This is a genomic window from Roseateles sp. P5_E4, assembly GCF_054049255.1.
This window is the reverse complement of record NZ_JBFUMS010000005.1, coordinates 167,735-222,857: the sequence shown is the minus strand read 5'-3', so window position 1 is coordinate 222,857 and position 55,123 is coordinate 167,735. Positions and strand designations below refer to the sequence as shown.

The window sequence follows — 55,123 nt, the reverse complement described above, 5'->3', positions numbered from 1 at the left end:
GTTCAAACGTCTCGCCACCTTGTTGCTGGTCACCGGCTCGGCCACCCTGTTCAGCGCCTGCGGCGGCGGTGTCGAGATCGAAGTGGGCGGCGGAGGCGGAGGCGGTGGGGGCGGCACCCAATACCCGCGCCCCAATCCCAACCCGAATCCGCCCACGCAGTCATGCAGCCCCGCAGGCCTGGCCGCGTCCGCCGCGAGCCAATGGGGCACGGTCTGCATGCTGACCAGCAGCGGCGAGATTGTCGTTGAGCTCTACGACACCTACGCGCCGCTGACGGTGGCCAACTTCTACAAATACGTCTCGGCGGGCTTCTACACGAGCACGCTGATCCACCGCGTCGACCGCGACTTCGTCGTCCAAGGCGGTGGCTACACAAGCGGCATGGTCACCAAGACGCCGCTGTATGCGCCGATCAAGCTGGAAAGCAACAACGACCTGTCCAACCTGCGCGGCACCATCGCCATGGCCCGCCGCAGCGACGCGGACTCGGCGACCAGCCAGTTCTTCTTCAACGTGAAGGACAACACCAGCCTGGATTACCAGAGCGCTGCCAACCCGGGCTATGCCGTCTTCGGCCGCATCATTTCCGGCCTCAATACGCTGGACGCGATCAACGTCGTGCCGACCTACACCTACAGCTCGACCGACATCGAGCCGCGCACCGAGGTGCTGGTCTACTGGGCCCAAAGGTTGAAGTAAGGTCTGAAGTAGGCCCGTCCGTCCTGGCGGCTCGCCATTCGTCAGCGCGGCTTGCCGTTCGTCATCGGGCCCGGGCAGCCCGGCCTGGACATGGCCAACATGCCTCCATCACAACCTTGATGGAGAAGACGCCATGACCCGCAAGACCTCGTGGATCGGCCTGTTCGGCGCCGCCGTGGGCATCGCCACCGCCCTTTGGGTGAGCAACACCCAGGCCGCGACGACCGAATTCCGTGACTTGCGCGTGGACCTGGTCGGTCAGGGCCGGCCGGTCGTCATGATCCCTGGCCTGAACAGCGCGGCCAGCACCTGGACGGAGACCTGCGCTGCCCTGCAGCCCGGCGTGCAATGCCACATCGTGCAGCTGCCCGGCTTTGCCGGCGCGCCTGCGGTGGTGACGGACAACTTCCTGGCCGGCATGCGCGACCGCCTGTTGGCCTACCTGGACGACCGCAAGCTCGACCGACCTGTCGTGATGGGCCACAGCCTGGGCGGCGTGCTGGCCCTGCAGATGGCGGCGGAGAAGCCCGGCCGCATCGAGCGCCTCGTCATCGTCGACTCCCTGCCCTTCCTGGCCGGCCTGCGGGGCATGACGCCCGAAGCTGCGCGCGGCATGGCGGCTGGCATGCGCCAGCAGATGCTGGCCGGCTCCAAGGAGCAATGGGAGGCCGGCACCCGCCAGGGCGCGGGCGGCATGAGCCGCAACCCGGCCAACGCCGAGCGCATCGTCGGTTGGGGCCTGGCCAGCGACCGTGCGACAACGGCTCAGGCCATGTCCGAACTGTGGGGCGAGGACTTGCGTCCGCTGCTGCCCCGCATCACTGCACCGACGCTGGTGCTCGGCGCCTGGGCGGCCTACGAGCCCATGGGCTCGACGCTGGAGAGCACGAAGAAGATCTTCGAGGCGCAGTACGCCGGCCTGAACGGCGCCAAGGTGTCCATGAGCCAGCGCGGCTATCACTTCCTCATGTGGGACGATGCCGACTGGCTGGTTGGCGAGGTCAAGGGCTTCCTGGCCGCCGGCAAGTAAATCGAGAGGGCTGAGGGGCATGGACACGCGCAAGCGGATGGGGGTGCAGGCGCTGCTGTGGGGCGGCTATGTGGCCATCTCGCTCGCGATGGTGTCGAGCTTCCAGCCGCTCAACGCCTCCTTCGTCTTTGTGATGGGCTGCGTCGGTGGCGGCTTGTGGGCGGCCAGCGAGGGCTTGCGCGCCCTGGCCCTGCGCCGCGCCTGGCTGGACCGTTCGCCACCCGCCCTGCTGCTGCGCCTGGCCCTGTTGCCGCCGCTGTTCGCCCTGGCAGTGCAGGTCGTGCTCTTCGCCATCAACTGGGCCGGGATCTCGCTCGGCCTGCTGCACTTCCCACCCAATGTGCCGCAAGGCTGGCTGGTGCTGCTGAGCTACACGGTCAACACCACCATCATGCTGTGGCTGTGGATGGCCGTCTGGATGGGCCTGCAGATGCTGCACCGCTGGCGTGTCGGCGAGGTCGCCAAATGGCAGGCCGAGGCCGCCGCGCGCGAGTTGGAGCTGCAGGTGCTGCGCGCCCAGATCAATCCCCACTTTCTGTTCAACGCGCTGAACAACCTGCGTGCCCTCATCAACGAGGACCCGACTCGTGCCCGCGAGATGCTGAGCCGCCTGTCCAACACGCTGCGCCACACGCTGCAGCACAGCGCCAAGGAACGCGTGCCGCTGGCCGACGAGCTGGCCGTCGTGCGCGACTACATCGCGCTGGAGCAGCTGCATCATGAGGAGAGGCTGCGCGTGGACTGGCAGGTCGACCCGGCCACGGCGGGCGCCAGCGTGCCGCCCATGCTGCTGCAGTTGCTGGTGGAGAACGCGATCAAGCATGGCATCGCGCGCACGGCCGGTGGTGGTGTCGTGGACATCCATATCGGGCGCGACGGCGGCAAGCTGAACATTGCCGTCGACAACCCAGGCCAATGGAAGCCAGGGTCGACGGACAGTACCGGCCTGGGCCTGGCCAACCTGCGCGAGCGCCTCGCGCGCGCTGGCGGCGACGGCGCGGGCTGCCGCATCGCGGCGGCCGACGGCCGCGTCAACGTCACCGTGGAACTGAACGCATGAGGATCTACATCGTCGAGGACTCGCGCCTGGCCCGCCAGGAGCTGCGCACGCTGCTGGCGGCCATCCCCGATGCCGACATCGTCGGCGAGGCCGCCGAGCTGGCGCCGGCGCGCGAGGCCATCGACACGCTGCAACCGGAGCTGCTGCTGCTCGACGTGGAACTGCCCGGCGCCACCGGCTTCGACCTGCTCGACCAACTCGAACACATGCCGCTCGTCGTCTTCACGACGGCCTATGACCAGCATGCGCTGGCCGCCTTCGAGCGCAATGCACTGGACTATTTGCTCAAGCCCATAGCCGCTGACCGTCTGGAAGCGGCGCTTGCCAAGGCCCGCGATCGCCTGCGTCCCGCGCCCGTCGCGGCACCGGCGACAACGCTCAAGGGCGTCGACGACATGGTCTTCCTGCGCGATGGCGAGCGCTGCTGGTTCGTGCGCCTGGGCGAAGTGGCCGGCTTCGAGGCCTGCGGCAACTACGCCCAGGCCTGGTTCGACGGTCAGCGCCCTCTGATCAACCGCACTCTCACCAGCCTGGAGGAAAAACTCGACCCTCAGCTCTTCTTCCGCGCCAGCCGCAGTCATCTGATCAACCTGCGCTGGATCCAGGGCATCCAGCCCTGGAGCAACGACGGCTATCGCGTCACGCTGCGCGATGGGCATCAGGTCGAGGTGTCGAGGCGGCAGGCCAAGTTGCTGCGCGAGAAGCTGGAACTCTGACCCCGGGGTGGCAGACTTCCGGCCATGCCTGTCGACACCGCCCCGCCCATCCGCCGCATCGCCATCACCACCGGTGGCGGCGACGCGCCGGGCCTGAACGCGGTCATCTGCGCCGTCACGCGGGCCGCGCTGCAGCGCGGCTGGACCTGCGTCGGCATCCGCGACGGCTACGACGGCCTGTTGCGGCCCGAGCGCTACCCCCAAGGCGGCTGCACGCCGCTGACGGCCGCGTGCGTCGAAGGCATCGCCGCACTGGGTGGCACCTTGCTGGGCTCCACCAACAAGGGCGACCCCTTCGCCTTCCCGACCGTTCAGGCCGACGGCAGCGTCGCCCTGGTCGACCGTTCTCAGGACCTGCTCGAAGCGCTGGCCCGCGACGGCATCGATGCGCTGGTGGCCGTGGGCGGCGACGGCTCGCTGGCCATTGCGCACAGGCTGGCCCTGCGTGGCCTGCACGTGGTCGGCGTGCCCAAGACCATCGACAACGACCTTGATCGCACCGTCACCACCTTCGGCTTCGACAGCGCCGTGGCCTTCGCGGCCGAATGCATCGACCGGCTGCACACCACGGCGGCCAGCCACCACCGCGTCATCGTCGTCGAGGTGATGGGCCGTTATGCCGGCTGGATCGCGCTGCATGCCGGCCTGGCCGGCGGGGCCCACGCCATCCTGCTGCCCGAGCTGCCTTTCGAGCTGGCGCCTGTCGCGGCGATGGTGGCGCAGCGCGAGGCCCGCGGATTGGCCTATTCCCTCGTCGTCGTGGCCGAAGGGGCCTGCCCCGCGGGCGGCATGCGCGCGCTGTGTGCGCCGGCCGAGGCCGGCCATGCAGAGCGCCTGGGCGGCATGGGCGAGCAGGTCAGCCAGGCGCTGGCGCGGCTGACGGGCAAGGACGCGCGCTGCGTCGTGCTCGGCCACCTGCTGCGCGGCGGCAGCCCGACGGCCTTCGACCGGGTCGCGGCTTTGCGCTTCGGCGCGGCGGCGGTGCGCGCGCTGGCCGCAGGCGAGAGCGGCGTCATGGTCGCGCTGGACGGCAACGATGTCCGACCGGTGCCGCTGGCCGAGGTGGCCGGCCGCATGAAGACCGTGCCGCTGGACGGCGATACGTTGGCCACGGCGCGCGACCTGGGCATCTGCCTGGGCGCCTGACGAGTGCGCAGGCCGTCCGGCGCGGATGCAGCCTGTCTGCGCGAAACGACGCTCTGTCCGCCGTCCTTCGACCGCCGTGCTTGCCGCCGCTACGCTGCGGCGCTTTCAACCTCCACCGGACATCGCATGACCCGTCTCGCTTCCTTCGCCTTCGCCCTGACTGCCGCCAGCTTGCTCAGCGCCTGCGTGTTCGCGCCGCCCATCACGTCAACGACCGACTCCGCCGCCATCGCCAAGATGAGCGAGCAGGCCGTGGCCACCTGCGGCATCGGCAACGTCAAGGAAGTGAACGCCAAGAGCTTCACCTGCAAGTGAGCTGATCCCCCGGCCTCGCGGGCCCGCTCAAGCCTTGAGGAACTCCGCCTTGGTGCCCAACCAGCGCCTCACCTGCGCCGCCGCGGCGACCGGGTGGCGGTCCAGCAGCTCGGGGGCGAGCTTGCGGGCCGCGACCAGCAGCGGCGCGTCCTCCTGCAGGTCGGCGAAGCGCAACAGCTCGGCGCCGCTCTGGCGTGAGCCCATGAACTCGCCCGGGCCGCGGATGTCCAGGTCGCGCCGCGCGATCTCGAAGCCGTCGGTCGTCTCCGCCATGGCCTTGAGCCGCGACTTGCCCGTGTCGGACAGCGGCGGGCTGTAGATCAGCACGCACACGCTCGCCTTGGCGCCGCGCCCGACGCGGCCGCGCAGCTGGTGCAGCTGCGCCAGGCCGAAGCGCTCGGCATGCTCGATGACCATCAGGCTGGCATTGGGCACATCCACGCCCACCTCGATGACGGTGGTGGCCACCAGCACGCTCATCGCTCCGCTGGAGAACTGCGCCATGACCGCGGCCTTGTCGCCGGACGACATGCGGCCATGCAGCAGGCCGACGGCCCTGCCTTGCAATGCCGCGGTCAACTCCTCGTGGGTCTCGGTGGCATTGCGCAGGTCAATGGCCTCCGATTCCTCCACCAGCGGGCAGACCCAGTAGACCTGGGTCCCATCCGCCACGGCGCCGCGGATCTTGTCGAGCACGTCGTGCCGCTTGGACTCGGTGAACAACTTGGTCACGATGGGGCTGCGGCCGGGCGGCAGCTCGTCGATGGTGGACACATCGAGGTCGGCGAAATAGGTCATCGCCAGAGTGCGGGGGATCGGTGTCGCGCTCATCATGAGCAGGTGGGGCTCCAGGTCCATCGCCTTGAGCTTGTTGCGCAAGGCCAGCCGCTGCGCCACGCCAAAGCGATGCTGCTCGTCAATGATGGCCAGGCCTAGCCGGGCGAACTTCACCTTGTCCTCGATGACGGCATGCGTGCCGATGACGAGCTGGGCCTCGCCCGAGGCGGCGGCATCGAGCATCCTCTGCCGCGCCTTGCCCTTCACGCTGCCGGTGATCCACGCGATCTTCAGGCCCAGCGGCTCCAGCCACTGCACCAGCTTGCGGAAATGCTGCTCGGCCAGGATCTCGGTGGGTGCCATCAGCGCGCACTGCCAGCCCGCGTCAATGGCCACGGCCGCGGCCAGGGCGGCGACGACGGTCTTGCCCGAGCCGACGTCGCCCTGCAGCAGCCGGTGCGTCGGCTGCGGCCGGGCCAGGTCCTGCGCAATCTCCTCGGACACGCGCTGCTGGGCGCCGGTCAGTTGGAAGGGCAGGGCCGCAAGCAGCTTTTCGTGCAGGCCACCGGGGTGGGCGCGCAGGGCCGGCGCCGCCAGCAGTGCACGTTCGCGCTGGGCCTGCAACTGTGACAGCTGCTGGGCCAATAACTCCTCGAACTTGAGCCGGTGCCAGGCCGGATGATGGTGCTCATGCAGCGCGTCCTGCGAGGCGCTGGGCGGCGGGTGGTGTAGGTAATGCAGCGCATCCTTCAAGCTGGGCAGCCCTGGCGGCACGATGTCGTCCGGCAGGATCTCGCGCAGATCCGCCCGCGCCAGGCCTGAGGCCACGGCTTTGCGCAAATAGGCCTGCGGCAGCTGCGCCGAGGCCGGGTAGACGGGGGTCAGTGACTGCGCCAGCGGCGTGTCCTCGTCGACGACCTTGACGACGGGGTGCACCATTTCGCGGCCAAAGAAGCCGACGCGCGCCTCGCCACGCACGCGCAGCCGGGTGGCCGCCGACATCTGCTTTTGCTGCGAGGGATAGAAGTGCAGGAAGCGCAGCAGCAGCGTGCCGGAATCGTCCTTCACGCGCACCAGCAGCTGGCGGCGGCTGCGCAGCTCCACTTGGCAGTCAACGACGACGCCCTCCACCTGCGCCGGCTCGTTCTCGCGCAGCGCGGCAATGGGCACGATGTGGGTCTCGTCCTCATAGCGCATCGGCAGGTGAAGAGCCAGGTCGATGTCGCGCAGCAGGCCGAGCTTTTCCATCGCTTTCTGCGGTGCGGACTTGGCTGGCTCGGGCATGCCGGCATTTTGCGTTCGTAAAGCAGCGCGCCGACCGCCCGGCGTCGGGAGCCTCGAACCCCTCATTCGAGCGGACGAAGCCAACGCCATGCCATCCTTTTGCATCACAATCCGGCCCGACAAAAACAGCCCGGATCGGGGCCAGGGAGGGTCTGCAATGCAGAAGTTGACGCTGCGCGTGCGCGCTTTGGGAATGGGAATGCTGGCTGCCGCCGTGCTCACGGCTTGTGGCGGTGGTGGTGGTGACAGCACGCCGCCCCCGGCGCCGGCGCCGACGGTCATTCCGGAAAACCTTGCCATCACCGCCCCGGCCACGTCCGATTCGGCCACCGCCGTGGCGTTCGGCAATTCGGCCGGTACGCTCACCGGGCTCAAGTACCAGTGGGACTTCGGCGACGGCAGCACCAGCACCGACGCCGCTCCCAGCCACAGCTTTGCCAGCGGTGGCGAGTTCGACGTGGTGCTCAAGGTCACCAACGAAGCGGGAAGCAGCCGCGAAACGCGCACCAAGGTCTCGATCACCAACATCGCCAACGTGCGCGGGCTCGAGTGCACCGGCGCATCGAACACCGGCTGGTGCTGGCAAAACCCCCGACCGACGGGCAATCACGTCAACACCGTCTATTTCCTGAACGCCACTACCGGTTGGCGCGGTGGCGAGAGCGGTGAAATCTTCAAGACGACCGATGGCGGCAGCACCTGGGTTCGCCAGAATTCGGGCGTCAACGCGGCCATCTACGGCATCAAGTTCTTCGATGCCCAGACGGGTTGGGCCACGGGTGCCTTCGGCGCCCTGCTGCGCACGACCGACGGCGGCAACACCTGGACGGTGTCCAAGTTTGGAGACCCTTCGTACTACCTGAGCAGCGCTGACCTGGGTGTCATCACCGCCGTCGACGCCAAGACGGTCTATATCGGTCGGCCTGGTATCAGCAACGGCGGCACGGGGCTGTTCTTCACCAGCAAGGACGGAGGTCTCACCTGGAAGACCGTCACTTCGACGCCTTACCAGATCACGTCAAGCGGCAAGTTCTGGCTCATCCAGAACAACAGCGTCCGCGTGTCCACGGACGGTGGCCAGGCCTACACCAGCTCACTCGATCTCAAGCTCCCGCCGACGTCTTACTACTTCGAGGCTGCCACCATGCTGGCGCAGGATGACCAACATCTCGCGGCCTACACGCGGACGTCCAGCTACGACTACACAACGTACCGGTACGTCTATGCCGAGACCGTGTACACGACGGTGGATGGTGGCGCCAACTGGTCCAAGGTGGACCTGCCCGGCGGGACGGCGGTTGGCATCCAGCGCCTGTATCAGGTCTCGGCTGACGCCAAGACGCTGATGGCGAGTGGCAACAGCGGCATGATCCGCAGCACCGACGGCGGCATGACCTGGACGCCGCTGGCCGGACCTCCGGCCGATCCCTATTACTACTCCTTCTCCTATATTTCGATCGGCGGCAGCGACATCATCGCCAACAACTACTCGACCCTGTGGTTGAGCCGTGATGCGGGCCAGACCTGGGCCAAGATCAGCATGCCGGGTGGCGTGAACTCCTTTTCCTATTCGAGTGACAGCTTCCGGCGCGTCGACGCCAGCAGCCTGCTCGCCTCGGACGGCCAGGGCGCGATGTACCTTAGCAAGGACAACGGCCAGAACTGGACCAAGGCCTTCACGGCCGCCGACAACGGCAGCTACTCCAGCCAGATCGCCGTGGTGGGGTTCGGCGATGCCAAGAACGGCTTCATGACCGACGGCAACAACAAGTCCTATGCCACCAAGGACGGCGGCATCACCTGGGAGGTCAAGAGCGTCGGCTTCAACGGCGCACGCTCGGTCCAGTTCGTCAACAAGCAGACGGGCTGGCTGGTCGGCAACGATGGCCGCCTCTACAAGTCGACCGACCTCGGCCAGAGCTGGACGAATGTGGCGACGGCGGCGGGCGTGAGCTTGGCGGCCGTCTATTTCCAGACCGAAACGCTGGGCTGGTCGCAGCGCTATTCGGGCGCCCAGTTCGCCTACACGCGTGATGGCGGCAAGACCTGGACGGAGATGACCCTGCCCAATGGCGTGATCTCGATGCGCCTGGGTGAACAGTCCTGGGTGGCCGTGGGCAACACGGGCAGCATCCATGTCTCCACGGACTCGGGCGCAACCTGGAATGCGGCCTACACCGGCACCACCTCCGCCCTTTTTGCGGTGACCTTCACCGACGCCAAGACGGTGTGGGCCGTGGGCGGCGAAGGCACGCTGCTCAAGTCAGAGGATGCCGGTGCCAAGTGGACCCTGGTCAAGCTGCCCAGCAGCAATGGCGTGCTACGCGACATCAAGTTCGCCAATGCCAAGGTGGGCTGGATCGTCGGCGACGGCGGCCTGATCCTGGCCACGCAGGACGGCGGCAAGACCTGGCGCCAGCAGTCCAGCGGCACCAACCTGAATCTGAGTTCCATCCAGATGGTGGATGCCAACACGGCCTGGATCACCGGCGCCAACGGCCTGGTGCTGGCGACGGGCAACGGCGGCAACTGACGCCGCCGGCGGCGTTGCTTCAGCGGAAGTAGCGCTGCTTCAGCCGCTCGTAGCGACCGTTGCGCTTCATCGCGTCCAGCGCTGCTTGCAGGCGTTTCACCAAGGCCGGGTCGGCCTCCGGTCGCAGGCCGTACCAGTAGGCGCGGGCGACATCCAGCTCCATGACCGGCTGCAGCGTGGCGTAGTCCAGCTTGTGCTGGCGCATGGCCCAGGCGGCGGCCCAGTCCAGCAGCACGACGAACTCCATGCGGCTGGCCAGCAGCTTGCGCACGTTGGCGGCGTCGTCCAGCCCGAGCTCGAGCTCGATGCCCGGCCTGAGGCCGGCCGCCTGCAGCAGGCGGTCGGCCGCCGAGTCGCGCACGACACCGATGCGGCGCTCGCCCAGTTCACTGAGCTGGGGCAGGCTGAGGTCGCCGCGCTTGGCCAGGCGGTAGATCAGCACGCGCCGCGGCGCGATCGGCCCGACCCACTGGAACTGTGACTCGCGCTCGGGCGTGCGCGTCAGCGAGAACAGCACGCTGGCGGGCTGGGTCTCGGCCATCTGCACGGCGCGCTGCCAAGGCAGCACCTGCAGTTCCAGTGGCAGGCCGACGGCGGCCGCCATCTTGCGCAGCAACTCGACGCTGAAGCCTCGAACGTCGGCGCCGTCCTGGTAATTCAGCGGCGCCAGGTTTTCGGTGAAGCCCACCAGCGCGCGCTCGGCCGGCGCCGCGACCGCCACGGCGGGCAGGCCGAAGACAGCGGGCAGGGCGAGACAGGTACGGCGCTTCACGGGGCCGCGAGTCTAGGGTGACAACGCTGACGTCCGTATGACCAAGCGGCCGGCGGTGTGGAATAAGACGCGGTCGGCCCGATGGGACAATGCGTCCTCCCTTTGGCACGGGTCTGTCCGGCCCTCCAACGCGCCTCATGAGCTCCTCCCCAGCCACCGCCTACACGGTCGCCGACTTCGATTTCGACCTCCCCCCCGAGCTGATCGCTCAGCACCCGGCCTCCGAGCGCAGTGGCTCGCGTTTGCTGGACGCGAGTGGCGCCGACCTCGTGGATCGCGTCTTCCGTGAGCTGCCCGACCTGCTGAATCCTGGCGACCTGCTGGTCTTCAACAACACCCAGGTCATCAAGGCGCGTCTCTTCGGCGTGAAGGCGACGGGCGGTTCGGTGGAGGCCCTGATCGAACGAGTCTTGCCAGGTACCCAGGAAGTCTGGATGCATCTGCGCGCCAGCAAGAGCCCCAAGCCGGGCAGCCGCGTGCGGTTTGCCGATGCCTTCGATGCCGAAGTGCTGGGCCGCTGCGGGCCGGACAACGGCCTCTTCCATCTGCGCTTCGCCGGCGACCCCTTCGCGTTGCTGGAGGCGCACGGCCATGTGCCGCTGCCGCCCTACATCGCCCATGCCGACGGCGAAGACGATGTGCGCCGTTACCAGACGGTGTTTGCCAAGGAGCCCGGTGCCGTCGCCGCGCCGACGGCGGCCCTGCATTTCGACGAAGCCCTGCTCGCCCGCCTGGCCGAGCGTGGCGTTGCGAGCGCCCATGTGACCCTGCATGTGGGCGCCGGCACCTTCCAGCCGGTGCGCGTCGAGCAGCTGGCCGACCACAAGATGCACAGCGAATGGTTCGAGGTGCCGCAGGCGACGGTGGACGCCGTCGCCGCCTGCCATGCGCGCGGCGGCCGCGTCGTGGCCGTCGGCACGACGACGCTGCGCGCGCTGGAATCGGCCGCGCGCGGCGGTCAGCTGGAAGCGGGTGCCCGCGAGACCGACATCTTCATCACGCCGGGCTTCCAGTTCCGCGTCGTCGACCGCCTCGTCACCAATTTCCACCTGCCCAGGAGCACGCTGATGATGCTGGTCAGCGCCTTTGCGGGCTACGAGCGCATCCGTTCGCTGTACAGCCACGCCATCGCGCAGCGCTACCGCTTCTTCAGCTATGGCGATGCGATGCTGCTCTCTCGCATCCAGGCCACACGGCCCTGAGCCGCTTCGTCGACGGCGGCTGTGAAGGCGGCCCGCGCCGTCACGGGCAAGCTGAAGCGCATGCTGACGCGCGTCTCGTGCTTCACGTCGACGAGCTGGGCACCATGCTGCTCGGCCAGCCGCCGCAGCCGGCCTTCCAGCTCATAGGGCAGCTCGCAGCCCAGCTCCACCTGGGCCACGCGCTCGATCTTGTCGGCCGTCAGCAGGGCCTTGGCGATGCAGTCCGTGTAGGCGCGCACCAGGCCGCCGGCGCCCAGCTTGACGCCGCCCCAGTAGCGCACGGCGGTCGCCAGCACGCCGTCCAGGCCCTGGTGGCGCAGCACGTCCAGCATGGGCCGGCCCGCGGTGCCGCCGGGTTCGCCGTCGTCGTTGGCGGCCGAATGCCCGCCGGCGAGCAGGGCCCAGCAGACATGGGCCGCGCCGGGGTGGGCGGCGCGCAGCTCGGCGACCCGGACCAGGGCGGCCGCGCGATCGGCGCACGGCTCGACGCGGCCGAGGAAGCGGCTCTTCTTGATGACGAGTTCGTGTTCGGCAGGTGCCGCGAGGGTCAGGGACATGTGGCGGGGATTGTCCCGTGCTCAGTCACCCGTATAGGCCGCAGCTCGGGCGCCCTTGTCGCCGAGATGGCGACGCAGGATCTCGTGGACCTTGCCCTCGGCCAGCATGGCCTGCAGCGCGCGGCGCAGCCGCTGGCGGTCGTCCTCCGGCATGCTGCGCACCATGGCCAGCGCGACGGCATTGCGCTCGGTGGGTGTGACGTCCACGGGGACGAGTTCGTCCGGGTCGTCGAAGGCGGCCATGGCGATGCCCCAGCCGCTGGGCAGGGCCAGCAGGGCGTCGGCGCGGCCGGCCTTGAGCATGCGAGTGGCGGTCTTGAAGTCGCCGGCCTCAACGAGGCGACCTTGGCTGCGCATGCGCTGCACCCAGGCGTCGATGGTCGGGCCATGGGCATAGCCGCGCACGTCCAGCAGCCGCAGCTCGGTGTTGGCCTCGAAGGCGGCGATGGTCGGGGTGCGCGCCGCCAGCTCGCGGCGCATCAGCACCTGGTAGCGGCCCTGGGCATAGGGCACCAGTTCGGCGATCTCGCGGCGCTCCGGGCTCACCAGCGCCGACAGCGTCAGCTGCACGCCACCGCGCCGCATCTGGTCCCAGATGCGCACGCGCGACTCGACCACCAGCCGCAACTGGCAGCCCGAACGGCGCGCCAGCTCGTCGAACATGTCCTTGTCGATGCCGGCGGGCCCGGTATGCGGGTCTTCGTAATAGAAGCGGGCATAGGGGTAGAGCGCCGCTGTGTACGGGCCGCAGGCCTGGGCGGCCGCCTGCTCCCCTATCAGGGCGAGCAGCAGGCCTGCAATCAGCGGCTGGAGCGATGCGCGCATCATGGGCCGATGGTGGCGGTTCGGCAGCTTCGCGTCCAGCCCCGGCCGGCTGCGACAATCGCGCCCCCATGCTGAAGTTCGACCTCCTCAAGACCGAAGGCCGCGCCCGCCGCGGCACGCTCACGCTCAACCATGGCGTCGTGCAGACGCCCATCTTCATGCCCGTGGGCACCTACGGCACGGTCAAGGGCGTCACGCCGCGCTCGCTGCAGGAGATGGGTGCGCAGATCATCCTGGGCAACACCTTCCACCTTTGGATGCGGCCGGGCCTGGACGTCGTCACCCAGTTCGGCGGCCTGCACCGCTTCGAGAGCTGGAACAAGCCCATCCTGACCGACTCGGGCGGCTTCCAGGTCTGGAGCCTGGGCGCCATGCGCAAGATCAGCGAGGAAGGCGTCAAGTTCGCGTCGCCCGTCAATGGCGACAAGCTCTTCCTGACCCCCGAGGTCAGCATGCAGATCCAGACCATCCTCAATTCCGACATCGTCATGCAGTTCGACGAGTGCACGCCGTATGAGAGTAAGGGCGTGCTGACGACCGAGCGCGAGGCCAAGCAGTCCATGGAGCTGAGCCTGCGCTGGGCCAAGCGCTGCATCACCGAGTTCGACCGGCTGGAGAACGCGAACGCCTTGTTCGGCATCGTGCAGGGCGGCATGTTCACCAACCTGCGCGACGCGTCGCTGGCGGGCCTTGCCGAACTGGACCTGCCGGGCTACGCCATCGGCGGCCTGTCAGTCGGCGAGCCCAAGGCCGAGATGCAGCGCATCCTGGAACACACCGGCCACCAGCTGCCGGCGAACAAGCCGCGCTATCTGATGGGCGTGGGCACGCCGGAGGACCTGGTCGAAGGCGTGTCCCAGGGCATCGACATGTTCGACTGCGTGATGCCCACCCGCAATGCGCGCAACGGCCATCTGTTCACGCGCTTTGGCGACCTGCGTCTGCGCAATGCCCGCTACAAGGCCGACGAGAAGCCGGTCGACGAGACCTGCAGCTGCGAATGCTGCAAGGGCTTCAGCCGCGCCTATCTGCACCACCTGGACCGCTGTGGCGAGATGCTAGGCCCGATGCTGACCAGCGTGCACAACTTGCACTACTACCTGAACCTGATGCAGGAGATGCGCGACGCGCTGGATGCAGGCCGCTTTGAGGCCTGGCGGGTGCAGTTCCACGCCGATCGGGCGCGCGGCATTTGAACATGAGCGCCGCAGTGGAACGTCCTTGCGGCGCGGTGGTCTGGCTGACAGGGTTGTCGGGCGCCGGCAAGTCCACGCTGGCCGGTCGGCTTGATCAACGCCTGCGTGCCCATGGCCTGCTCACCTGCTTGCTCGACGGTGACGTTCTGCGCACCGGCCTGAACCGCGACCTCGGTTTCAGCGCCGAAGACCGGGCCGAGAACGTGCGCCGCGTGGGCGAGGTCGCAAGGCTGATGGCCGATGCGGGCCTGATCGTCATCGTGGCCTTGATCTCGCCCTTCCGGCGCGACCGCCAGGCGGTGCGCGAACGCTTCGCACCGGGTGAGTTCTTCGAGGTCTACGTGGACGTGTCGCTGGCCGTTGCCGAGTCGCGCGATCCCAAGGGGCTGTACCGAAAGGCCCGCGCCGGCCTGCTGAAGGATTTCACCGGCATCGATTCGCCCTATGAGCCGCCGGTGTCGCCCGAGCTGCACCTGCAGACCGCCACGCTGTCGCCGGACGAGGCCGCCGCCGTGGCGTTCGAGCACCTGCGCGCGGCCGGCGTCATCAGCGGCTAGCGATCGCCTGCGTCACCCTTGCCCGGCGGACAGATCCCCGGTGGGGGTGTCACGCAGCTGGAAAAACCGGGTCGTCCATGGCCTGGAATCGGGCCGGCGCAACGGGCCGCCGGGATTCTGGCACTGCGTCGTCGCCCTGGCATGATCCCCGACCATGTTGAAGTCGATGCTCGCTCCGCTGCGCTGGCTCATCCGCGTCGTCCTGGCCCTGCTCATCCTGTTCGAGGAATGGGGTTGGGAGCCGTTGCGGCGCGTCTTCGCGCTGCTGGCCAAGCTGCCGCTCATCCGCCAGGTCGAGGCCCTGCTCCAGCGCCTGCCGCCGCGCTGGGCTTTCGTCGTGCTGGTGCTGCCCAGCCTGCTGATCCTGCCGATCAAGCTGGCTGCCGTCTGGCTGGTGGCCGAGGGCCACGTCATGCTGGGCGTGGGCATCGTCGTTGCGGCCAAACTGCTGGGCACGGCGCTGCTGGCATGGTTGTTCCAGCTCATCCAGCCGGCGCTGATGCAGCTGCCCTGGTTCGCCCGCTTCTATGCTCGCTGGACGGCCTGGAAGACCGAGCTGCTGGCCTGGGTGCGGGCCAGCTCGGCCTGGCGTACCGCGCGGGCGATCAAGCTGAGGGTGAAGCGGTTGTTCAGGCGCGCACGAGTGGAACCGCCTTCGGCTTGAAGTGCAGGCGCTGCTCGCGCTGCGCATCGATCTCGGCGCGGATGTGAGCCAGCTCGGTCTGGCGCTCGTCGCGATAGAACAGGTTGTAGGCCTCGAAGGGCACCATGCGGCCATCTGGCCGGGCAATGTGAATGCAGCTCTTCTTCAGCGCGCGGATGTCCAGCGATTGGGCGTCCATGAACTGCACGATCAGCACGCGGAAGACGTCGCGATAGCTGAGCTGGGGCGCGTCGATCTTGGGCAAGCAGCACAGCAGCTCGGACAGGCAGTTGGACTGGCTCTCGGGCGAGTGGTTGGTCGAGAACAGCTTGAAGACCGAGGCCTTCAGCGCCGGGTCGCCCTCGAAGACGATGGTGCTGCGGTCGCCGGACAGCAGCGTGGCGGCGTCGAGGAAGCGGGTCAGGGGCACCAGGCCCTTCTCTTTGTCCTGGCTGCGCAGCGCGTAGGCCATCGCCAGCGTGTCGGGGTTGCAGGGCACCGGCAGCACGTCGGCCAGCGTGAACACACCGCTCTGCTCGGCGATGCGGCGGCGCAGCTCGCTGACGGTGAGGCGGTGCTTCGCCGCGTCGTAGGCCTCGACACGGCCGGCGTTCTGGATGGGCTGCAGCGTCACGCCGCGCACGCAGGCATAGCTCTGGCCGTGGCGGATCACGTCGCCGATCTCGTCGTCGTTCACACCGCGCTTGACGGTCATGACCAGCGTGGTCGAGATGCCCAGCGCGTCCAGCCTGGCCAGCGCAGCGTCATGCGGCCCGCGCAGGTCGGCGCCACGCAGGTCCATCAGCGCCTCGCGCCGCAGCGAGTCGAACTGCAGATAGACCTCCAGCCCCGGTGCATAGCCGGCCAGCCGCTCGGCAAAGGCTTCGTCCTGGGCGATGCGCAGACCGTTGGTGTTGACCATCAGGTGCTTGATGGGCCGGGCCTTGGCAGCGTCGAGGATGTCGAAGAATTGCGGGTGCAGCGTCGGCTCGCCACCCGAGATCTGCACGACGTCGGCCTCGCCCTCGCTGGCCACGACGGCGTCCAGCATCGCGATGACTTCCTCCATCGTGCGGTGGCTGAGCCGCTCGGGGCCTGAGCCCGCATAGCAGGTCGGGCAGCGCAGATTGCAGTGGTCGCTGATCTCGATGAGGGACAGGCAGCTGTGCTGCATGTGGTCGGGGCACAGGCCGCAGTCATAGGGGCAGCCGTACTTCATCGGCGTCGCGAATCTCTGCGGCATCTCCGGTGGCTTGACGAACACCTCGCGGCACTGCCGGTAGTAGGCCGCGTCGTCGCTGACCAGCACGCGCTCGGTGCCGTGGGCGGGGCACCACTTGTCCATGTAGACGTGATCGTCCTTGATGACGATCTTGGCTTCGACAGGGCGCAGGCAGGTCGTGCAGACGGACTGCGTCGTGTCGTAGAACAGGTAGGGACGGACTTTGCGGGTCATGGCGTGGCGAGCAAGGGCGGCCGGCGCCAGGCGCGCAGCACGATGGGGGTGTAGACGGCGAGCGCGATGAGGCAGGTCCATTGGATGCCGGACAGGCCGAGCGGATAAGGGACCGGCACGGGCTTGAGGAATTCGACTGCGAAGCGCCACAGCAGGTAGGCGCTCAGGAAGAGCTTGAAGGCCAGGCCGGGTGTGGTGAAGCGCGCGCGGCTCAGCGTGATGCCGAGGACCAGCACGACGGCGATCTCGTAGAGCTGGGTTGGGTGCCGCGGGATGCCGTCGCCGAAGTCCACGCCCCAGAGCAACGCCGTCGGCAGCCCGTAGGTGTCGTCATGCAGGCCGGCGAGGAAGCAGCCGATGCGACCAATGGCGAGGCCGACGGCGATGGGCAGCACCATGGCGTCGCCGGTGCTGCGGGTTTGGCCGGTCAGCTTCTTGGCGATCTCCACGCCAAGAAGCCCGCCCAGCAGGCCGCCGACGATGCTTTGGCCAGGCGCGAGGGCCTGGCCCTGCCAGATGGCCAGCGCCACGTCCGGCCGCTCGATGAGGAAGACGAGCTTGTTGCCCAGAGCCGCGCCGATCAACAGGCCGACGAGCACGCCAAAGTTGCCTGGTGCCAGCGCGCCGCCGGTGGGCTGGCGCCGCAGCGTGGCGCGCCACATCGCTGCGCCGATGGCCATGCCCGCGTAGGCAAAAGCGCTGTGAACCCAGGCGGCTGTGGTGGCGTCGGCGATCAAGGCTGGCGCTTGAACTGCCGCCATAGCGCCCGCCCGCACCACCAGGTCAGGCCGCCGCCGATCAGCAGGCTGGGCACCGCGATGACGAGTATGGCGCCCGCATAGTTCTCAGCCCTGTTGGAGAACATGTCGGGCAGCGACATCAGCGTGAAGGCCGCGCCACACAGGCCTGCTGCGCCAAAGCCCAGCGTGGCCACGATCAGCACGAGGATGAGCGATGCCCGTCCGACGGGGTTGACGTCCTCGCTCATGACGCTGCTCCGGCCAGCAGCGCCTGTACGCGGGTGCGCAGGCCATCAGGCGACACGGTGGCCATCGGCATCGGCCGGTCCACTGTCAGGCTGACCGGGCTCCACACCCCGCGCCGCATCGGCTTGACCATCGCCTTGCCGCCCTCGACGCGCGAGAAATAGCTGCCCCACAGATTGCCCAGCGCCATCGGGATGACGGGCACTTCGGGCATGCCTTCGATGAGCTTCATGACGCCGCCCTTGAAAGGCTGCAGCTCGCCGTCGCGCGTGATGCCGCCCTCGGGGAAGATGCAGACCATCTCGCCATCGGCCAGCACGGCCCGGGCGGCCGCGAAGGCGGCTTCATAGGTGGCCGGGTCGGTCTTCTGCGGCGCGATCGGAATGGCCTTGGCGAGCTTGAACATCCAGCCGAGCACGGGGATGCGGAAGATCTGCGCGTCCATCAGGAAGCGGATGGGCCGCGGGCTGGCAGCCATCAGCAGCACGGCGTCGACGAAGCTGACGTGGTTGCACACCAGCACGGCCGGGCCGGTGGTGGGAATGCGCTCGTCGTTGACGACGCGGAAGCGATAGACGATGCGCGTCAGCACGAAGGCAGCGAAGCGCAGCAGGTACTCCGGCACGATGAGGAAGATGTAGAACGCGACGATCGCGTTGGCGATGCCGACGGCCAGGAAGATCTGCGGGATGGTCAGCCCCGCGCCCAGCATGGCGCCGGCGATGACGGAGCTGGCGATCATGAAGACCGCGTTCAGGATGTTGTTGGCCGCAATGATGCGGGCGCGGTGGCTGGGCTGGGCGCGCAGCTGGATCAGCGCATACATGGGCACGCTGTACAGGCCGGCGAACAGCGCCAGCAGCGTCAGGTCGGCCAGCACGCGCCAATGCGCCGTCACGCTCAGGAAGGCGCTGACGCTGTAGGGCTCGGCCGCGGGCAGGCCCGAGGCGGCGAAGTACAGGTCGATGGCGAACACGCTCATGCCGATGGCGCCCAGCGGCACCAGGCCGATCTCGACATGGCGCTTGGACAGCATCTCGCACATCAGCGAGCCGATGCCGATGCCGATGGAGAACACCGCCAGCAGCAGCGACGCCACCTGCGGGCTGCCATGCAGCACTTCCTTCGCGAACGCGGGAAAGTTGCTCAGGAACACGGCGCCGAAGAACCACATCCACGAAATGCCCAGCAGCGAGCGGAACACCGCCAGGCCTTCGTGTGCGATCTTCAGATTGCGCCAAGTCTCGGTGAAGGGGTTCCAGTTGATGACGAGGTCGGGGTCGGTCGACGGGCTGGCGGGAATGGCTTGCGCGGTGACCCGGCCGGCCACGGCCAGCGCCAGGCAGGCCCAGGCCACGTGCTGGGGACCGACGACCGGTGTATCGACCAGGATGCCGCCAAGCAGCTGCCCCAGCAGGATGGCGACGAAGGTGCCCATCTCCACCATGCCATTGCCACCGGTCAGCTCGCGCTCGCTGAGCTGCTGCGGCATGTAGGCGTACTTGACCGGACCGAACAGCGTCGAGTGCAGGCCCATCAGGAAGACGCATCCCAGCAGCGCCGGCACATTGGCCGCGTAGAAGCCCCAGGCCGCGATCACCATGATGGCGATCTCCAGGCTCTTCACGAGCTGCATCAGCCGCGCCTTGTCGTGCTTGTCGGCCAGCTGGCCGCTGGTGGCCGAGAACAGCACATAGGGCAGGATGAACAGCGCCCCGATGACCAGGCCCGCCATCTTGGACGGCAGCCAGTCCAGCTGCAGCTGGTAGGTGATCATCAGCGTGAACGCGAACTTGAAGACGTTGTCGTTCGCGGCGCCGAGGAACTGCGTCCAGAAGAAGGGCGCAAAGCGGCGCTGGCCCAGCAGCGCAAATTGATTCGGATGCGAATGAGGATCAGACATGCGTTGTTCCGGAGAGGGGGATGGGCCGAGTCATGGTGCACCACCCAGTGACTGCCGTGGATCCGGCTTTGCCGGTCCACTGGCGGTGCCCCCTTGAGGGGGCCGGCGAAGCCGGTAGGGGGTGGGCTATTCCGTCATTGCTGGACGAGTTGGGGTGATTGGGACAGGCCGGCGCGCTGCATCCACGTGAACATCGAATCCACGGTGACGGTGTCGATATGGCTGCTGAAACGACGCGCGCTCGGATGATCGTCGAAAGCGATGTTGGCCTGGGTCATGCGGCCGCCCAGGCGGGTCAGTGTGGACAGGTGCAGGTCGGTAGGCTGGTAGCCCTGGGACTTCAGCCAGGCCTGGGCGTCGCGTCGATTGGAGATGCCGGAGCCGGCGCTGCCGGCCAGCGTCTCCAGCACCCACTGGTTGCTCTGCTGGTAGGTGGTGCCGAAGGCATAGGCCACCATGCTGTAGCGGCGCTCGTTGAAACGCGCCACACGGCTGTTGTCCGTCAGCACGGGCAGCAAGGCCTGCTGCAACTCAGGCTTGAGCACGGCAAAGGCGGCCTGGTAGCGGTGCGGGTTGTCGAGGAAGAACTCACCGAGGCCCTGGCGATACAGCGCCGCATGGTCGGTGCCGCAGTTGTTGAGCTTGTGCATGACGCGCCAGACGGCCGGCTGCTGCGTCGTGTCCTTGTACACAAAGCCCAGGTGGGACCATTGCAGGCCGTATTTGGAGAGGTCCTGCCCGGCGCGGGCAAGGACGACGACCTGGGCGCCGCTGGCATCGAGCTGGCGGGCCGTGGCCTGGGCGAGGTTGAGCCCCTGCTCGATCTGGCGCGCCGTTGGCTGCTTCTCCTCGCAAGGCCGGCCGGCGTGGGCGGCGGTTGCGACAGCCAATGCGCCGGCCAGGGCGAGGGCCTGCCTCAACGGCTCACCTGCTCGTTGTAGAGCAGGGCCTTGCCGATCTCATTGGGGATGAAGGCGATGACCTCGCCGGCGGCGGACAGCAGGGTGCCCGCGCCGATGACGGAGACGACGACGGCCGCACCGGTGGACACGACGACGCCCTCGGCCAGCTTGCCGGTGGCCTTGATGCTGATGCGGGCGCCGTCGGAGGCGCGCTCCAGGACCCAGACCGTCGCGCTGCCGACGACCTCGACGGACACCACCACCAACGTCACGCCGGCCGACAGGATGCCGGCGGGGATGGCGCTGAGTGCGACGCCGCCAGCGCTGACCGCGCCGACCGACAGCACGACGGGCGCCAGGGACAGCACCGCGCTGGCCTCGGACGGGCTGTTGTGGGCCTGGGCGGGCAGGGCCAGGGCGAGTGACAGGCTGGAGAGGGCGAGCAGGCGCTTCATCAAAGGCTCCTTGGGTTATTGGGCTGCGGCGTCAGCCTGCGCAGCCGCTTCACGGCGGCCCTGCATGCGGGCTTCGAGCATGTCGGCATCGTGGGCGTCGCGCAGCATCTTGGCGAGCGTGAAGACGTTGGAGATCAGGTAGAGCCAGCAGACGCCGAGATAGGCCTTCCAGACGGGCTGGATCTCCATGCGCCACAGGCCCCAGCCGGTGAGACCCATGGCGAGCGCGAAGCCGCACCAGACAACGAGGCGCCACATGGGCGTGTCGATCTGGCGGTCCTGGTTGTCGCGGATGAACTTGGCCAGCGCAAAGGCGGTGGAAAGGCAGAACACATAGCCCATGACCATGAAGGCGCGGTCCAGATCCTGCCCCGGCAGCCAGGCCAGCCCCGAGCCGCACAGCGTGACGCTGAGGCCGAAGGAGATCCAGACTTGCAGGCGCCAGGCGTTGGTGTCGCGGCGGATGAAAGGGGTTTGAGCCATGCGGGTGTCTTCTTGTGAACGAATGTTGCGATGGCCGCGATCTTGCGTGAAGCCGGGGTGGCTGGCCTCGGGAATAGTTCCAAGGCGCGTGGCAAGCGCCGCAAAGTAGCGCTTCATGACACTGCCCGACGGTCGAGGGGGACCCGTGTCGCGCAGGCGCCGAGCCGCCGGTGTCGTCATGCGCTACCGTCTCGCCTCATGTCGAGCACGCAATCGCTGGTGGCCCTCATCAAGGCCGAGCTGAAGACGCAGGGCCTGAGCTATGCGGAGCTGGCCCTGGCCCTGGACCTGTCGGAGTCCAGCGTGAAGCGCATGCTGGCGCCCGGTGGCGAGATGCCGCTGTCACGCGTGGACGAGATCTGCCGCGTGCTGAAGCTGGAGTTCGCTGAGCTGGCCGCGCGCCTGGGGCAACAGGCGCCGGCTTTGCGCGAGCTGACGCTGGAGCAGGAGGGTGCCGTCGTGGCCTCGCCCGTGCTGCTGCTTGTTGCCATCTGTTGCCTGAGTCACTGGGCCATCGAGGATGTGCTGTCGCGTTATCGCATTGCCGAGTCCGATGCCGTTGCGGCCCTGACCCAGCTGGACCGTCTCGGCGTCATCGAACTGCGCCCGCACAACCGCTACAAGCTCAAGGTGGCCAAGACGCTGCGCTGGCGGCCGCAGGGGCCGGTCATGCAGTTCTTCCGAGAGCGGGTGATGGCCGATTTCTTCGCCGGCGGCTTCGATGGCGAAGGCGAGCTGCTGACGCTGGTGCATGGCGAGTTCGGCGCCGGCCATGCGCGCGAGCTGGCCGAACGGCTGCAGCGCACGGCCGATGACTTCGCGCGCCAGCATCTGCTGGACCAGAAGCTGCCGTCCTCTGAGAAGCGGCCCTACAGCGTGGTCATTGGCCTGAGGTCATGGATCTTCGAGGCGTTCCGCGACTTGGAGCGGCCGGGCCTGGGCCAGCGCCGCGCCGGTCGTGCTGGATAGGCAAACGACCGAATCAGGCTCCCGGATAAGGTTTGGCGAGGCCGGCCTTGCGCGCGGCCTGGCCTGTTTTGGCTAGGGTTTCCGACGCATGTTCGCAAGCATTGCCCCCCGGCGGTGCGTCCATCGGCAATGGCCTCCGCAAGTTTGACGAGTTCAACAGACGCTCCGAACCGTACAACGTCGTCCGGGCAAGGACAGTCTGCGCCCACCTTTGCGGGAGAAGCTCATGACAGGCATTGACCAATGGCAAGGCGCCCAGACTCCGTCGGACGCCACACGACGACCGGCGCAATCGCACAGGCCCGCAGGCCCCGGCGGCAGACCTGCGTCGCGCGGGTGGTACCTGGCGATCGGGCTCAATGCCGTCGATCCGGCGCAGTACGGTGGTTGGGCCGGCCCGCTGATTGCCTGCGAGGCTGATGCACGGGACATGGCGGCCATCGCGACCGGCGTCGGCTGCACGGGCACCTTGCTGCTGACGCAGGAGGCGACGTCTGCGCGTGTACTCGCGGAACTTGCGGACGCGGCACAGCAATTGCGCCCGGGCGACCTGTTCATTCTGAGCTACTCGGGCCACGGCGGGCAGCTCGGGGACGCGAACGACGAGGAGGCCGATGCCCTGGATGAAACATGGTGTCTCTTTGATCGCATGCTGATCGATGACGAGCTGTATGCGATGTGGGCCCGCTTCGCGCCTGGCGTGCGCATCGTGGTGCTGTCCGACAGCTGCCATAGCGGTACGGTCGCGAGGATGGCGCGCTATGAATTCGTCGCGCAGGCAGTGGGCATGATGGCGGTGACGAATCCTCGCCAGGCCGGGCTGAGCCCGCCTGCTGGTGCGATCAAGGCGATCCCGTTCGAAAGGGCATGGCCTGTCTACCAGGAGCGAAAAAACTTCTATGACTCGCTGCAGTATCTCTGCGGCCCCGCTGACAAGGCCAACATCGGCGCCAGCGTGATTCTGATCTCGGGCTGCCAGGACAACCAGTTGTCAATGGACGGCATGGACAACGGCCTGTTCACCGGCACGCTCAAGCGCGTTTGGGCAGATGGCCAGTACGGGCGGGACTACGAGTCTTTCTGCAGGGACATCATCAGGCTCATGCCGCCCAGCCAGACGCCTAACTACTACGTGGTCGGTGCGGCCAACGCAGGCTTCGAAGCGCAACGCCCCTTCAGCGTCTGACGCACGGCTCTGCTGCATTTACCGTGCGGCGACTCTGGAGCGTTTGATGGGGCTCAAGCCTCACCAGAACTCCCAACGCCCGGTCCAAATGACCCAGAGGCCCAGCAGCCCATTCGTCACCGCATGCGCGATGACGGCGCTCCACAGCTTGCCGTTCCTGCGGTAGAGCAAGGCGTAGGCGAGGCCAGCGACAACGGCGGCCAGCCACAGCGTGTGGGCCAGCGTGAAGACGAAGGTGGACAGCACGACGGCACGCGCACCGACTGTCTGCGGGTTGACCCGCTCGAAGCCGGGATGCTGCACCCAGCGCATCAGGAAGCTGCGCCAGAACAGCTCCTCCATGACCGGCACAACCAGGGCTGCGCCGGCCAGGCGCAGCACGATCAGTGGCCAGATCAGCTGGCCGTTGGCATCCAGCGGCACAAAGCTGGCCGTGGCCGAGCCGAGCTGCATCCACGGCGCATCCAGCTGCACCCAGATCGCGAAGACGGCGATGCCGACGACGACCGCCCAGCCGGTCTCGCGCGCGTCGGGCAGGTTTTGCCGCACCAGCTCGCCGTAGCTGCGCCAGTACCAGGCCAGCAGGCCGCCGACGATGAGTGTCTGGGCGCCATAGATCCAACGTCCATCCAGGCCGCCGTCGGCGGGCAGGTAGCCACGCAGCGCCAGCAGCGCCATGAAGACGAAGAAGGGAATGCAACGGGCGAGGGCGGCGGGGCTGAGCGTGGGCGTGTCGGCGGGCATGTCGGCCACCAGCTTAGCCCGAGGTCATGGCAACTCAGGGCGCTAGGCCCCCCAAGCCTCAGGGGTGGGCACCGGAACTAGGGGCTCAGCAGGCCATCCTTGAAGGCGACGAAGACGCCATTGGTCCAGCCGAAGCCATCCTGGGTCTCGTACTCGCCGCCGCCGCCGGGCTTGTCCTGGGCGACGTCGTATTTCTCCAGCAGCCGGCCGGTGGCGAGGTAGACGCGGTGCACGCTGGCGCACCAGCGCTCGGCGATGTCGCGGGCCAACGCCGCATGGCCGTAGCGCAGCAGGCCCTGGGCTGCCATCCATTGCAGCGGCGCCCAGCCGTTGGGGGCATCCCACTGCTGGCCAGTCGTGAGGGCCGTCGTCAACAGGCCATTGGCGCCGAGCAGGTGGCGCTGCACCTGGGCGGCCATCGCGTCGGCCTGCGGCTGGGTGGCCATGCCGAGGTACAGGGGCACGAGGGCGGCGGCCGTCAGCGGGCGCGGGTCGGTGGCCTGCCGCCAGTTCAGGTCGGCATAGTGACCCGTTGGGCCAGCATCGGCGCGCCAGAAGCGCGTCTGCAGCAGCTGGCGGCGGGCGGCCATGCGGGCCTCGAAGGCCTGGGCCGTGGCGGTGTCGCCGCTGCGCGCAGCACCCAGGGCGATCGCGCTCTCCAGGCCGGCCAGCAGCGCGTTCAGATCGACGGGTGCCAGCGCTGTCGTCTCGATCGTCGCGATGTCGGCGGGATCGGCGCACCAGCGGCCGGAGAAGTCCCAGCCGCTCTCGGCGCCGGCGCGCAGGTCGCGCCAGACGTCTGTCGGCGTGCGGCCGGTCGCGGCCTCGGCCGTCAGCACGTCCTCGCGCCAGCTCTCCTCGCGCGGCGTGCAGCGGTCGTCCCAATAGCGGTTGAGCAGGGCGCCGTCGGCGGTGCGGGCTACGCGGCGATGGGCCTGGCCGGGTGCCACCGTGGCCTCGCCGGCCATCCAGAAGCCGTGTTCCGTTTTCAACGCGTCCAGATGGGCCGCGAAGCCGGCGGCCGGGTCGTCGGCGTGCAGCAGCTCGACCATCCTGAAGAAGAACGGTGGCTGCGAGCGGCTCAGCATGTAGCTGCGGCTGCTGTTGGGAATGAAGCCGTAGGTCGCGATCAGGTGGGCGAAGTTGGCCAGCATGGCCTCGGCCAGGTCGCGCCGGCCGTCGGCCACCAGGCCCAGCATCGTGAAGTAGCTGTCCCAGTAATAGAGCTCGCGAAAGCGCCCGCCTGGCACGACATAGGGCTTGGGCAGCGCGAGCAGGCTTTCGCCGTCTTCGGCCTGGCGGTGCTCGCGCACCAGCAGCGGCCACAGCGCGCGGATGTGTTCGCGCACACCCAGGCGCGGGCCAACGGCGGTGTCATGGCCGGGCAGCACGAAATGGCCGTGGACGAAGTCGGTGAGCGAGAAGCCCGGCAGGCGACGCTCGACCTCGAAGCGCGCACGGACCATGGCGGGCGGGGTCTTGGGCCGGGCGTCGACAAAGCTCTTGCCGTCGCCGAAGACGCGCGTCATCTGCACGGCGACGAAGAGCTCGCCGTAGAGCTCGTGCGGGGTGGCTGCGCTGCTATGCGCGGTGGCGTGAGCGGGCGCGGCGGCCAAGAGGTCGCCGGGGCGCTGGGAGGAGGAAGTCATGACGCGAGATGCCGGCGCAGCCGGGCGAGCGAGATGGCCAGGGCCGTGACGGGCACGAGCAGCAGGCCGAAGGCGGTGGTGCCGTCGAAGGCAACGAAGAGGCGGCCGGTGACGAAGCTGCCCAGCGTGCCGCCCAAGGCCGAAAAGACGACGATGAGGCCGGTCATGGCCGCATGCTGGCGCTGCGGCAGAGCGCTCAGCATGGCCGAGTTGATGGCGGGGTAGATGGGTGCCAGCAGCAGGCCGGTCAGCGGCAGCAGATAGGCCGCGGGCGGGGCGTTCAGCCAGCCAGCATCGGCGCCCAGCGGTGCGACGTTCAGAGACAGCGGCAGCGTGATGAGGATCAGCGCTGCGATGCCGACCAGGCAGGCGATGACGACGGCAAACCAGCCCAGCCGCCCGATGACGGCGGCGCTGGTCAGGCGGCCCAGCGCCGTCGTCGCCGGCATGATGACCGCGAGGCCCACGCTCATCGCCGTGGGCAGGTGCAGCACCTCGTTGTTGAAGCTGGGCAGCCAGGTCGAGATGCCCTGCTCGATCAGCACATAGAGAAAGGCTGACAGCAGGAACACGACGACGAGGGCCATCTTCAGCAGCGGCGCCATCGCCAGCAGGTCTTCGCGCACGCTGGTGTTCGGGGACTGGATCGGACCTTCGTCGAGCGGACTGGTGAGCAGCAGCACGAAGGCACCGGCAGCCAACGCGGCCAGCAGCGGATAGACCTGCAGCCAACCTCGCCCCTCGGCATGCGCGGCCTGGCTGAACAGCAGATAGCCGCCCAGCACGCCGACCATGAACAGGCCTTCGAGCAGGTTGGTGAAGCGCGCATGGCCGGCGCGGTCGTGCGTGACCAGGCCGATCATGGAATAGGCCGAGACCTTGACGAGGGCGAAGCCCGCGCCGAGCGTGCAGAACAGCAGCTTGATGGCCCAGAAGGCCGACAGCACCGGCATCGCCAGGCAGGCCGCGCCGACGGCCGCGAGGGCTAGCAGCATGGCGCGCTTCAGGCCCAGGCGCGGCAGCAGCGAGGCGACCAGGAAGGACGTCAGCGCGATGGGCAGGTCCTTCCACGCGTCCAGCAGCGCGGCCTCGGCGCGCGGCACGCCGAGGGTCTGCACGACCAGCAGGTTTACCGCGCCGACGCTGTTCAGCAGCGCGCCGAACAGCATGTAGGTCAGGATGATGGCGAGCCGAATGCGCAGGCCGCCGCTCGACAGGGGCACCGCCGGGAGGGTTGTGGGTTGTGTCATGTCGAGTGGGGCTTGAAGTTCAGGCGTCGCCATCTTGGCGCGTCAGAACTGGAAGCCGACGCTCAGCTCGTAGGCCCGGCCGAACAGCGGCCGCGCCAGGAACACGCCGTCCTGGCCCGCGCCCTGGCCTGGCACGCGGAAGTTGCCTTCCGTCAGGCCGACCTTGTTGGTCAGGTTGGTGCCGGTCAGGCGCACCTCCAGGCCGTTGTCCATCGAGAACACGGCGCCCGCGTCGATGGTCCGGTAGGCCGGCAGCTTGAGCGTGTTGGTCTGGTCCGCAAAGCGCTCGCCGACGTGGCTGAAGGTGGCAAACGTGCGCAGCTGGCCGAAGCCGGTCTGCGTCTGCCAGCTCGGCGTGAGGCGAGCCTGGAACTTGGGTGCGCGCTCGACGCGGTTGCCGGTGAACTGCTGGAAGTCCTTGTACTTGGCGTCCTGGAAGTTGCCGGTCGCGGCGATCTCGAAACCATAGCCAGGCCGCAGGGCCAACTCGAACTCGACACCCGTGGCCTTGCTGTTGGGGCGCAGCACGACGTTGCCGGCGTTGGTGAACTGCTGGGTCTGCGAGTTGGTCAGCTTGTTGGCGTAGGCGGTCAGGAAGGCGCTGTAGAGCTTGGTGGCGGTCTTCAGGCCGATCTCGTACTGGGTGATGTCCTCGACCGAGTCCTTGGTCTCGTTGGCGCCGCGGCCGCGCAGCACGTCGAAGTCGGGCAGGCGGTGGCCCTTGTTGACGCGCACGAAAGCGCTGAACTCGCGGCTGAAGGCGTAGTTGGCGCCGCCGGTGAACGACGAACGGCTGAGCTTGCTGTCGATCAGCGTGTTCGTGCCATTGAAATACGACAGGTTGTTGTTGTAGATCGTCGTCGGGTCGGCATCGAGGTCGCCGCTGCTGACGTTGGCGATCGTGCCGGTGATGCGCTGGGTCTCACGGCGCGCGCCGAGGTCGATGCGCAGTTCCTTGCTCAGCTGCCACTCGTCGGCGACGAAGAAGGCGTGGGTGTTGCCGCTGTAGTTCGCGTCCAGGTTGAAGGAGAACGGCGGCGTCACGTAGCCGTTGCGCGAGGCCTTGACGCCGTTGTCCAGGGCCACGTCGACGAGGCGGGCGTGCGACTGCACCGTCATCAGCTGGGCCTGGCCCAGCGTCCACACGTCGTGAGAGCTGTAGCCGGCCAGATACAGGCCGACGGTCAGGTTGTTGCCTGGTGCGATCTCGCGGGACAGGCGGGTCTCGTTGCTGGTCGAGCGCAGCGCCTTGTCCACGGCCCACATGCCGTTGACGATGACGGGCGTGCTGCCGGCGACCGTGCCGCCGCCGTTGGTGAAGGTGGCGGTGCCGGTCGTCGCCGCGCGGCCGGCCGCTGCGACGACGGCCGCATCGCCATTGGCTGCGGTGACCTGGGACGTGATGTAGCTCGACAGCGTCTGCGGATTCGCGCCGGAGAACAACGCATAGGTTGGCGTGTCGCCGGTGGTGTGGCTGAGCTTGTTGGTCAGCGTCCAGTCGCCAAGCTTGGTGTCGAGGTTGGCGCCATAGGTCTGCACGTCGGCGCCGCGGCCGTCGGCCAGGTCCTTGGTGACGGTGCTGCGCTGGATCTCGGGCTTGCCGTTGGGCAGGGTGCGGCCCGTCGCGCGGCCGGTTTCCAGCACGATGTTGCGCAGCTCGTTGCCGTAGAAGTAGTCCTTCAGCGCATCGAAACCGGGGTAGCTGGACGCGCTCTTGCCGTCGGTGCTGCCGACGACCGGAATGGCCGTGAAGAAGGCATTGCGGTCACGCAGCGCGCGGGCATAGAGCTGCAGGCTGCCGCCTTCGAGCTTGCGGCTCAGCACGACGCTGGCCTGGCCGCCTTCGTCGGCCGGGAACTGCGTGTCGCGCACCCCCTGGCTCTGGCGCCAGAAGCCGCCGACCATGACATTCCATTGGTCGCTCAGCTTGCCGGCATAGACGCCGTCGACGCGCTTCAAGCTGCCGGTGCCGGTCGTCACGCGCAGGCTGGCCTCGGGGTTGCGGCCGTCCTTCTGGATGAAGTTGACCGTCACGCCGGGCTGGCCGCTGCCGAAGATGGGGCTGGGGCCGCCGCGCAGCACTTCCATGCGGTCGATGGTGTCGTCCAGGCGGAACAGCTGCGAGTGCTCGAAGAAGCTCAGCGTGGGCAGGTGGTAGAGCGGCGCGCCGTTGAGCTGGAAGGTCGAGTAGGGGCCGTCGCCGGGTGTCGGGAAGCCGCGCACGCGGATGTTGGCGCCGGCCTGGCCGCCCGAGGTTTCGACGAAGACGCCGGGCACGGTCTTCAGGATGTCGGCCGTGCTGGTGGGCGCGGCCTGCTTGATCTGCTCTTCGGTGGCGGTCGTGATCGAGAAGCCGGCTTCGAGCTTGCGCACGCCCTCGCGGCGCGCCGTGCCGGTGACGACGACGGCGTCGAGTTCCTTCAATTCGGGGGACTGTGCGGCAGGTTTTTCCGCAGGCTTGGCGGCGTCTTGCGCGAACGCGGCGCCACACAGGGCGGCAGCAGCCAGCGCGATCAGCTGGGGACGGAAGGCGGTGCGAACGAGGCGGACGCCGGCGCGCGGCGCGGCATGGGGGCTCAGCATGGGTGGTCTCCGATGGTTGTTGTTGTGGAATCGCTGAACAAGTCCCTCGCGTGCGGCGCATCCCTGCTTTGGGCGGTCTGCGGCGTTGCAAATGCTCGCCATAGCCAAGCTATGACTGCGCTTTGCGCCTTGCAGCCCATACCAAACCAGGGCGCGCCGCATCGCGGTGACTTATTCAGCGATTCCGATCCCGAAAGCCAGCGCGGCCGTCGCCACTTTCGATGGACCGGACTTTGATGGCAAATGTTATCGATGTCATTTGGGTTTTTACCAATGTGGCTGATCGTTGACATCGATGACATGGGTTTCGGTTCTAGGGAGTTGAACGTTTTCGGCGCGGCGGCTTGCCCGAAGGGGGCAAACCCCGACAATCCGCGCCCATGAGCACCCAAGACCTCACCGACGCCGAGTTCGCCGAACTCGACGAACTCCTCGCCGCCACGCCCGAGCCGCTGCAGCCGCTGGACGCCTCCATGCTCGATGGCTATCTGTGTGGCGTCATCGTGCAGCCCCGCCTCATCGAGGCCGACGAGTGGCTGCCCAATATCTTTGACTACGACGGCGGCCTGCTGCCCGAGACGGTAGACGCCGGCTGGCTGGACAAGCTGACCCAGCTCGTCGAGCGTCGCCATGCCGCCCTGAACCGCGGCCTGGCTGAAGATGGCTGGTTCGATCCCGTCATCCTGGAGGTCGATGAGGAACAGGAACCCGACCCGCTGCCGGAAGACGCCAGCGAGGAAGAGCGCTCGGCCCGCGCCAGCTACGACGCCCTCGGCCCCTTGTCGCGCGCGCTGATGCCCTGGGTCGCCGGCTTCCAGCATGCGGCGCTGTGCTTCCCCGAGTTGGCCGACATGCCCGACGACGCGGTGTCCGCCGCGCTCGCGCGTCTGTACCGCCATCTGCCGGCCGAGACGGCCGAGGAGAAGGAGGTCGTCGCAACACTCAACCGCGAGCATCCGTTGAAGGATCTGGACGATGCAATCGAGGAACTGGTTGTCACGGTGGCCGACCTCGCCGATCTGACCGAGGCCGAACGCTACCGTGTCGACACCATCAAGCGCGACACGCCCAAGGTTGGCAGAAACGATCCCTGCCCTTGCGGTTCCGGTAGGAAATACAAGGTCTGTCATGGCAGCAACTGATGACTTTGCGGGACAGACCGCAGGCGCTTGCGCCAAGCTCTGTCCTCAACTGACTTGAAACTGCAGCTCCTCTCGGACCTCCACCTCGAAACGGAGTCCTACCAGCCCATCCCCGCGCCGGGCGCCGAGCTGCTGATCCTCGCCGGCGACATCGACACCACGTGGCGCAGCTTCGAGCTGTTCCGCGGCTGGCCGGTGCCGGTGCTGTTCGTGCCCGGCAACCACGAGTACGACCGCCGTGACGTGGACGAGGCGCGTGAGGCCCTGCGCGCTCACGTCAAGGCCGTCGGCCTGCAGATGCTGGACGACGAATCCATCGTCATGACCGACGCCCAGGGCCGGCGCATGCGCTTTATTGGCTGCACGCGCTGGTGCGACTTCGACGCCTTCGGCCCTGGCGGCCGTGATCGTGCGATGCGCGCCGGTGGCTACTTCCAGAACGTCATGCAGGCCACGCGCCATGGCGAGGTCTTCGGCGTCGAGGCGGTACGCGAACTGGCGCTGGAGAGTCGCGCCTGGCTGGCCGGCGAACTCGCGCGCACGGGTGACTGGGACGCCACGGTGGCCATCACCCACTTCGCACCCAGCCTGAAGAGCGCCGACCCGCGCTATGGCCGCCAGCCCGGCACGGCCAGCTTCTGCAACAACGATGAGGAGTTGCTGCCTGGCGCGCAGCTCTGGGTGCACGGTCACCTTCACTGCCGCCACGATTACCGCATCGGCGAGACGCGCGTCGTCAGCAACGCCCGCGGCCACATGAAGCGCGGCGAGGCCGATGGCTTCGATGGCCAGCGCGTGTTCGAGGTCTTCGCGGCCTGAGACTTGCGCCGTGGCGGCCCGATCAGGCCGCGTGCTTCACCGGCTTGATGCGCAGAGCCCAGACGACGCCGGCGATCAGCAAGGCCACGCCGGCCAGGGTCGCTGGCGGCGGCATGCGCTGCTTCCACGCAAACGCGTAGGCCAGCGCGGCCAAGGTCTCGAAGACGATGAGCTGGCCCGACAGCGAGGTCGGCAGACGCTGGCTGGCCTCGTTCCAGCACAGCGTGCCCAACCAGGATGAGCACAGGCCGATGGCCGCCATCAGACCCACGTACGCCAGCGGCCTGTCGCCGAGCGGAAAAGCGTAGTCCGCGGGAATCAGCTTGCCCGGCGCCATCAGGTACGCGAGCGCCAGCAGCAGCAGGCCCACCAGCGCCATCGGCAAGGTGACGAGGCCTTGCGCCGTCGCCCAAGCCCTGGGGCTGCGATCACTGTGCGCGCGCAGCCAGTCGGCATTGCGGATCGGATACCAGGTCCAGCAGGCCACCGCGGCGATGGCCAGCAGCGCGCCCTCGGCATAGCGGCGCGGGTCGCCGGCCTCGGCTTGCAGCACCGCCAGCTCGTCGCGATTGACGCAGGCCAGGCCCGCGGCGATCAGCAGCAGCGACGGCGCCAGCTTCGCCCACGGCAGATGGCCGTCACGCACGCGGTTGCGATGGTTGGCGCAGATGGCGATGACGACCGGCAGCGTGCCGATGATCATGGTTGGCAGCGGCGCGCCGGCGCGCTGGATGGCGGCCGACAGGCAGAGGTAGTACAGGAAGTTGCCGATCAGGCTCAGCTTGGCCGCCTCCCACCAGTCACCCGGCCGCAACTCGCGCAGCGCGCGCCGGTCCAGGGCCAGGGCCAGCGGCACGGCGATCAGGCCGAAGGCCAGGTAACGGCCCACCGTCAGCAAGGCGGGCGCATAGCCCGGCAACATCACGGGCGCGACGAACACCAGCCCCCACATCAGCCCGGCAGCGAGGGCGAACAACAAACCAAACAGCATGGCCGGCATCATCACCCATGCCTTCGTCACACCGGGGCGCTAGGCTCTTTCCCCATGCGCCCCGCCTTCGTCCTCAGCCTCGCCCTGGTCGCCTGCACGGCCCAGGCCGGTCGGCCGCTGCAGGCCGAAGACGCCGCCGTCATGGACCCGCAGGCCTGCGAGATCGAAGGTGCACATGGTGACTGGCGTTTGGGCGAAGACGGCCAGCGCCAGACCAGCCTGCAACTCGGCTGCGGCATCGGCTGGGGTACCGAGGTCGCGCTCAACGTCATCCGGCCGCGCGAGCTGGCGCTGAACGGCAAGACCCTGCTCGCCAGCGCCGCCTGGGCCGATGGCGACGCCCAGCTCACGCTGGCGTGGAGCCTCTCGCATCGCCACGTCGAGACGGTGTGGCGGCGCAGCAGCGCGGGGCTGATTTTGGTTGGTAGCGTGCCGCTGACGCGCGAGCTGTCCCTGCATGCCAACCTGGGCCATCAGCGCGACGAGATGGTGGGCCGCCGCAGCACCACCTGGGCCCTGGCCGTCGAGCATGGTGGCTTTGGCGAAGGCGGGCGCTGGCAGCCCATGGCCGAGGTCTTCGGCGACGACCGTGGCCGGCCCTGGGCCAATGCGGCGTTGCGTGTGGCGCTGCTGGCCGATCGCGTCTTCGTCGACGCGTCCTATGGCCGGCAGTTCGCAGGCGCTCGCGCCCGGCTGAAGACTGTCGGCTTCAAGTTCGCGTTTTGAACCAGGCCGCCACGGCCTCGCGCTGTTCGGCGGTGTAGTGAAGGCCGAGCTTGCTGCGCCGCCACAGCACGTCTTCGGCGCTGGTCGCCCACTCGCTCTCCACCAGATGGCGCAGTTCGGACTCGAACAGGCCCGGCGCGATCTCGGCGCCGGGTGGCGCAGCCAGCATCTCGCGAGCTTTGCTGCCGTAGGCGCGGGCGATGCGGCGCACGCCGGGTCGAGCTGGGTAGGCCGCCTGCAGCTCGGCGGCAAAGGCGTCGATGTTCACGCCATGTGCGCCGAGGTCGCCGCCCGGCAGCGTGGTGCCGGCAGTCCAGGCCTTGCGCGCATCGCCCAGCAGTTCGCCGATCTGCGTTGCGCCGTCCTCGGCCAGCTTGCGATAGGTCGTCAGCTTGCCGCCCCAGACATTGAGCAGCGGCGCACCGCCGTCCTTGTCGGCTTCCAGCAGATAGTCGCGCGTGACGGCCGAGGCCGAGCCGCCTTCGTCCAGCAGCGGGCGAACGCCGGCATAGGTCCACAGCACATCGGCGGGCTTCACCGGCTGGGCCAGATAGCGGCTGGCCTGCTCGCAGAGATAGGCGATCTCGTCTTCGGCGATGGTGGCGCGCGACGGCGGATCCTCATGCTCGGGCAGCTCGACGTCTGTCGTGCCGATCAGCGTGAAGCGCTCCTGGTAGGGGATCGCAAAGATGATGCGGCCGTCGGCGTTCTGGAAGATGTAGGCGTGGTCGTGGGTGAAGCGCTGGTCGACGACGATGTGGCTGCCCTTGACGAGGCGCAGGCCGCGCGCCGGCAGCGGCTGGCCGCGGGCGCCCTGGGTGTGGTCGCGCAGGAAGCGCTCGGCCCAGGGGCCGGCTGCATTGACCAGGGCACGTGATCGGAACTGGCGGCCGTTTTGCAGCGTGACCTGCCAGCCGTCTGCGCCGCGCACGGCCCGGGTCACGGCGCAGCGCGTCAGCACTTCGGCGCCGCGGGCTTGCGCGTCCTGGGCGTTCAGCACGACGAGACGGGCGTCGTCCACCCAGCCGTCGGAATAGACAAAGCCGCGCGTGAATTCCGGCTTGAGCGGCGCGCCATAGACGCTGCCCGCCAGCCGCAGGCCGTGCGAGCCCGGCAGCAGCTCGCGGCGGGCCAGGTGGTCGTAGAGGAAGAGGCCGATGCGGATCATCCAGGCCGGGCGCAGATGCGGCGCATGCGGCAGCACGAAGCGCAACGGCTGGATCAGATGAGGCGCGCTCCTGAGCAGCACCTCGCGCTCCTGCAACGCCTTGCGCACCAGCGAGAACTCATAGGTCTCCAGATAGCGCAGCCCGCCGTGCACGAGCTTGGTGGACGCCGAAGACGTGTGCGAGGCCAGGTCATCGCGCTCGGCCAGCAGCACCCGCCAGCCGCGCCCGGCCAGGTCGCGGGCCAGTCCCGTGCCGTTGATGCCGCCTCCCACCACCACCACGTCAAAATCGTCCACCATGCACTCACTCTAAGGGATGGTGATGGACGCCTTGCTTGCGTTGGACCAGGGAACCTCTAGTTCGCGCGCTCTAGTTTTTGGCCGCGACGGCCGCTTGCTCGCCTCGGCCCAGCGCGAGCTGCCCCAGCATTTCCCCCAGCCGGGCTGGGTGGAGCATGACGCCGAGGAGATCTGGACGCATCAGGTTGAATGCGCCCGAGAGGCTATGGCCAAGGCAGGTGTGAAGGTCGCGGCGATCGGCATCACCAACCAGCGTGAGACCGTCGTGCTGTGGGACCGCAAGACTGGCAAGCCCCTGCACAAGGCCCTGGTCTGGCAGGACCGCCGCACGGCGGCATTCTGCGAACAGTTGAAGTCCCAGGGCCTGGAGCCGCGCGTGCGCGAGCTGACCGGCCTGGTGCTCGACCCGTATTTCTCGGCCACCAAGCTGCGCTGGCTGCTGGACCACGTGCCCGGCGCCCGCGAGCGCGCGGCCCGCGGCGAGCTGGCCTTTGGCACCATCGACAGCTGGCTGCTTTGGAAGTTGACCGACGGCAAGGTGCATGCCACCGACGCCAGCAATGCCTCGCGCACGTTGATCTACGACATCCACCGTGGCGACTGGAGCGACGAGCTGTTGGCGGCCTTCGACATTCCGCGCAGCCTGCTGCCCGAGGTGCGGCCCTCGGCCGGCGTGTTCGGCCAGGCGGCCGAGTTTGGCGTCCCGATCGCCGGCATCGCGGGTGATCAGCAGGCCGCGCTGTTCGGCCAGGCGGCGTTGCAACCAGGCCAGGCCAAGAACACCTATGGCACCGGTTGCTTCTTGCTGATGCACACCGGCCACCAGGCGCGCACGTCCACGCAAGGCCTCATCACGACGCGCGCCGCCCAGGTCGACGCGACGCCGCAATACGCATTGGAGGGCAGCGTCTTCGTCGGCGGCGCCGTCGTGCAATGGCTGCGCGACGGCCTGAAGGCCATTGGCGGCAGCGGCGAGGTGCAGGCGCTGGCCAGCAGCGTGCCCGACGCCGGCGGCGTCATGTTCGTGCCGGCTTTCGCGGGCCTGGGCGCGCCCTACTGGCGTCCCGATGCGCGCGGTGCGCTGCTCGGTCTCACGCGCGGCACGACGCAGGCCCACATCGCCCGCGCGGCGCTGGAGAGCATCGCCTTCCAGAGCGCGGCTGTGCTGACGGCCATGAATGCCGACGTCGGCGCGGCTGAGCGCCTGACCGAATTGCGAGTGGACGGCGGGGCGAGCGCTAATGACCTGTTGATGCAGTTCCAGGCCGACCTGCTCGGCATCCCGGTGCTGCGGCCCAAGGTCATCGAGACAACGGCTCTGGGCGCGGCGCTGCTGGCCGGGCTTGGTGCCGGCGTGTACGAGTCAACGGAACAGATTGGAGCGATCTGGCAGCTGGACCGTGCCTTCGAGCCGCGGATGTCGCGCGACGAGGCGGAGGCGCGGCTGGCAGAGTGGGACAAGGCCGTGAGGCAGGTGTTGGCGGATTGAATCGAGGACTAAGCGATGGAAGAGTTCCCGTTCCAGGAGAAGTTCGATGCCGATATGCGCGAGGCTCGTGAGCGTCTTGGTCTAGCGGTTGGGGACGTCTACGAAGACTGTGCCTGGCACCCAGTTCTTTGTGTGGCAGTAAGCTATGAAGAAGACGACATTACTGGGATCTCGTTGATCGACGGCACGTACCCAAGGTCATGCAGTCTTCGGCATTGCGGCATCCGCAAACTCACGGTGCAAGAAGCGTGGGAGATTCGGCGCAGTGGCCCAAATGATCCTGCAGCAAGGGAGGCCATTTCGCCTGAGCGGAAGTGGTGGCGGTAGCGGCGCATCAGCAAGCGGCGCGGACCGAGCGACTTGATCGGTCCCGCAGACGGTGCACTCAGGACTCTGATCCCATCGCCGTCGCCCGCCCAACACCCTCCCACGCAGCCAGATCCTTCAGCAGCTGCTCGCTGTGCGCCCGCACCGCGTCGATCGCATCCGCCCCCAACTGCAGCCGCAACGGCGTGACCTCCGCGCGCAGCGCCGCATCGATCGCCGCCGCCGCCTTGTCCGGGTCGCCGGCTTGCGTCCCATCCATGCCCTTCGCAAAGCTGCGCGTGCCGCCGACGATCTCGTCGTAGGCCGCCAGCACGGGCATCTGGCGCAGCACGTCGGCGCCCGCAAAGCCGGTGCGGAAGGCGCCGGGTTCGACGATCAGCACCTTGATGCCGAAGGGCGCGACTTCCTGGGCCAGGGCCTCGGACAGGCCCTCCAGCGCGAACTTGGAGGCCGAGTAGGCGCCGAAGCCGCCAAAGGACATCTGGCCGCCCATGCTGGACAGGTTGACGATGGCGCCGCGGCGCTGCTCGCGCATGGCCGGCAGCATGGCGCGAGTGACGGCGACAGCGCCGAAGAAGTTGGTTTCCATCTGCGCGCGCAGCTCGGCGTCGGGTGTCTCCTCGACGGCGCCGACGATGCCGTAGCCGGCGTTGTTGATCAGCACGTCGATGCGGCCGAAGTGCGCCAGGGCGGCAGCCGTGGCGCGCTCGGCGTCGCCAGCAGCGGTCACGTCCAGCGGCAGCACGAGGACGCGGTCGGGTGCGCTGTCGGCCAGCGCGGCCAGGCGCGCCGGCTGGCGGGCCGTGGCGACGACGTTGTAGCCCTGAGCCAGGGCGTACTTCGCGAAGGACAGGCCAAAGCCGGACGAGGCGCCGGTGATGAACCAGGTGGGGCGGGTGTGGGTGGTTGCAGTCATGGTGGGCTCCGTGGGGTGGTGGGTTGCGACGGGATTCAGTGTCTCGAAACGATGTGATCGGATAAAGGCGCTTGAATCGCATGGGCCATGCGATATGGTTCATGAATGAACCGCGAATTGCTGGCCCATCTGCCCATCGTCGTTGCCGTGGCCGACAAGCGCGGCTTTGCGGCGGCTGCCCAGGCACTGGGGATGAGCGCCTCGGCCGTCAGCCATGCGGTGCGTGTGGTGGAGGACGCCCTCGGCGAGCCGCTGTTCGCGCGCACGACGCGCAGCGTGGCGTTGACCGAGGCGGGCGTGCGGTTTCTCGCCAGCGTAGGGCCGGCGTTGGAGGACATAGGCGCGGCCGTCGAACATCTGGGCGCCGCCCGCGGCGAGGTTGGCGGCGTGCTGAAGCTGAATTCCTCGCGCGTGGCTTCGCAAATGGTGCTGCCGCCGCTGCTCGCGAAGCTGGCGGTGGCCCACCCCAAGCTGACGGTGGAGGTGCACGACAACGATGCCCTCGTGGATGTCGTCGCCGGCGGCTTCGACGCCGGCATCCGGCTGGGCGAGCAGGTGCAGCAGGACATGGTCAGCGTGCGCCTGACGCCGCCGTTCAAGGCCATCCTCGTCGCCTCGCCGGACTATCTCGCCCGGCGCGGCGCGCCGGCCCGCGTGGCCGAGCTGGCGGCGCACAACTGCATTGGCTTTCGCCTGCTGGCCGCCGGCAGCCTCTACGACTGGGAGCTGCGCGAGGCCGGTGAGACGGTGGCCGTGCGCACGACGGGCAGTGCCGTCATCACGGACGCCAGCTTCGCGCGCGACCTGGCCCTGGCCGGCGTCGGCATCGCCTACATCTTCGAGCCGCTGGTGCACGCGGAACTGCGCAGCGGCCGTCTGCAGCAACTGCTGCCCGAGTCGGCCTTCGAGGAGCCCGGCCTCTTCCTCTACTTTCCGCGGCGCGCAGCGTTGGCGCCCAAGCTGCGCGCCTTCATCGACGCCGCCCGCTCAGGCGGTTGATTCGGTCGCCTCACCGCTTTCCTGCGCCAGGAAGACGATCAGCACGATGAAACCGATGAGGGGGATCAAGCCGATCAGCTGCCACCAGCCGCTGCGGCCGGTGTCGTGCAGGCGGCGCGTCGCCGCGGCCAGCTGAGGCAGCAGCGTGCCCAGCAGGAAGATGATGTTGAGCCATTGGCTGAACATGCCCAGCACGAAGCTCGCGCCGAAGACGAACAGTGCGAACCACCAGTACTCCGAGCGGCTGGCGCGGCCCGAGAAGTCGACGTATTTGCTGAAGCAGGTCTGGACGGATTCCTGGAAGGTCATGGCCTCTCCCCGAGGTGGTGTTGAGTCGCCGGCATGCTAGGCCACCGGCCGGGCTTCACCACCCCTCAAAAACCCAGGCTTTCGCCCAGGCCGGCCAGCGTTGCGATGCTCAGGCTCGCAAAGATGACGGCGGCCACCGTGTGCACCAGCTTGACCGGCAGCTTCTGCGCCAACTTATCCCCCACCAGCACCGCCGGCACGTTGGCGATCATCATGCCGGCCGTCGTGCCGGCGACGACACCGATGAAATCGGCCGGGAAGCGCGCCGCCAGCGCCACGGTGGCGATCTGCGTCTTGTCGCCCATCTCGGCCAGGAAGAAGGCGATGACCGTCGTCAAGAAGACGCCATGGCCGGGCTTGGGCGTGTCGTCCTCGTCGAGCTTGTCGGGGATCAGCATCCAGCCCGCCATCGCCAGGAAGGACAGGCCGAGGATCCAGCGCAGCGCCATCGGGCTGATCAGGCCTGTCAGCCAGCTGCCTAACGCGCCCGCAGCGGCGTGGTTGAAGACGGTCGCAACGAAGATGCCCAGCACGATGGGCACCGGCCGCCTGAAGCGGGCCGCAAGCATGAAGGCGAGCAGCTGGGTCTTGTCGCCAATCTCGGCGAGGGCCACCAGGCCGGTGGCGATGAGGAAGGCTTGCATTGCGGCGGATTTTCTCAGCCGCTCCTGACACGCGCTGACAGCCAACCCGGCGCAGCATGCGGGCATTGCACTTCAGGAGACCCATGTGAACTTCGCCTACACCCTCGTCTACGTGTCCGACGTGGCCGCGTCCCTGGCCTTCTTCGATAAGGCTTTCGGCCTCAAGAAGCGCTTTCTGCATGAGAGTGGCGCCTATGGCGAGGTCGACACCGGCGGCAGCGGCACCACGCTCGCCTTTGTGGACCACGCAACCGCCCGTGACAGCGTGCAGCACGACTACGTGGCCGCCGACGCGAGCCCGCAGCCGCTTGGCATGGAGATCGGCTTCACCGTGACCGACGTGCAGGCTGCCTATGACCAGGCCGTCGCCGCCGGCGCCCGCGCCCTGGCCGCACCGGTCACCAAGCCCTGGGGCCAGACGGTGGCCTATGTGCGCTGCCCGGACGGCACGCTGGTGGAACTCTGCACGGCCATGGGCTGAGATTTCCCTTTCACGGGGCGGTTTCGCCCCGGCACGGCGCGCGCCGTGAATAGCTGGTCTTGAGCCAGGGAAGCCAGTGGGGCGCTGATGGCGCCCAGCGTGGCCAGTTCGGCGCCGCGGGTACCGCGGGCCTGGAAGGAGGCGTAGATGGCCATGATGAAGCTCGACCTCGTTGTCGGTGACACGTGTCTTCTGCAAGGGGCATGCCCGGTCCCGCACAATGACCGGTTATGCGCCGCGCAGACCGCCTTTTCCAGATCGTCCAGCTCATCCGCGGACGCCGCCTCACGACGGCCGACTACCTCGCGAGTCGCCTCGAGGTGTCGATGCGCACCGTCTACCGCGACATCGCCGCGCTGGGCCAGCAGGGCGTGCCCATCGAGGGCGAGGCGGGCGTCGGTTACCGCATGCGGGCAGGCTTTGACCTGCCGCCGCTGATGTTCAGCAAGCAGGAGGCCCAGGCCCTGGTCGCGACGGTGCGCATGGCCGAATCGCGGCTGGATGCGGCGTTGGCCCGCCAGGCCGAGAACGCGCTGTCCAAGATCCTCGCCGTGCTGCCGCTGGACGCTCGCGCCGCGGCCGAGAGCCTGGCGCTGTATGCGCCGCTGCCGGCCCTGGACCCGGCCACCAGCGCCCACCTGACGGCCATGCGCGAGGCCACCGAGGACCGGCGCAAGCTGAAGGTGGGCTATCTGGACCTGGGCGGCGTGAAAAGCGAGCGCATCGTGCGCCCGCTGGCCTGCCTGTTCTGGGGCCCGGTCTGGACGCTGGCTGCCTGGTGCGAGCTGCGCAATGACTTCCGCAGTTTCCGCGTCGATCGCGTCGAGACGCTGGAGGTGCTGGAGGAGACCTTCCGCGACGAGGCGGGCAAGACGCTGGCGGACATGAACCGCAAGCGCGAGGCGCAGGACAACGGCGGAGCTTGAAATGGAGCCCCTCGTCCAGTCTCGCGCCGCTGAACGCGGGCGTGCCTGACCGGTCCCCCGAGGGGACGGCGATGCTTGCGGCATCGAGCCGCAAGCACATCGCCTAACGCGGGCCGGCTCGGGAGCGGCCCAGCGCTCGGCCCGCAATTCGACACCAGCATGCCGCCGGCGAGTTAAGTACAGCGCGCGCCCTTGTCCTCAAGCAGCGCGCGCAACAGGGGGCGATGACATCTCGCCTCATCCTCGCAATAGCAGCCCACCGAGAAATTCGTCTGCGCCGACAGCGTCGCCAGCAGGCTCAGCGCATGCTGGGCTTCGGGCTCGGCCATCTCGGCGCTGTACTTTTTCTTGAAGATCTTCCACTCGGCGTCTGTCTCAGCCGCCTGGCCGAGCTTCATGGTCTCAAGACTGGGCGCGAGATTGGGGAACCAGACGTCGTAGAAATCACGCGATGCGAACTCGGCCTTGGGCACGCCACGCGGCGGGCGGCGCACGGTGCCGATGCGGGTGCCCTCGTCCTGGGCGCGCGGGCTGCCGAGCCTGACGATGCGGATGGGCATGGCGGTCGTCCGTTCAGGGCTGGCGCCCCAACACGCGGATCACTTCTTCTTCGGCCACCGGCTTGGCGATGAAGCCGTTCATGCCGGCGGCCAGCGCGGCCTGGCGTTCCTGGTCGAGCACGGCGGCCGTGAAGGCGTGGATGGGCAGCTGGGCGGTGATCGGGTCGGCGCGCAGCAGCTGCGTCGCTTTCAGGCCATCGACCTTGGGCATGTGCAGGTCCATCAGCACCCCGTCCAGTCGCCCGGCCTGCTCGCGCGCGAGGCAGACGGCCTGCTCGCCGTCCTCGGCCTCAACGACCTCGGCGCCCAGGCGCTGCAGCAGGGCCGTGATGATGAGGCGGTTGACCGGGTTGTCCTCGGCGACGAGCAGGCGCTGGCCGGCCAGCGGGTAGCGCGGCGGCATCGGGATGCGCTTGCGCGCAGCGGTGTCGTCGATGGTCAGGGCCGTAGGCAGGGCCAGCTCGGCCCAGAAACTGGAGCCGTTCGCGCCGTCGCTCTGCACGCCGACGCGGCCCTGCATGCGTGCGGCCAGCTCGCGGCAGATGGAAAGCCCCAGGCCGGTGCCGCCAAAGCGCCGCGTCGTCGAGTCGTCGGCCTGGGCGAAGGGGCGGAACAGTCGACTCTGCAACTCCAGCGGCACGCCGATGCCGCTGTCCGCGACGACGATGCGCACGCGGCCTTCGCCGGCCGACGACAGCTTCAGCCGGATGTGGCCGCGCTCGGTGAACTTCAGCGCGTTGACGAGGAAGTTGGCCATGATCTGGCGCACCCGCAGCGGGTCGCCGATGACCAGGCGCGGCAGGCCTGGTGCGAGTTCGATCTGCATGTCCAGGCCGCGCTCGCGGCCCAGTGCCGCGCAGCCTTCGAAGCCGGCCTGGGCCAGCGCGTGCAGGTCGAACTCGATGGTCTCCAGCTCGAGATGACCCGCCTCGATCTTGGACAAGTCCAGCACGTTGGAGACGATCTCATTGAGCGACTCGGCCGCCGCCACGAGGTGGGCCAGGTACTGCGGCCGACGCTCGTCCGGCCCGGCCTGCTGCAGCAGCCGCGCCAGGCCCAGCACGCCGTTCAGCGGCGTGCGGATCTCGTGGCTCATCGTCGCGAGGAAGGCGCTCTTGGCGTGGCTGGCGCCTTCGGCCTGCTGCTTGGCAGACCGCAGCTCGCGCTCCTGGCGGCGGCGTTCGGTGACGTCCTCGGCCACCCAGAGCGTCGCGTGGTCGCAGTCCTGGTCGTTGCGGCCTTCGCTGCGGCCGGCCAGCGTCGTTGGCAGGCCGCGGGCGTTGAACTGCACGGTGATGCGCCGGCCATCGGGGCGGATGAAGTCGCGCTCGAATGCCAGTGCGGCGCTGGCGACCTCCTGGGCCGAAGGCAGGCAGGCGTGGCCATCGGCCAGCTGCGGCTCGGTGCCGCCGAAGATCTCCTGCCAGTGGCGATTGACGCGCTCGAAGCGCTCGCCGCGCGTCAGCGCGATGCCGACGCTGGCGTGGTCGAGGATGGCCTCGGCCTCGATGCGCGCGCGCTCGCGCTCGGTGATGTCGCGGGCGATCAGCATGGTGGCCGGCTCGCCCTCCCAGTCCAGCGTTGCGGCCGACACCAGCACGTCACGCCACTCGCCGTGCACCAGCAGGGCGGAGCGGAAGTCGCGCACGATGCCTGACGCGGCCAGCTCGGCGGCCAGGCGCCTGGGCTCGCCGCTGTCGGGCCATAGGCCGAGCTCACGGCCCGAGTGGCCCATCAGCTCGTCGCGCGACAGGCCCACCAGGGCACAGAAGCCGGAGTTGGCGAAGCGGATGCGGCCGTCTTCCATATGGGCCACGCAAATGGCGTCGGGACTGGCGCGCAGCACGCGGTCCAGCATGTTGGCGGTGCGCTGGTGCTGCTGCAGCGCCAGGCGCTCGCCGGTGATGTTGTGGCTGACGCCGCGCCAGCCAATGTGGCTGCCGTTCGCATCGAAGACGGGCTCGCCCGAGCCCAGCGTCCACAGCAGCCGGCCGTCGGGCGCGCGAAAACCGTTGATGCGGTCGCGGTAGGCGCGCTTGGCGCGGATGTCCTCCAGCAGGCCGGGGTAGTCGGCGTCGCGCACGAGCATGGCGCCGCCGGGCTCGCCCATGCGCAGGAAGTCTTCGCGCTTGTGGCCGGACAGGGCCTCGAACTCATCGGACAGCATGGTGACGCGGAACTTGGCGTCGGCTTCCCAGGCCCAGTTGTGGGCGGCCTGCACGAGGCGAGCCAGGCGGGCCTCCTCGCCGATGGCGCGCGCCAGTGCCGTGCCCAGGATGCGGTTGAGCAGCAGGGCCGAGGCCAGGCCGCTGGTGGCGATCAGGAAGTGGGCGACGAGGCGATCGAGCAGCTGCGGCTGGCGCGGCGCGCTCAAGCCCGGCAGCAGGCCCTGGGCTTCCATCGCGGCCAGCACGCCGATGGCGGCGAGGTAGAGCACGGTCAGCACGGCTGCCGCCGCATTGCCGGCCACGCCACCGCCCAGCGCGATGACGAGGGCGCCGGCCGCCAGGATGACGGTGTGCACACCCAGGCCAATATGGGCCGCGTGGGCGACGAGGGCGATCAGCGTGCCGCCGAGGATCAGGGTTGTGGCCAGCCGCGCGCGGCCGGCGCGGCACAGCAGCCAGCCTGCGCCGCTGACTGCCAGCAACGCCAGCCCGACGACGAGGCGCTGGCTGCCCCACAGCGCGCGCAGGCCGAGGGCGGCCTCGCCGGCGCCGATCAGCGCGGCCACGGTACCCACGACGCCGACGATCCAGATCAGCGTGCGCGCCGCCATCTGCTGCAGCGCGCTTCGGGTGTCGCTGGCGTCAGTCGGCACTGAAGCCATTGCGGGCATGCGTGCCGTCGCAGAAAGGTTTGGTCTGGCTGCCGCCGCAGCGGCACAGCCGCGCCTGCGCGACGCGGCAGACCATGCGGCCGGTGCCGCTCAGCACCTCGATTTGGCCGCGCAGCTGCAGCGGGCCGTTGGGCTCGGGCTCGATGTCGATGCGGCCATCGCGCATGGCGGGCATGTCGGTGGGCAGGCCCAGCAGACCGGTCTCGGGCTCGCCGGTCGCGTCGAAGTGGATGTCGTGGTGGCTGCCGTCGCAGAAGGGCTTGTTCTTGCTCGCGCCGCAGCGGCACAGCGTGGCGCGCGTGCCGATGGCCTGGCCGCGCAGCACCAGCTCGCCGCGTATGCCATAGGGGCCGGCCTCGCGCACCGACAGCAAGTTGACCGGCGGCGGCGCCTCGTCGTCCTCGCCGTCCTTGCGGCGGTACTGGATGGCGCCCGACGGGCAGGCATGGGCGATGTCGACGAGGCGCTCGACGGGCATGGCGTCCGGGTGCAGCCAGGGGCCTTGCACATTGGCGAGGAAGACCTTGGGCGCGCCGGTCACGCAGAAGCGTGCATGGATGCAGCGCTGTGCCTCGAAGCGCAATTCGAGCTTGTCGCCCCGCACGATCTCGATGCCGTCGACGGTCTCCGTGGGTGGCGGGGGCGGTGCTGCCGCGGCAGGTGCCGGGGCGGGCGCAGTGGCGGGTGCAGGCGCGGCGACGGGCGCGTTCAGGTCCAGCCCGCGCTCGGCGCGTTCGCGCAGCGACTGCAGCAGGCGTGCCGCGCGGCCGCTGCGTTCGGCCCCGAGCTCGGCGTGCAGGCTGGCCGCTGCGTCGGCGATCTGGCCCAGGCGTTCGACGACGAAGCGCCGCGCGGCCGGCCCCGGTGGCAACGCTGCCGCGTCGCGCAGGGCGGTGAAGCTGACGCCGGCGTTGCAGCCCGGATTGCTCGCGCCGGCAGGCAGCCGCGCGGCATGCTCGGCCAACGGCGTGAAGGCGCGCATCAGGCAGATGCCCAGATCCACCATCAGGCTTTTCTCGGCCGACGGCCCGGGCAGCAGATAGCTCTGGGCCAGCAGGCGCAGCATCAGGCCGTAGCTGGCGTTGGCGATGTCCACCGTCGCCGCCGCGGCCGGGTTCTCCAGCCAGACCCGGCCCTCGGGCCGCGGCGGGCGGCGCAGCACCGGGTTGGTGGCGGCCGGCCAGGCGGGCTCGAAGCCCGGGTGGGCGGCGCGCAGCTGGGCCAGCTCCTCACGGATGGCGGCGAAGCGGTGGTAGTGAGAGGTGGCGCTGTCGCTGGGGGCGCCCTCACCCTGCTGCACGATGGCGTCGAAGGCCGCCAGCGCCGTCTTGGAGCACAGCACATGGCGGGCGCCGCCGAGGGTGAGCTCCTGGGGCCCGAGCTGCAGCCAGCGGTTGCCGCAGAAGGCCACGGCCTCGCCGTGTAGCTCGACAAAGGCGCGCAGGTCGGCGCTCAGCGTGGCGTAGAAATGGCCGACGGTGTCGTAGTCGCGCGCCATCGGCGTGACGCGCGGTGCCGTCGAGCCGCGCGTGAACAGGCGCTCGGCGGCAAAGCCTTCGCCGTCCTCTTCAGCGCTGCCCTCGGGGCGCTCCAGGAAGATGAAGTGCTGCAGCGTCGCGTCATTGAAAGGTGCAAGCTTGACGACGACGCGGGCTGGCAGATTGCCGGGGTCGAGCGGGAAATTGCCGCGGCCGATGCGCGGCGCGCCGCCCAGCGCCGCCGTGATGTTCCAGACCGCCACCAGGTGGCCCATTTCCTCGATGGCGACAGCGATGATCTCGCGCCGCCAGCGCTCGACGGCCTCGGCCTCGACGGCACCCAGCCCCTCGGCCTCGCCCTGCTTGAGGCTGAAGGCCGCGTAGAGATAGGTGCACATGAGGTTGTGCTCGAGCTCGGCGGCCTCGTAAAGGCTGTGCAGCAGTTGCTCGCGGCTGGGGGCCGCGGCCGGGGTTTGAATCGTCATGGAAGCGCGGCCTGGGACTAGCAGCGCGCGACATTAGCACGCAGTTGCGGGATGTCGGCGGTTGTTCGCGGCTACGGGCCGAGCGCCCGGTCCGCAAGCATCGCCGTCCTCGCGGAACCGATCAGACCGCGCGCGTTCAGCGACGCGAGGCTGGGCGAGGGGCCCACTGCAGGCGCGGCAGCCATGCCAGTGGATCGAAGCGGGCGGCCGGCGCCTCCACCCAGCGGTGGAAGGGCACAGCCAGGCCGTTGGCCAGCAGCCAGGTGGCCACAAGCAGCACCAGGCCGGCTTCGGGCGTCGCGCCCGGCAGATGCGCGAGCAGGGCGTTGCTCAGCAGCAGCACCGGGAAATGCAGCAGGAACAGTGCGTAGGAGGGCGTTGCGGCGCTGGCGAAGGCCGAAGCCAAGGCGGCCGGCAGCAGCTGACGGCCCTCGGCATGGCGGGCCTGCGCCCAGGACAGCCACAACGCCGTGGCCAGCGCCAGGGCGAGGCGGTCGCGCCATTCCACCATCAGCGCGGCGCTCACGGCCACTGCCAGCAGCAGCAGGCCGGCGCGGCGGTGACGCGACAGACCCAGCCAATGCACGAGAGCGCCCAGGCCATAGGACGCGAAGAAGTAGGGTGCGTAGGCGTCGAGCTCCGGCTGGCGGTTGAACACCCAGGCCGAGGCCAGCGCGGCGGCCGCGACGAGGACGGGGCCGACGACGAGACGGCTTGGGTGCCGCCAGCCGCGCCGTGCCAGCCACAGCAGGCCCACGAGCAGGGCAAACAGCTGCAGGTCGATGGCCACATACCAGGCGCCCACGGTCAGCGCTTCGTAGCCCAGCACGTCATGCAGCAGCAGCGCGTGAGCGAGAAGCTGGCCGACGCTGATGTCGGCGGGCACCAGCTCGGGCCAGGACGAAGCGATGAGGCCGGAGATGCCCAGTGTCAGGGCCAGCGCCGCCAGGAAGGGCAGCACCAGCCGCAGATAACGCCGCCACAGCAGCTCGGGCACGGCGGCCTGCAGGGCCTGTCCACGCGGCGACAGGCCGCGCGCGCTGAGATAGCCGCCGACGACCAGGAAGATCTGCACCGACATGCGCCCGTACTGATGCATGGCGCCGGCCAGCAGGGGCAGGGCGGCGTGGGCGGCGCGGGCGATCGGCCCGTAGCTGACCAGGTGGTGCAGCACGATGATCTGTGCCGCGAGCGCCTTCAGCACGTCAAGATGGGGCAGTCGGCCGGCGGGGCTGGACATGATCAATGCGGCCCAGCCGCTGGCACGCGCTGACGCACACCCCGGGAGGGCGGCGAGCGAAGTGGGTGCGGGGGCTGTGGATTCATTGCACAAAAAGAACGGGCCTGCGCAGGCAGGCCCGTTGTCTCGGACATGTGAAATTGTACCGGTGGCGCGCTGGGGAAATCCCCATGGTGTTTCAGCTGGTCACGAAGAGGTGCTTGTTCTTTGCAAACCGCCTCACCCGAACCAGCGGCGCAGCCAGGCGCGCAGGCGCTGCAGCGCGTGGCGGCGCTCGGCCGGCGCGGCACTTGCGGCGAGGGCCGGCGCGGCGGCTGGCGGATGGCGTTCAACCAGCGCGGCCTGCAGGCGGATGAAGAAGTCCTGCGCCAGCTTTTGTGCCGCCGCATCGACCAGACGCGAGCCGATCTGCGCCAGCTTGCCACCGACGCTGGCCGTCACGTCATAGCTCAGCACCGTTTCGCTGGGCGACACGGCCTGCAGCTGGACGAAGGCTTGGCCCTTGCCATGGCCGGCCGCGCCGCCCGAGCCCTCGAAGCCGATGCGGTAGCTCTGCGGCGGGGTCAACTCGGACAGTTGCAGCTTGCCCTTGAACCTGGCCTTCACGGGCCCGATGGACACGGCCATCAACAGGTCAAAGGCGTTGTCGCCGGTCGACGTAAGGGCCTCACAGCCGGGCACGGCGGCCTGCAGCATCGCGGTGTCGTTCAGCGCGGCCCAGGCCTGGGCCTGGGACACGGGCAGATGCTGCTGGCCGGTCAGATTCATGCACCGATTCTGACCGTCGGCCCGGCCAACAAAAAGCGCTGCCCGCCAGACAGGGCCTGACGGGCAGCGCGGGAGGCCGGGGGGCGCTGTTTACTTGACGGTCAGCTGGTTGTCGACCGACTTCACGCCGTCGACCGCCTTGGCGATGGCTTCGGCGCGGTCCTTCTCGGCCTGCGTGGCGACCTTGCCGGTCAGCTGCACATAGCCGTTGGCGTCGGTCTCGACGTGAAGCATGGCCAGCGACGAGATCTTGCTGGTGGCGAGCTGCGTCTTGATCTTGGTCGTCACGACCGAGTCCTTGACCCAGGCCTTGGCCGCGCCGGGCGGCTTGTCATCGGCATGGCCGACCAGCGGCGTGACCAGGGCAGCGGCGACCAGCAGCGAAGCGAGTTGCGAAATCTTCATGACTCTTCCTTTCAATCGGAAGCGGTAGCACTGGATGCGCACCGCCGAAACCGAAATCTAAGCAGTGGGACTGCCCGTGCAGGGCGGACGTTGCGCCGCCTGCCTGTAGGACGTGGGCTATCGCTTCAGGGCGTCGAGCAGACGGTCGATGCTGTCGAGGTCGTGCACCGGCAGATGGCGAGTCACCTGGGGCAGCAGTGCCTTCACGCCGGCGGCGCGCGGCTGGAAAGCCTTGAAGCGCAGCAGCGGGTTCAGCCAGATCAGCTCGCGGCAGCACAGGCGCAGCCGCTCGGCTTCGAAGGCCAGGTGCGCGCCGCCGTCCTCGGCGTCGCGTTCCAGGCCATCGGTGACGAGCAGCACCGTGGCTGCGCCGCCGCCCAGCACGCGGCGCGCCCAGTCGCGATTGAAGGCGTGCAGGCTCTGGCTGATGCGGGTGCCACCGGCCCAGTCCGGCACGGCGGCGGACACGGCGGCCAGCGCCGCGTCGGGGTCGCGGGCTTTGAGCTGGCGCGTGATGCGCGTGAGCCGGGTGCCGAAGACGAAGGCTTCAACGACGGGGGCCTCGCCCGCGCCGCCGGCCGGATTCAACAGGCCCTGGGCCAGATGCAGCAGCACCCGCGAATAGCGGCCCATGGAGCCCGAGATGTCGGCCAGCAGCACCAGGGGTGTCGGGCGGCGGCGGGCGCGCTCACGGGTGGGCAGGGCGAAGTCGCACCGGGCCTCGGCGCGCAGCGTGGCGCGCCAGGCGATGCGGCCTTGCGGCGCGGGCGCATGGCGGCGCGTGAGCTGTTGCGCCAGGCGCGGCTGCAACGCGGCGAGGGCCTGGCGCGCGGCGGCCCATTCGGCGGCCGTCATCGTGTCGAAATCGCGCCGCTGCAGCAGCTCGCGGTTGCCGGCGTCCAGACGCGCCTCGATCTCGACCTGCTCGGCGCGCGGCGAATCGGCAGGCGCGCCAGGAAACAGCGCATCGGCCAGGCGCCGGTTCTCGGGTGGTGGCGGTGCGCCCGCACGGCCCTGGGCCTGCGGCAGCAGCAGGGCCATGATGCGGCCGAGCAGGTCGGGGTCGCGCCAGAAGACGTGGAAGGCCTGCTCGAACAGCGGTCGGTGCTCGGGCCGGTCGACCAGGCAGGCGGCCAGCGTCGCCTTGAAGTCGGCACGCGAGGCCAGGCCACCGGCTTCCAGCGCCTGGGCGGCGAGCAGCAGCCGGTCGGTGCCTAGGGCCAAGCCGGCCGTGCGCAAGACGCGGCCGAAATGCACAAGGTTTTCCGCCAGGTGGTGCCCCTCGGCGGGCGGGTACACCAGCCGATCCCCCGAGGGGATGCATGCCGGCTCGGGAGCGGCCCAGCGCTCGGCATGCGGGTCCACGGCTCAGCCCTCGACGCTCTGCCGCAGTTCTGCAAGCAGCCTTGCGGCCTCGCTCCCCTGCACGCGGGCGATGTCGTCCTGGTATTTCAGCAGCACGCCCAAGGTCGACTGCACCGTGGCCGGGTCCAGGCTGACGGCGTTCAGCTCGATGAGGGCGCGCGACCAGTCCAGCGTCTCGGCCAGGCCGGGCAGCTTGTAGAGGTCGAGCTGGCGCAGGCCCTGCACAAAGGCGACGACCTGCGCGGCGAGCCGCCGCTCGATCTGCGGCAAGCGCGCGCTGACGATGGCGAGCTCGCGCGCGGCATCGGGAAAGTCCACCCAGTGATAGAGGCAGCGGCGCTTGACGGCGTCGTGGACCTCGCGGCTGCGATTGCTGGTGAGGATGACCAGCGGTGGTGTGGCGGCCGTGAGGGTGCCGAGTTCGGGGATGGTGATCTGGAAGTCGGCCAGGAACTCCAGCAGAAAGGCTTCGAAGGGCGCGTCGGCGCGGTCCAGCTCGTCGATGAGCAGCACGGGCGCCGGGGTTGTCGTCAGCGCCTGCAGCAGCGGGCGTTCGATGAGGAAGCGGCGCGCGAAGAGTTCGTCGGCCGTGCGTTCACGTTCGTGTGCCTGCGCGAGGCGGATCTCCAGCATCTGCCGCGCGTAATTCCACTCGTAGGCGGCCGCGGCCAGGTCCAGGCCTTCGTAGCACTGCAGGCGGATCAACGGCCGGCCGAGGGCCGTGGCGAGTGCCGCCGCAATGGCCGTCTTGCCGGTGCCCGGCGCGCCTTCCAGCAGCAAGGGCCGCGACAGGCGCAGCGCGAGGAAGGCGGCTGTCGCCAGCTCGCGCGAGGGCAGATAGGCCTGGGCCTGAAGGGCCTGGGCGACGGCGTCGATGCTGCTGTCCGGAGCGGGATCGGGCACGGCAGGCCTCATGGGTAGTTGGAGCAAGTATGCGGTGGGCTGCGCCTGCTTACATCTGGGCGGGGAAGTTTTGTGCCGCGGGCGGCGTTGTCGGGTTGAGGGACCGAAGCGTCCCGCAGCACTCGATATCCAACGGAGCCCGCTCATGAACACGTCCAAACTCTGCCTCATTGCCACCGCCCTGATGCTGGCCGGCATGGTCCACGCCGAGGAGGTGGCACCGAATGCCGACAAACGCGCCGTCAACCTCGCCGTGCAGCGCGATGGCCAGCGCAATCAGAGCGCGGCGGCGGTCAGCCTGCCCGTGGGTGAGCGCGCCTGGGTGCAACTGGGCGCCGGCCAGTCGCGCAGCCACGACCTGGCCAGCGGCAACAGCGTCAAGCCCCGGCAGGTCGCGGTCGGTGGTGGCGTGGCCGGCAAGGCCTGGCAGGCCAGCGTGAACGCCAGCCAGCGCCGCGACGGTGAGCGCCTGCGCCAGACGGACCTGGCTACAGCGGTGGACTGGCGGCCGGCGGAGGGCGTCAACGTCGGTATCGATGCGGTGAAGCGCAGTGCCCGTGCGCGGGGCACGGTGGCGTCAGGCGGCGGCGCGGCCACGCCGGTCGAGCAGCGCCTGCGGGGCCATGGCCTGGGCGTGCACGGCGCGGTGGCGGTCACGCCGCGCCTGAGCGTCTACGGCGCCGTCATGCGCAGCCGCTACACGACGAGCACGACGCAAGCGACGAACAGCGGTGGCCTGCTGGCCGGTGTGCCGCTGCTGGGCAATCGCGTGACGGCCATCAACCGCGACGAGGCGGCGCTGGACCGCAGCCACCAGCTCGGCGCCACCTACCGCGTCAGCGAGCGCGTGGCGCTGAACGGCGAGGTGATGCAGGACCGGCTGCACGATGGCGGCAACCTGCGCAGCGTGCAGATGAAGGCGGCCATCGCCGCGGGGGCCGGCTGGACCGTCACCCCCGGCGTCGGCCGCAGCCGCGGACCCCAGGGAGGCGTGAACTACGGGTTGCTGGGGGCGAGCTACGCGTGGTGAGGCTCTAAGCTTGGGTCTTCACCCCATGGAAGCCCTGTTATGAACTTCGCCAAGATCGTCGGCGTACTCCTCCTCATCGCCGGCGCCGCCAGCCTGGCCACTGGCGGTTTCAGCTACACCAAGGACAGCACCGTCGTGAAGCTCGGGCCGCTGGAGCTGTCGGCCAAGCAGAAGGAGGAAGTCAATCTGCCGGTGTGGCTGGGCGTGGGCGCGATTGCGGTCGGCGGCTTGCTGCTGGTGTTTGGCGGGCGCAAATGAGGGCCACGCCTGACGACATCCTTCGCTTCTGGTTCCAGGAGATCAAGCCTGCGCAGTGGTGGACGGTGGACACCGCTTTCGACGACCAGGTCCGCACGCGCTTCGGCGCCCTGCACGAACAGGCCAGGTGCTGCGAACTCTTCGCCTGGCGCGCGGTGCCCGAAGGTCGGCTCGCCGAGGTCATCGTGCTGGACCAGTTCGCCCGCAACATCCACCGCGGCACGCCCGGCGCCTTCGCGGCCGATCCGCTGGCCCTCGCGCTGGCGCAGGAGGCCGTCGCTGCCGGTGCCGACCTGGCCCTGCCGGTCGAGCAGCGCGCCTTCCTCTTCATGCCCTATATGCACAGCGAATCCGCCGCCATCCACGCGGCGGGCGAGCCGCTGATGAAGGAACGCGCGCCGCAGGGCACGCACGACTTCGAGCTCAAGCACAAGGCCATCATCGACCGTTTCGGGCGCTACCCGCACCGCAACACCATCCTTGGCCGCGCGTCGACGGCCGAGGAAGAAGCCTTCCTGAAGCAGCCGGGATCGAGCTTCTAGACGTCGAGCAGGTAGACCATCGCGGCCGCGCGCTCCTCGGCGCTGTGGCCGGCGAGGGCCTTGTTCCATTCGGGGCCCGAAGCGCCCGTCGATGACGACGCGTTGCGCGTCATGACGGCGACCTCTTCGGTGCTGGCATCGAATTCGCCCACCTGTTCGCGGCTGTCCAGAAAGAGCTTGGCGACCGGGCCGCCGCTTGACGCGATGACGATCAGGTAGCGGGAGACCTGACGGTGCTCCTGCTGGTTGTGCCGTGATGGCAATTCGTGACCGAAGCCCTGGCTCATCTGGCCTCCTCGCCTGGTTGCAGGCAGCTCAAGTGACGCCATTGTGCGCCGCCTGCCGCCTTAGCAACCCGGAAGACCAGGCGGCCTGGACATGATCCAATACGGGAAGTGGAACCGATTCCAAACAGCGACAACCAGAGACCTGGCGAGGAAGAGACATGCAGTGCAAGCGAGCGATGGTGGCCGTGCTGGCCGTGGGGTTGGCGGCTCCGGCTCTGGCGGCTGAGGTGCCGGACTTCGGCCCCAACGTGCATGTCGTCGACCCGGCGACGCCGGGCCTGCAGGCGCTGATCGACGGCATCTACGCCGCCCAGCAGCCCAACCATTTCGGCCCGCGCCGCGACGCCATCCTGCTCAAGCCGGGCACCTACCAGGACTTGCGCATTCCGGTGGGCTTCTACACGCATGTGCTGGGCCTGGGCGCACACCCGGACGACGTCCACGTCATCGGCGACTTGCGCTCAACGGCCTTCCTGGATGGCGACAACGCGACGCAGAACTTCTGGCGCGGTGCCGAGAACTTCGCGGTCACGCCCACTTTAGGTATCGGCGACAACACCCTGCAGTGGGCCGTGTCCCAGGCCATCCCGTTTCGGCGCATGCATGTGCGCGGCAATATCCGCCTGAACCAGAACAAGGGCTGGGCCAGCGGCGGCTGGTTCTCGGACGTGCTGGTCGATGGCCAGGTCAACTCGGCCACGCAGCAGCAATGGATCTCGCGCAACAGCCAGTGGGGCAGCTGGACGGGTTCGAACTGGAACATGGTCTTCGTCGGCGTGGCTGGCGCACCCGACGGCGAATTTCCGACGCCAGGCCAGCGCTTTACCAAGATTGCGAAGACGCCGCTGGTGCGCGAGAAGCCCTGGCTCTTCATCGATGCCAAGGGGCAGTACGCCGTGCGAGTGCCTGCCTTGCGGCGCGACAGCGCCGGCATCTCGTGGGCGAATGGCGCCGTGGCGCCCGGCAAGACGCTGCCCATCGGCCAGTTCTTCATCGCCAAACCCGGCGACACAGCGGCGACGCTGAACGCCCAGCTGGCCGCCGGCAAGCACCTGCTGTTCACGCCGGGCGAGTACCTGTTGACGCAGACGCTGCAGGTGAAGCGGTCCGGCACGGTGGTGCTGGGCATCGGCTTCCCGACGCTGCGCTCGGACAACGGCCAGCCGCTGCTGAAGACGGCGGACATGGACGGGCTGACGATCTCGGGCCTGTTCCTCGACGCCGGCAAGCAGGACTCTGGCGTGCTGATGGAGGTGGCGCCGGCCGGCTCAAGGAAGCGTCACAAAGCCGACCCCATCGTGCTGCACGACCTGTTCTTCCGCATCGGCGGCGCGGCGGCCGGGCAGGTGGACACGGCCTTGCGCATCAACGCCCACGACACCGTGATCGACCACACCTGGATCTGGCGCGCTGACCATGGCGAGGGTGTCAGCTGGACCAGCAACCCGTCCGCCCACGGCCTGTGGGTCAACGGCGAGGACGTGACCATCTATGGCCTTTTTGTCGAGCACTTCCAGAAGGAGCAGGTCGTCTGGCAGGGCAATGGCGGGCGCGTCTACTTCTACCAGTCCGAGATCCCGTATGACCCGCCCACGCAAGGCGAGTGGACGAATGCAGCGGGTGCCCGCGGCTATGCGGCCTACAAGGTGGCCGACACCGTGACGCGCCACGAGGCCTGGGGCCTGGGGGTCTACAGCGTCTTCCTGAAGCCCGACGTCTTGCTGGACCGCGCCATTGAAGTGCCTCGGGCGCCTGGTGTGCGCTTCCACCACATGATCACCGTCTGCCTGGTGGACAAGGGCAGCATCGAGCGCGTCATCAACGACGCGGGTGACTCGGCGCGCTGC

Annotated in this window: 54 protein-coding genes (2 of these 54 cut by a window edge); 25 read left to right on the top strand and 29 right to left on the bottom strand. The window is 68.8% G+C overall.

Annotation, left to right across the window (positions count from 1 at the left end; genetic code table 11):
• The 6 genes from ACXJLH_RS12110 to ACXJLH_RS12085 form a co-directional block, all read left to right on the top strand.
• A protein-coding gene (locus tag ACXJLH_RS12110) for a peptidylprolyl isomerase (protein ID WP_056200835.1) crosses the window boundary here: on the top strand, positions 1-700 show its 3' portion. Its footprint begins 2 nt before the window's first position; the window shows 700 of its 702 coding nt (coding positions 3-702); the start codon is cut by the window's left edge — 1 of its three bases falls inside, at position 1; the stop codon is at positions 698-700.
• Between the two features lie 133 nt (positions 701-833).
• A complete protein-coding gene (locus tag ACXJLH_RS12105; protein ID WP_457444307.1) occupies positions 834-1,730 on the top strand; it encodes an alpha/beta fold hydrolase in 897 nt (298 codons plus the stop codon).
• Positions 1,731-1,749: 19 nt separating this feature from the next.
• On the top strand, positions 1,750-2,790 hold the full coding sequence (locus ACXJLH_RS12100) for a sensor histidine kinase (protein WP_457444305.1): 1,041 nt from the start codon (positions 1,750-1,752) through the stop codon (positions 2,788-2,790).
• Positions 2,787-3,506 carry a LytR/AlgR family response regulator transcription factor gene (locus ACXJLH_RS12095; RefSeq protein WP_457444303.1) on the top strand — a complete coding sequence of 240 codons (720 nt, stop codon included), beginning with the start codon at positions 2,787-2,789 and terminating at the stop codon, positions 3,504-3,506. Before ACXJLH_RS12100 ends, ACXJLH_RS12095 begins: the two co-directional genes overlap by 4 nt.
• Positions 3,507-3,530: 24 nt before the next feature.
• Positions 3,531-4,652 (top strand): 6-phosphofructokinase, encoded by a 1,122-nt coding sequence (locus ACXJLH_RS12090; RefSeq protein WP_457444301.1) that lies wholly within the window; start codon positions 3,531-3,533, stop codon positions 4,650-4,652.
• 126 nt (positions 4,653-4,778) lie between these two features.
• On the top strand, positions 4,779-4,967 hold the full coding sequence (locus tag ACXJLH_RS12085; RefSeq protein ID WP_457444299.1) for a hypothetical protein: 189 nt from the start codon (positions 4,779-4,781) through the stop codon (positions 4,965-4,967).
• Positions 4,968-4,994: 27 nt separating this feature from the next.
• Here the strand turns inward: ACXJLH_RS12085 and recG are convergent, their stop codons facing one another.
• The gene (gene recG, locus ACXJLH_RS12080) at positions 4,995-7,028 is read right to left on the bottom strand and encodes an ATP-dependent DNA helicase RecG (protein ID WP_457444297.1); all 2,034 of its coding nucleotides are present in this window, start codon (positions 7,026-7,028) and stop codon (positions 4,995-4,997) included.
• Between the two features lie 157 nt (positions 7,029-7,185).
• Between recG and ACXJLH_RS12075 the strand changes: the two genes are divergently transcribed.
• Complete coding sequence (locus tag ACXJLH_RS12075; protein ID WP_457444295.1) at positions 7,186-9,561, top strand: YCF48-related protein; 2,376 nt, start codon at positions 7,186-7,188, stop codon at positions 9,559-9,561.
• A gap of 19 nt (positions 9,562-9,580) precedes the next feature.
• Here ACXJLH_RS12075 and ACXJLH_RS12070 read toward each other — a convergent pair whose 3' ends face one another.
• Positions 9,581-10,333: a substrate-binding periplasmic protein gene (locus tag ACXJLH_RS12070; protein WP_457444293.1), complete on the bottom strand. Its 753-nt coding sequence runs from the start codon at positions 10,331-10,333 to the stop codon at positions 9,581-9,583.
• 137 nt (positions 10,334-10,470) lie between these two features.
• Between ACXJLH_RS12070 and queA the strand changes: the two genes are divergently transcribed.
• Positions 10,471-11,535, top strand: a complete 1,065-nt coding sequence (gene queA / locus ACXJLH_RS12065; protein WP_457444291.1) for a tRNA preQ1(34) S-adenosylmethionine ribosyltransferase-isomerase QueA — start codon at positions 10,471-10,473, stop codon at positions 11,533-11,535.
• Here queA and ACXJLH_RS12060 read toward each other — a convergent pair.
• Positions 11,487-12,092, bottom strand: a complete 606-nt coding sequence (locus tag ACXJLH_RS12060) for an IMPACT family protein (protein ID WP_457444289.1) — start codon at positions 12,090-12,092, stop codon at positions 11,487-11,489. The two genes, queA and ACXJLH_RS12060, sit on opposite strands and share 49 nt — an antisense overlap.
• 21 nt (positions 12,093-12,113) lie before the next feature.
• A complete protein-coding gene (locus ACXJLH_RS12055; RefSeq protein ID WP_457444287.1) occupies positions 12,114-12,917 on the bottom strand; it encodes a substrate-binding periplasmic protein in 804 nt (267 codons plus the stop codon).
• Between the two features lie 68 nt (positions 12,918-12,985).
• Between ACXJLH_RS12055 and tgt the strand changes: the two genes are divergently transcribed.
• From tgt to ACXJLH_RS12040, 3 genes are all read left to right on the top strand, one after another.
• On the top strand, positions 12,986-14,113 hold the full coding sequence (tgt, locus tag ACXJLH_RS12050) for a tRNA guanosine(34) transglycosylase Tgt (protein WP_457444285.1): 1,128 nt from the start codon (positions 12,986-12,988) through the stop codon (positions 14,111-14,113).
• Between the two features lie 14 nt (positions 14,114-14,127).
• Positions 14,128-14,670: an adenylyl-sulfate kinase gene (gene cysC / locus ACXJLH_RS12045; RefSeq protein ID WP_457444283.1), complete on the top strand. Its 543-nt coding sequence runs from the start codon at positions 14,128-14,130 to the stop codon at positions 14,668-14,670.
• A 154-nt stretch (positions 14,671-14,824) separates the two neighbouring features.
• Positions 14,825-15,334, top strand: coding sequence for a hypothetical protein (locus tag ACXJLH_RS12040; RefSeq protein ID WP_457444281.1), 510 nt, complete (start codon positions 14,825-14,827; stop codon positions 15,332-15,334).
• Here ACXJLH_RS12040 and ACXJLH_RS12035 read toward each other — a convergent pair.
• The 7 genes from ACXJLH_RS12035 to ACXJLH_RS12005 form a co-directional block, all read right to left on the bottom strand.
• A complete protein-coding gene (locus ACXJLH_RS12035) occupies positions 15,300-16,769 on the bottom strand; it encodes a radical SAM protein (RefSeq protein WP_457444279.1) in 1,470 nt (489 codons plus the stop codon). The two genes, ACXJLH_RS12040 and ACXJLH_RS12035, sit on opposite strands and share 35 nt — an antisense overlap.
• Positions 16,766-17,506 (bottom strand): prolipoprotein diacylglyceryl transferase, encoded by a 741-nt coding sequence (locus ACXJLH_RS12030; protein WP_457319994.1) that lies wholly within the window; start codon positions 17,504-17,506, stop codon positions 16,766-16,768. Before ACXJLH_RS12030 ends, ACXJLH_RS12035 begins: the two co-directional genes overlap by 4 nt.
• A complete protein-coding gene (locus tag ACXJLH_RS12025; RefSeq protein WP_457319996.1) occupies positions 17,503-17,757 on the bottom strand; it encodes a hypothetical protein in 255 nt (84 codons plus the stop codon). Before ACXJLH_RS12025 ends, ACXJLH_RS12030 begins: the two co-directional genes overlap by 4 nt.
• Positions 17,754-19,658: an MFS transporter gene (locus ACXJLH_RS12020; protein ID WP_457444277.1), complete on the bottom strand. Its 1,905-nt coding sequence runs from the start codon at positions 19,656-19,658 to the stop codon at positions 17,754-17,756. Before ACXJLH_RS12020 ends, ACXJLH_RS12025 begins: the two co-directional genes overlap by 4 nt.
• A 134-nt stretch (positions 19,659-19,792) precedes the next feature.
• The gene (locus ACXJLH_RS12015) at positions 19,793-20,578 is read right to left on the bottom strand and encodes a DUF2145 domain-containing protein (protein ID WP_457320000.1); all 786 of its coding nucleotides are present in this window, start codon (positions 20,576-20,578) and stop codon (positions 19,793-19,795) included.
• Positions 20,575-21,015 (bottom strand): hypothetical protein, encoded by a 441-nt coding sequence (locus ACXJLH_RS12010; protein WP_457320002.1) that lies wholly within the window; start codon positions 21,013-21,015, stop codon positions 20,575-20,577. The genes ACXJLH_RS12015 and ACXJLH_RS12010 overlap by 4 nt, the downstream gene beginning before the upstream one ends.
• Before the next feature lie 15 nt (positions 21,016-21,030).
• Entirely contained in the window at positions 21,031-21,498 is a 468-nt protein-coding gene (locus ACXJLH_RS12005; RefSeq protein ID WP_457444275.1) for a YiaA/YiaB family inner membrane protein, read from the bottom strand.
• A gap of 198 nt (positions 21,499-21,696) precedes the next feature.
• On the opposite strand from ACXJLH_RS12005, the gene ACXJLH_RS12000 reads away from it, so the two are divergent.
• Positions 21,697-22,467, top strand: coding sequence for a helix-turn-helix domain-containing protein (locus tag ACXJLH_RS12000; protein ID WP_457320004.1), 771 nt, complete (start codon positions 21,697-21,699; stop codon positions 22,465-22,467).
• A gap of 226 nt (positions 22,468-22,693) precedes the next feature.
• Positions 22,694-23,653: a caspase family protein gene (locus tag ACXJLH_RS11995; RefSeq protein ID WP_457320006.1), complete on the top strand. Its 960-nt coding sequence runs from the start codon at positions 22,694-22,696 to the stop codon at positions 23,651-23,653.
• A gap of 60 nt (positions 23,654-23,713) precedes the next feature.
• Here the strand turns inward: ACXJLH_RS11995 and ACXJLH_RS11990 are convergent, their stop codons facing one another.
• The 4 genes from ACXJLH_RS11990 to ACXJLH_RS11975 all read right to left on the bottom strand — a co-directional run bounded on the left by ACXJLH_RS11990 (position 23,714) and on the right by ACXJLH_RS11975 (position 29,879).
• On the bottom strand, positions 23,714-24,397 hold the full coding sequence (locus ACXJLH_RS11990) for a CAAX prenyl protease-related protein (protein WP_457444273.1): 684 nt from the start codon (positions 24,395-24,397) through the stop codon (positions 23,714-23,716).
• Positions 24,398-24,474: 77 nt separating this feature from the next.
• Positions 24,475-26,046: an alpha,alpha-trehalase TreF gene (treF, locus tag ACXJLH_RS11985; RefSeq protein WP_457444271.1), complete on the bottom strand. Its 1,572-nt coding sequence runs from the start codon at positions 26,044-26,046 to the stop codon at positions 24,475-24,477.
• Complete coding sequence (locus tag ACXJLH_RS11980; RefSeq protein ID WP_457444269.1) at positions 26,043-27,296, bottom strand: MFS transporter; 1,254 nt, start codon at positions 27,294-27,296, stop codon at positions 26,043-26,045. The genes treF and ACXJLH_RS11980 overlap by 4 nt, the downstream gene beginning before the upstream one ends.
• Positions 27,297-27,338: 42 nt before the next feature.
• Entirely contained in the window at positions 27,339-29,879 is a 2,541-nt protein-coding gene (locus ACXJLH_RS11975; RefSeq protein WP_056200766.1) for a TonB-dependent receptor, read from the bottom strand.
• 380 nt (positions 29,880-30,259) lie between these two features.
• Here ACXJLH_RS11975 and ACXJLH_RS11970 point away from each other — a divergent pair, with 380 nt between their 5' ends.
• Positions 30,260-31,021: a YecA/YgfB family protein gene (locus ACXJLH_RS11970; protein WP_056200764.1), complete on the top strand. Its 762-nt coding sequence runs from the start codon at positions 30,260-30,262 to the stop codon at positions 31,019-31,021.
• 54 nt (positions 31,022-31,075) lie between these two features.
• Positions 31,076-31,840 (top strand): metallophosphoesterase, encoded by a 765-nt coding sequence (locus ACXJLH_RS11965; RefSeq protein ID WP_457444267.1) that lies wholly within the window; start codon positions 31,076-31,078, stop codon positions 31,838-31,840.
• Between the two features lie 22 nt (positions 31,841-31,862).
• Here the strand turns inward: ACXJLH_RS11965 and ACXJLH_RS11960 are convergent, their stop codons facing one another.
• Complete coding sequence (locus ACXJLH_RS11960; RefSeq protein ID WP_056201328.1) at positions 31,863-32,831, bottom strand: DMT family transporter; 969 nt, start codon at positions 32,829-32,831, stop codon at positions 31,863-31,865.
• 54 nt (positions 32,832-32,885) lie between these two features.
• On the opposite strand from ACXJLH_RS11960, the gene ACXJLH_RS11955 reads away from it, so the two are divergent.
• Entirely contained in the window at positions 32,886-33,557 is a 672-nt protein-coding gene (locus tag ACXJLH_RS11955) for a hypothetical protein (RefSeq protein WP_457444265.1), read from the top strand.
• On the opposite strand, the gene glpD is transcribed toward ACXJLH_RS11955, so the two are convergent.
• Positions 33,541-35,025 (bottom strand): glycerol-3-phosphate dehydrogenase, encoded by a 1,485-nt coding sequence (glpD, locus tag ACXJLH_RS11950; RefSeq protein ID WP_457444263.1) that lies wholly within the window; start codon positions 35,023-35,025, stop codon positions 33,541-33,543. The two genes, ACXJLH_RS11955 and glpD, sit on opposite strands and share 17 nt — an antisense overlap.
• Positions 35,026-35,047: 22 nt before the next feature.
• Between glpD and glpK the strand changes: the two genes are divergently transcribed.
• Positions 35,048-36,514 (top strand): glycerol kinase GlpK, encoded by a 1,467-nt coding sequence (gene glpK / locus ACXJLH_RS11945; protein WP_457444261.1) that lies wholly within the window; start codon positions 35,048-35,050, stop codon positions 36,512-36,514.
• 15 nt (positions 36,515-36,529) lie between these two features.
• Complete coding sequence (locus ACXJLH_RS11940) at positions 36,530-36,841, top strand: hypothetical protein (protein ID WP_457444260.1); 312 nt, start codon at positions 36,530-36,532, stop codon at positions 36,839-36,841.
• A 58-nt stretch (positions 36,842-36,899) separates the two neighbouring features.
• Here the strand turns inward: ACXJLH_RS11940 and ACXJLH_RS11935 are convergent, their stop codons facing one another.
• On the bottom strand, positions 36,900-37,757 hold the full coding sequence (locus ACXJLH_RS11935; protein WP_457444259.1) for an oxidoreductase: 858 nt from the start codon (positions 37,755-37,757) through the stop codon (positions 36,900-36,902).
• 105 nt (positions 37,758-37,862) lie between these two features.
• On the opposite strand from ACXJLH_RS11935, the gene ACXJLH_RS11930 reads away from it, so the two are divergent.
• Complete coding sequence (locus tag ACXJLH_RS11930) at positions 37,863-38,756, top strand: LysR family transcriptional regulator (RefSeq protein WP_056200745.1); 894 nt, start codon at positions 37,863-37,865, stop codon at positions 38,754-38,756.
• Here ACXJLH_RS11930 and ACXJLH_RS11925 read toward each other — a convergent pair.
• Positions 38,745-39,065 carry a DUF805 domain-containing protein gene (locus ACXJLH_RS11925; RefSeq protein ID WP_457320852.1) on the bottom strand — a complete coding sequence of 107 codons (321 nt, stop codon included), beginning with the start codon at positions 39,063-39,065 and terminating at the stop codon, positions 38,745-38,747. The two genes, ACXJLH_RS11930 and ACXJLH_RS11925, sit on opposite strands and share 12 nt — an antisense overlap.
• A 65-nt stretch (positions 39,066-39,130) precedes the next feature.
• Positions 39,131-39,709, bottom strand: coding sequence for a TMEM165/GDT1 family protein (locus ACXJLH_RS11920; protein WP_457352197.1), 579 nt, complete (start codon positions 39,707-39,709; stop codon positions 39,131-39,133).
• An 85-nt stretch (positions 39,710-39,794) separates the two neighbouring features.
• On the opposite strand from ACXJLH_RS11920, the gene ACXJLH_RS11915 reads away from it, so the two are divergent.
• A complete protein-coding gene (locus ACXJLH_RS11915) occupies positions 39,795-40,190 on the top strand; it encodes a VOC family protein (protein WP_457320849.1) in 396 nt (131 codons plus the stop codon).
• Positions 40,191-40,420: 230 nt separating this feature from the next.
• The gene (locus tag ACXJLH_RS11910) at positions 40,421-41,116 is read left to right on the top strand and encodes a helix-turn-helix transcriptional regulator (RefSeq protein WP_056200736.1); all 696 of its coding nucleotides are present in this window, start codon (positions 40,421-40,423) and stop codon (positions 41,114-41,116) included.
• Between the two features lie 173 nt (positions 41,117-41,289).
• Here ACXJLH_RS11910 and ACXJLH_RS11905 read toward each other — a convergent pair whose 3' ends face one another.
• The 8 genes from ACXJLH_RS11905 to ACXJLH_RS11870 all read right to left on the bottom strand — a co-directional run bounded on the left by ACXJLH_RS11905 (position 41,290) and on the right by ACXJLH_RS11870 (position 51,159).
• Positions 41,290-41,676 carry a DUF488 domain-containing protein gene (locus ACXJLH_RS11905; RefSeq protein WP_457444257.1) on the bottom strand — a complete coding sequence of 129 codons (387 nt, stop codon included), beginning with the start codon at positions 41,674-41,676 and terminating at the stop codon, positions 41,290-41,292.
• Positions 41,677-41,689: 13 nt separating this feature from the next.
• On the bottom strand, positions 41,690-44,506 hold the full coding sequence (locus tag ACXJLH_RS11900; RefSeq protein WP_457444256.1) for an ATP-binding protein: 2,817 nt from the start codon (positions 44,504-44,506) through the stop codon (positions 41,690-41,692).
• A complete protein-coding gene (locus ACXJLH_RS11895) occupies positions 44,487-46,478 on the bottom strand; it encodes a ferritin-like domain-containing protein (RefSeq protein WP_457444254.1) in 1,992 nt (663 codons plus the stop codon). The genes ACXJLH_RS11900 and ACXJLH_RS11895 overlap by 20 nt, the downstream gene beginning before the upstream one ends.
• A 136-nt stretch (positions 46,479-46,614) precedes the next feature.
• Positions 46,615-47,718 (bottom strand): acyltransferase family protein, encoded by a 1,104-nt coding sequence (locus ACXJLH_RS11890; protein ID WP_457389886.1) that lies wholly within the window; start codon positions 47,716-47,718, stop codon positions 46,615-46,617.
• A 219-nt stretch (positions 47,719-47,937) separates the two neighbouring features.
• The gene (locus ACXJLH_RS11885; protein ID WP_457444252.1) at positions 47,938-48,486 is read right to left on the bottom strand and encodes a CoxG family protein; all 549 of its coding nucleotides are present in this window, start codon (positions 48,484-48,486) and stop codon (positions 47,938-47,940) included.
• Between the two features lie 90 nt (positions 48,487-48,576).
• Positions 48,577-48,891: a BON domain-containing protein gene (locus ACXJLH_RS11880; RefSeq protein ID WP_457444250.1), complete on the bottom strand. Its 315-nt coding sequence runs from the start codon at positions 48,889-48,891 to the stop codon at positions 48,577-48,579.
• Between the two features lie 117 nt (positions 48,892-49,008).
• Positions 49,009-50,256, bottom strand: coding sequence for a vWA domain-containing protein (locus tag ACXJLH_RS11875; protein ID WP_457444248.1), 1,248 nt, complete (start codon positions 50,254-50,256; stop codon positions 49,009-49,011).
• A gap of 3 nt (positions 50,257-50,259) precedes the next feature.
• Positions 50,260-51,159 (bottom strand): AAA family ATPase, encoded by a 900-nt coding sequence (locus ACXJLH_RS11870; RefSeq protein WP_235532036.1) that lies wholly within the window; start codon positions 51,157-51,159, stop codon positions 50,260-50,262.
• 145 nt (positions 51,160-51,304) lie between these two features.
• Here ACXJLH_RS11870 and ACXJLH_RS11865 point away from each other — a divergent pair, with 145 nt between their 5' ends.
• The 3 genes from ACXJLH_RS11865 to ACXJLH_RS11855 are packed head-to-tail and all read left to right on the top strand — an operon-like array spanning position 51,305 to position 52,989.
• Positions 51,305-52,189: a hypothetical protein gene (locus ACXJLH_RS11865; protein WP_457444246.1), complete on the top strand. Its 885-nt coding sequence runs from the start codon at positions 51,305-51,307 to the stop codon at positions 52,187-52,189.
• A gap of 39 nt (positions 52,190-52,228) precedes the next feature.
• Positions 52,229-52,447, top strand: coding sequence for a hypothetical protein (locus tag ACXJLH_RS11860; RefSeq protein WP_056200707.1), 219 nt, complete (start codon positions 52,229-52,231; stop codon positions 52,445-52,447).
• Complete coding sequence (locus ACXJLH_RS11855; protein ID WP_457444244.1) at positions 52,444-52,989, top strand: DUF924 family protein; 546 nt, start codon at positions 52,444-52,446, stop codon at positions 52,987-52,989. The genes ACXJLH_RS11860 and ACXJLH_RS11855 overlap by 4 nt, the downstream gene beginning before the upstream one ends.
• Here the strand turns inward: ACXJLH_RS11855 and ACXJLH_RS11850 are convergent.
• The gene (locus ACXJLH_RS11850; protein WP_457444242.1) at positions 52,986-53,276 is read right to left on the bottom strand and encodes a hypothetical protein; all 291 of its coding nucleotides are present in this window, start codon (positions 53,274-53,276) and stop codon (positions 52,986-52,988) included. The two genes, ACXJLH_RS11855 and ACXJLH_RS11850, sit on opposite strands and share 4 nt — an antisense overlap.
• A 158-nt stretch (positions 53,277-53,434) precedes the next feature.
• Between ACXJLH_RS11850 and ACXJLH_RS11845 the strand changes: the two genes are divergently transcribed.
• Positions 53,435-55,123: the 5' portion of a hypothetical protein gene (locus tag ACXJLH_RS11845; RefSeq protein ID WP_457444240.1), read on the top strand. Its footprint extends 42 nt past the window's final position; the window shows 1,689 of its 1,731 coding nt (coding positions 1-1,689); its start codon is at positions 53,435-53,437; its stop codon lies beyond the right edge, outside the window.

Bases quoted from the DNA above. Each gene is read 5' to 3' on its own strand.
- ACXJLH_RS12105 (WP_457444307.1), top strand. From the start codon at position 834: ATGACCCGCAAGACCTCGTGGATCGGCCTGTTCGGCGCCGCCGTGGGC.
- ACXJLH_RS12100 (WP_457444305.1), top strand. From the start codon at position 1,750: ATGGACACGCGCAAGCGGATGGGGGTGCAGGCGCTGCTGTGGGGCGGC.
- ACXJLH_RS12095 (WP_457444303.1), top strand. From the start codon at position 2,787: ATGAGGATCTACATCGTCGAGGACTCGCGCCTGGCCCGCCAGGAGCTG.
- ACXJLH_RS12090 (WP_457444301.1), top strand. From the start codon at position 3,531: ATGCCTGTCGACACCGCCCCGCCCATCCGCCGCATCGCCATCACCACC.
- ACXJLH_RS12085 (WP_457444299.1), top strand. From the start codon at position 4,779: ATGACCCGTCTCGCTTCCTTCGCCTTCGCCCTGACTGCCGCCAGCTTG.
- recG (WP_457444297.1), bottom strand. From the start codon at position 7,028: ATGCCCGAGCCAGCCAAGTCCGCACCGCAGAAAGCGATGGAAAAGCTC.
- ACXJLH_RS12075 (WP_457444295.1), top strand. From the start codon at position 7,186: ATGCAGAAGTTGACGCTGCGCGTGCGCGCTTTGGGAATGGGAATGCTG.
- queA (WP_457444291.1), top strand. From the start codon at position 10,471: ATGAGCTCCTCCCCAGCCACCGCCTACACGGTCGCCGACTTCGATTTC.
- ACXJLH_RS12060 (WP_457444289.1), bottom strand. From the start codon at position 12,092: ATGTCCCTGACCCTCGCGGCACCTGCCGAACACGAACTCGTCATCAAG.
- ACXJLH_RS12055 (WP_457444287.1), bottom strand. From the start codon at position 12,917: ATGCGCGCATCGCTCCAGCCGCTGATTGCAGGCCTGCTGCTCGCCCTG.
- tgt (WP_457444285.1), top strand. From the start codon at position 12,986: ATGCTGAAGTTCGACCTCCTCAAGACCGAAGGCCGCGCCCGCCGCGGC.
- ACXJLH_RS12040 (WP_457444281.1), top strand. From the start codon at position 14,825: ATGTTGAAGTCGATGCTCGCTCCGCTGCGCTGGCTCATCCGCGTCGTC.
- ACXJLH_RS12035 (WP_457444279.1), bottom strand. From the start codon at position 16,769: ATGACCCGCAAAGTCCGTCCCTACCTGTTCTACGACACGACGCAGTCC.
- ACXJLH_RS12025 (WP_457319996.1), bottom strand. From the start codon at position 17,757: ATGAGCGAGGACGTCAACCCCGTCGGACGGGCATCGCTCATCCTCGTG.
- ACXJLH_RS12020 (WP_457444277.1), bottom strand. From the start codon at position 19,658: ATGTCTGATCCTCATTCGCATCCGAATCAATTTGCGCTGCTGGGCCAG.
- ACXJLH_RS12010 (WP_457320002.1), bottom strand. From the start codon at position 21,015: ATGAAGCGCCTGCTCGCCCTCTCCAGCCTGTCACTCGCCCTGGCCCTG.
- ACXJLH_RS12005 (WP_457444275.1), bottom strand. From the start codon at position 21,498: ATGGCTCAAACCCCTTTCATCCGCCGCGACACCAACGCCTGGCGCCTG.
- ACXJLH_RS12000 (WP_457320004.1), top strand. From the start codon at position 21,697: ATGTCGAGCACGCAATCGCTGGTGGCCCTCATCAAGGCCGAGCTGAAG.
- ACXJLH_RS11995 (WP_457320006.1), top strand. From the start codon at position 22,694: ATGACAGGCATTGACCAATGGCAAGGCGCCCAGACTCCGTCGGACGCC.
- ACXJLH_RS11990 (WP_457444273.1), bottom strand. From the start codon at position 24,397: ATGCCCGCCGACACGCCCACGCTCAGCCCCGCCGCCCTCGCCCGTTGC.
- treF (WP_457444271.1), bottom strand. From the start codon at position 26,046: ATGACTTCCTCCTCCCAGCGCCCCGGCGACCTCTTGGCCGCCGCGCCC.
- ACXJLH_RS11980 (WP_457444269.1), bottom strand. From the start codon at position 27,296: ATGACACAACCCACAACCCTCCCGGCGGTGCCCCTGTCGAGCGGCGGC.
- ACXJLH_RS11975 (WP_056200766.1), bottom strand. From the start codon at position 29,879: ATGCTGAGCCCCCATGCCGCGCCGCGCGCCGGCGTCCGCCTCGTTCGC.
- ACXJLH_RS11970 (WP_056200764.1), top strand. From the start codon at position 30,260: ATGAGCACCCAAGACCTCACCGACGCCGAGTTCGCCGAACTCGACGAA.
- ACXJLH_RS11960 (WP_056201328.1), bottom strand. From the start codon at position 32,831: ATGCTGTTTGGTTTGTTGTTCGCCCTCGCTGCCGGGCTGATGTGGGGG.
- ACXJLH_RS11955 (WP_457444265.1), top strand. From the start codon at position 32,886: ATGCGCCCCGCCTTCGTCCTCAGCCTCGCCCTGGTCGCCTGCACGGCC.
- glpD (WP_457444263.1), bottom strand. From the start codon at position 35,025: ATGGTGGACGATTTTGACGTGGTGGTGGTGGGAGGCGGCATCAACGGC.
- glpK (WP_457444261.1), top strand. From the start codon at position 35,048: ATGGACGCCTTGCTTGCGTTGGACCAGGGAACCTCTAGTTCGCGCGCT.
- ACXJLH_RS11940 (WP_457444260.1), top strand. From the start codon at position 36,530: ATGGAAGAGTTCCCGTTCCAGGAGAAGTTCGATGCCGATATGCGCGAG.
- ACXJLH_RS11935 (WP_457444259.1), bottom strand. From the start codon at position 37,757: ATGACTGCAACCACCCACACCCGCCCCACCTGGTTCATCACCGGCGCC.
- ACXJLH_RS11930 (WP_056200745.1), top strand. From the start codon at position 37,863: ATGAACCGCGAATTGCTGGCCCATCTGCCCATCGTCGTTGCCGTGGCC.
- ACXJLH_RS11925 (WP_457320852.1), bottom strand. From the start codon at position 39,065: ATGACCTTCCAGGAATCCGTCCAGACCTGCTTCAGCAAATACGTCGAC.
- ACXJLH_RS11920 (WP_457352197.1), bottom strand. From the start codon at position 39,709: ATGCAAGCCTTCCTCATCGCCACCGGCCTGGTGGCCCTCGCCGAGATT.
- ACXJLH_RS11910 (WP_056200736.1), top strand. From the start codon at position 40,421: ATGCGCCGCGCAGACCGCCTTTTCCAGATCGTCCAGCTCATCCGCGGA.
- ACXJLH_RS11905 (WP_457444257.1), bottom strand. From the start codon at position 41,676: ATGCCCATCCGCATCGTCAGGCTCGGCAGCCCGCGCGCCCAGGACGAG.
- ACXJLH_RS11900 (WP_457444256.1), bottom strand. From the start codon at position 44,506: ATGGCTTCAGTGCCGACTGACGCCAGCGACACCCGAAGCGCGCTGCAG.
- ACXJLH_RS11895 (WP_457444254.1), bottom strand. From the start codon at position 46,478: ATGACGATTCAAACCCCGGCCGCGGCCCCCAGCCGCGAGCAACTGCTG.
- ACXJLH_RS11890 (WP_457389886.1), bottom strand. From the start codon at position 47,718: ATGTCCAGCCCCGCCGGCCGACTGCCCCATCTTGACGTGCTGAAGGCG.
- ACXJLH_RS11885 (WP_457444252.1), bottom strand. From the start codon at position 48,486: ATGAATCTGACCGGCCAGCAGCATCTGCCCGTGTCCCAGGCCCAGGCC.
- ACXJLH_RS11880 (WP_457444250.1), bottom strand. From the start codon at position 48,891: ATGAAGATTTCGCAACTCGCTTCGCTGCTGGTCGCCGCTGCCCTGGTC.
- ACXJLH_RS11865 (WP_457444246.1), top strand. From the start codon at position 51,305: ATGAACACGTCCAAACTCTGCCTCATTGCCACCGCCCTGATGCTGGCC.
- ACXJLH_RS11860 (WP_056200707.1), top strand. From the start codon at position 52,229: ATGAACTTCGCCAAGATCGTCGGCGTACTCCTCCTCATCGCCGGCGCC.
- ACXJLH_RS11855 (WP_457444244.1), top strand. From the start codon at position 52,444: ATGAGGGCCACGCCTGACGACATCCTTCGCTTCTGGTTCCAGGAGATC.
- ACXJLH_RS11850 (WP_457444242.1), bottom strand. From the start codon at position 53,276: ATGAGCCAGGGCTTCGGTCACGAATTGCCATCACGGCACAACCAGCAG.